The organism is Streptomyces sp. NBC_01446 (assembly GCF_026340095.1).
Taxonomy (GTDB): Bacteria; Actinomycetota; Actinomycetes; order Streptomycetales; family Streptomycetaceae; genus Streptomyces; species Streptomyces aureus.
Genome location: NZ_JAPEPO010000001.1, coordinates 7,298,914 through 7,354,241, shown reverse-complemented (window position 1 = coordinate 7,354,241; position 55,328 = coordinate 7,298,914). Strand labels below are relative to the sequence as shown.

The 55,328-nt window shown below is 70.3% G+C and carries 51 protein-coding genes and 6 pseudogenes (2 of these 57 only partly in view); 24 read left to right on the top strand and 33 right to left on the bottom strand.

What is annotated here, in order from left to right; translation table 11 throughout:
• Positions 1 to 486, bottom strand: the beginning of a protein-coding gene (locus OG456_RS33175) for an NUDIX domain-containing protein (protein WP_266567486.1). It extends 555 nt beyond the left edge of the window; 486 of the gene's 1,041 nt are visible here — the first part of the coding sequence; its start codon is at positions 484 to 486; its stop codon lies beyond the left edge, outside the window.
• Positions 487 to 634: 148 nt separating this feature from the next.
• Between OG456_RS33175 and OG456_RS33170 the strand changes: the two genes are divergently transcribed.
• Together OG456_RS33170 and OG456_RS33165 are read left to right on the top strand one after the other, a co-directional pair.
• Positions 635 to 865 carry a hypothetical protein gene (locus OG456_RS33170; protein ID WP_266567484.1) on the top strand — a complete coding sequence of 77 codons (231 nt, stop codon included), beginning with the start codon at positions 635 to 637 and terminating at the stop codon, positions 863 to 865.
• 61 nt (positions 866 to 926) lie between these two features.
• Positions 927 to 1,304, top strand: a complete 378-nt coding sequence (locus OG456_RS33165) for an anti-sigma factor antagonist (protein ID WP_266567482.1) — start codon at positions 927 to 929, stop codon at positions 1,302 to 1,304.
• 31 nt (positions 1,305 to 1,335) lie between these two features.
• Here the strand turns inward: OG456_RS33165 and OG456_RS33160 are convergent.
• The 4 genes and pseudogenes from OG456_RS33160 to OG456_RS33145 form a co-directional block, all read right to left on the bottom strand.
• Positions 1,336 to 1,482, bottom strand: a pseudogene (locus tag OG456_RS33160) (carbohydrate ABC transporter permease); the annotation flags it as partial.
• Between the two features lie 130 nt (positions 1,483 to 1,612).
• Positions 1,613 to 2,857, bottom strand: coding sequence for an IS110 family transposase (locus OG456_RS33155; RefSeq protein WP_266567480.1), 1,245 nt, complete (start codon positions 2,855 to 2,857; stop codon positions 1,613 to 1,615).
• A gap of 521 nt (positions 2,858 to 3,378) precedes the next feature.
• Positions 3,379 to 3,786 (bottom strand): hypothetical protein, encoded by a 408-nt coding sequence (locus OG456_RS33150; RefSeq protein ID WP_266567478.1) that lies wholly within the window; start codon positions 3,784 to 3,786, stop codon positions 3,379 to 3,381.
• Between the two features lie 121 nt (positions 3,787 to 3,907).
• Positions 3,908 to 4,087: a hypothetical protein gene (locus OG456_RS33145; protein WP_266567476.1), complete on the bottom strand. Its 180-nt coding sequence runs from the start codon at positions 4,085 to 4,087 to the stop codon at positions 3,908 to 3,910.
• A gap of 129 nt (positions 4,088 to 4,216) precedes the next feature.
• On the opposite strand from OG456_RS33145, the gene OG456_RS33140 reads away from it, so the two are divergent.
• On the top strand, positions 4,217 to 4,360 hold the full coding sequence (locus OG456_RS33140; protein ID WP_266567474.1) for a hypothetical protein: 144 nt from the start codon (positions 4,217 to 4,219) through the stop codon (positions 4,358 to 4,360).
• A 309-nt stretch (positions 4,361 to 4,669) separates the two neighbouring features.
• A pseudogene (locus tag OG456_RS33135) lies at positions 4,670 to 5,068 on the top strand (VanZ family protein); the annotation flags it as partial.
• Positions 5,069 to 5,506: 438 nt separating this feature from the next.
• Here OG456_RS33135 and OG456_RS33130 read toward each other — a convergent pair.
• Positions 5,507 to 6,055 (bottom strand): annotated as a pseudogene (locus OG456_RS33130) (DUF1206 domain-containing protein); the annotation flags it as partial.
• An 89-nt stretch (positions 6,056 to 6,144) separates the two neighbouring features.
• Between OG456_RS33130 and OG456_RS33125 the strand changes: the two are divergent.
• The gene (locus OG456_RS33125; RefSeq protein WP_266567472.1) at positions 6,145 to 7,404 is read left to right on the top strand and encodes a phosphatidylserine/phosphatidylglycerophosphate/cardiolipin synthase family protein; all 1,260 of its coding nucleotides are present in this window, start codon (positions 6,145 to 6,147) and stop codon (positions 7,402 to 7,404) included.
• Positions 7,405 to 7,866: 462 nt separating this feature from the next.
• Here the strand turns inward: OG456_RS33125 and OG456_RS33120 are convergent, their stop codons facing one another.
• Positions 7,867 to 8,040, bottom strand: a complete 174-nt coding sequence (locus OG456_RS33120) for a CsbD family protein (protein WP_266567470.1) — start codon at positions 8,038 to 8,040, stop codon at positions 7,867 to 7,869.
• A 255-nt stretch (positions 8,041 to 8,295) separates the two neighbouring features.
• Between OG456_RS33120 and OG456_RS33115 the strand changes: the two genes are divergently transcribed.
• The 3 genes from OG456_RS33115 (at position 8,296) to OG456_RS33105 (ending at position 10,109) form a co-directional block, all read left to right on the top strand.
• Positions 8,296 to 8,466: a hydrophobic protein gene (locus OG456_RS33115; RefSeq protein WP_266567468.1), complete on the top strand. Its 171-nt coding sequence runs from the start codon at positions 8,296 to 8,298 to the stop codon at positions 8,464 to 8,466.
• 259 nt (positions 8,467 to 8,725) lie between these two features.
• Positions 8,726 to 9,112 carry an ATP-binding protein gene (locus OG456_RS33110; protein WP_266567466.1) on the top strand — a complete coding sequence of 129 codons (387 nt, stop codon included), beginning with the start codon at positions 8,726 to 8,728 and terminating at the stop codon, positions 9,110 to 9,112.
• A gap of 133 nt (positions 9,113 to 9,245) precedes the next feature.
• Complete coding sequence (locus OG456_RS33105; RefSeq protein WP_266567464.1) at positions 9,246 to 10,109, top strand: RNA polymerase sigma factor SigF; 864 nt, start codon at positions 9,246 to 9,248, stop codon at positions 10,107 to 10,109.
• Between the two features lie 383 nt (positions 10,110 to 10,492).
• Here OG456_RS33105 and OG456_RS33100 read toward each other — a convergent pair whose 3' ends face one another.
• Genes OG456_RS33100 through OG456_RS33090 form a run of 3 tightly spaced genes read right to left on the bottom strand, consistent with a single transcriptional unit; the run spans position 10,493 to position 13,625 of the window.
• On the bottom strand, positions 10,493 to 11,425 hold the full coding sequence (locus OG456_RS33100; RefSeq protein ID WP_266567462.1) for a carbohydrate ABC transporter permease: 933 nt from the start codon (positions 11,423 to 11,425) through the stop codon (positions 10,493 to 10,495).
• A complete protein-coding gene (locus tag OG456_RS33095) occupies positions 11,422 to 12,336 on the bottom strand; it encodes a carbohydrate ABC transporter permease (protein ID WP_266567460.1) in 915 nt (304 codons plus the stop codon). Before OG456_RS33095 ends, OG456_RS33100 begins: the two co-directional genes overlap by 4 nt.
• A 20-nt stretch (positions 12,337 to 12,356) precedes the next feature.
• Positions 12,357 to 13,625, bottom strand: a complete 1,269-nt coding sequence (locus OG456_RS33090) for an ABC transporter substrate-binding protein (protein WP_266567458.1) — start codon at positions 13,623 to 13,625, stop codon at positions 12,357 to 12,359.
• 267 nt (positions 13,626 to 13,892) lie between these two features.
• Between OG456_RS33090 and OG456_RS33085 the strand changes: the two genes are divergently transcribed.
• Positions 13,893 to 15,959 carry an NPCBM/NEW2 domain-containing protein gene (locus tag OG456_RS33085; protein ID WP_266567456.1) on the top strand — a complete coding sequence of 689 codons (2,067 nt, stop codon included), beginning with the start codon at positions 13,893 to 13,895 and terminating at the stop codon, positions 15,957 to 15,959.
• A gap of 131 nt (positions 15,960 to 16,090) precedes the next feature.
• Here OG456_RS33085 and OG456_RS33080 read toward each other — a convergent pair whose 3' ends face one another.
• Positions 16,091 to 17,038, bottom strand: coding sequence for an ROK family protein (locus OG456_RS33080; RefSeq protein WP_266567454.1), 948 nt, complete (start codon positions 17,036 to 17,038; stop codon positions 16,091 to 16,093).
• Positions 17,039 to 17,250: 212 nt separating this feature from the next.
• On the opposite strand from OG456_RS33080, the gene OG456_RS33075 reads away from it, so the two are divergent.
• Positions 17,251 to 18,237 carry a LacI family DNA-binding transcriptional regulator gene (locus tag OG456_RS33075; RefSeq protein ID WP_266569512.1) on the top strand — a complete coding sequence of 329 codons (987 nt, stop codon included), beginning with the start codon at positions 17,251 to 17,253 and terminating at the stop codon, positions 18,235 to 18,237.
• Between the two features lie 64 nt (positions 18,238 to 18,301).
• On the opposite strand, the pseudogene OG456_RS33070 reads toward OG456_RS33075, so the two are convergent.
• The 6 genes and pseudogenes from OG456_RS33070 to OG456_RS33045 form a co-directional block, all read right to left on the bottom strand.
• Positions 18,302 to 18,871, bottom strand: a pseudogene (locus OG456_RS33070) (serine/threonine-protein kinase); the annotation flags it as partial.
• A gap of 92 nt (positions 18,872 to 18,963) precedes the next feature.
• Positions 18,964 to 20,256 (bottom strand): aldolase/citrate lyase family protein, encoded by a 1,293-nt coding sequence (locus tag OG456_RS33065; RefSeq protein ID WP_266567452.1) that lies wholly within the window; start codon positions 20,254 to 20,256, stop codon positions 18,964 to 18,966.
• Between the two features lie 167 nt (positions 20,257 to 20,423).
• Positions 20,424 to 21,386: an electron transfer flavoprotein subunit alpha/FixB family protein gene (locus OG456_RS33060; RefSeq protein ID WP_266567322.1), complete on the bottom strand. Its 963-nt coding sequence runs from the start codon at positions 21,384 to 21,386 to the stop codon at positions 20,424 to 20,426.
• A gap of 51 nt (positions 21,387 to 21,437) precedes the next feature.
• The gene (locus OG456_RS33055; protein WP_266567324.1) at positions 21,438 to 22,223 is read right to left on the bottom strand and encodes an electron transfer flavoprotein subunit beta/FixA family protein; all 786 of its coding nucleotides are present in this window, start codon (positions 22,221 to 22,223) and stop codon (positions 21,438 to 21,440) included.
• Positions 22,224 to 22,391: 168 nt separating this feature from the next.
• The gene (locus tag OG456_RS33050; protein WP_266567450.1) at positions 22,392 to 22,898 is read right to left on the bottom strand and encodes a flavin reductase family protein; all 507 of its coding nucleotides are present in this window, start codon (positions 22,896 to 22,898) and stop codon (positions 22,392 to 22,394) included.
• A 210-nt stretch (positions 22,899 to 23,108) separates the two neighbouring features.
• The gene (locus OG456_RS33045; protein WP_266567448.1) at positions 23,109 to 23,516 is read right to left on the bottom strand and encodes a thioredoxin family protein; all 408 of its coding nucleotides are present in this window, start codon (positions 23,514 to 23,516) and stop codon (positions 23,109 to 23,111) included.
• Positions 23,517 to 23,592: 76 nt separating this feature from the next.
• Here OG456_RS33045 and OG456_RS33040 point away from each other — a divergent pair, with 76 nt between their 5' ends.
• Positions 23,593 to 24,009 (top strand): DUF4395 domain-containing protein, encoded by a 417-nt coding sequence (locus tag OG456_RS33040; protein ID WP_266567446.1) that lies wholly within the window; start codon positions 23,593 to 23,595, stop codon positions 24,007 to 24,009.
• A 175-nt stretch (positions 24,010 to 24,184) separates the two neighbouring features.
• The gene (locus OG456_RS33035) at positions 24,185 to 24,913 is read left to right on the top strand and encodes a 1-acyl-sn-glycerol-3-phosphate acyltransferase (protein WP_266567444.1); all 729 of its coding nucleotides are present in this window, start codon (positions 24,185 to 24,187) and stop codon (positions 24,911 to 24,913) included.
• A 40-nt stretch (positions 24,914 to 24,953) separates the two neighbouring features.
• Here OG456_RS33035 and OG456_RS33030 read toward each other — a convergent pair whose 3' ends face one another.
• From OG456_RS33030 to OG456_RS32995, 8 genes and pseudogenes are all read right to left on the bottom strand, one after another.
• A complete protein-coding gene (locus tag OG456_RS33030) occupies positions 24,954 to 25,640 on the bottom strand; it encodes a B3/4 domain-containing protein (RefSeq protein ID WP_266567442.1) in 687 nt (228 codons plus the stop codon).
• Positions 25,641 to 25,674: 34 nt separating this feature from the next.
• The gene (locus OG456_RS33025) at positions 25,675 to 26,268 is read right to left on the bottom strand and encodes a transglutaminase family protein (RefSeq protein WP_266567440.1); all 594 of its coding nucleotides are present in this window, start codon (positions 26,266 to 26,268) and stop codon (positions 25,675 to 25,677) included.
• Positions 26,269 to 26,376: 108 nt separating this feature from the next.
• Positions 26,377 to 27,447, bottom strand: coding sequence for a low specificity L-threonine aldolase (locus tag OG456_RS33020; RefSeq protein ID WP_266569511.1), 1,071 nt, complete (start codon positions 27,445 to 27,447; stop codon positions 26,377 to 26,379).
• Entirely contained in the window at positions 27,444 to 28,202 is a 759-nt protein-coding gene (locus OG456_RS33015) for an SDR family NAD(P)-dependent oxidoreductase (RefSeq protein WP_266567438.1), read from the bottom strand. Before OG456_RS33015 ends, OG456_RS33020 begins: the two co-directional genes overlap by 4 nt.
• 26 nt (positions 28,203 to 28,228) lie before the next feature.
• A complete protein-coding gene (locus tag OG456_RS33010) occupies positions 28,229 to 29,647 on the bottom strand; it encodes a DUF6421 family protein (RefSeq protein WP_266567436.1) in 1,419 nt (472 codons plus the stop codon).
• Positions 29,648 to 29,728: 81 nt separating this feature from the next.
• A complete protein-coding gene (locus OG456_RS33005) occupies positions 29,729 to 30,730 on the bottom strand; it encodes an alpha/beta hydrolase (RefSeq protein WP_266567434.1) in 1,002 nt (333 codons plus the stop codon).
• Entirely contained in the window at positions 30,727 to 31,869 is a 1,143-nt protein-coding gene (locus tag OG456_RS33000; protein ID WP_266567432.1) for an LLM class flavin-dependent oxidoreductase, read from the bottom strand. The genes OG456_RS33005 and OG456_RS33000 overlap by 4 nt, the downstream gene beginning before the upstream one ends.
• Positions 31,870 to 32,120: 251 nt before the next feature.
• A pseudogene (locus OG456_RS32995) lies at positions 32,121 to 32,879 on the bottom strand (RNA-guided endonuclease InsQ/TnpB family protein); the annotation flags it as partial.
• Between the two features lie 657 nt (positions 32,880 to 33,536).
• Between OG456_RS32995 and OG456_RS32990 the strand changes: the two are divergent.
• The 4 genes and pseudogenes from OG456_RS32990 (at position 33,537) to OG456_RS32975 (ending at position 36,346) form a co-directional block, all read left to right on the top strand.
• The gene (locus tag OG456_RS32990) at positions 33,537 to 34,856 is read left to right on the top strand and encodes a transposase (RefSeq protein ID WP_266567430.1); all 1,320 of its coding nucleotides are present in this window, start codon (positions 33,537 to 33,539) and stop codon (positions 34,854 to 34,856) included.
• 58 nt (positions 34,857 to 34,914) lie between these two features.
• Positions 34,915 to 35,034: pseudogene (locus OG456_RS32985) on the top strand (helix-turn-helix transcriptional regulator); the annotation flags it as partial.
• 48 nt (positions 35,035 to 35,082) lie between these two features.
• Complete coding sequence (locus tag OG456_RS32980; RefSeq protein WP_266567428.1) at positions 35,083 to 35,370, top strand: hypothetical protein; 288 nt, start codon at positions 35,083 to 35,085, stop codon at positions 35,368 to 35,370.
• Between the two features lie 292 nt (positions 35,371 to 35,662).
• The gene (locus OG456_RS32975; protein ID WP_266567426.1) at positions 35,663 to 36,346 is read left to right on the top strand and encodes a glycerophosphodiester phosphodiesterase family protein; all 684 of its coding nucleotides are present in this window, start codon (positions 35,663 to 35,665) and stop codon (positions 36,344 to 36,346) included.
• A gap of 73 nt (positions 36,347 to 36,419) precedes the next feature.
• Here the strand turns inward: OG456_RS32975 and OG456_RS32970 are convergent, their stop codons facing one another.
• Positions 36,420 to 36,971 (bottom strand): GNAT family N-acetyltransferase, encoded by a 552-nt coding sequence (locus OG456_RS32970; protein ID WP_266567424.1) that lies wholly within the window; start codon positions 36,969 to 36,971, stop codon positions 36,420 to 36,422.
• Positions 36,972 to 37,050: 79 nt separating this feature from the next.
• Here OG456_RS32970 and OG456_RS32965 point away from each other — a divergent pair, with 79 nt between their 5' ends.
• Positions 37,051 to 37,437 (top strand): VOC family protein, encoded by a 387-nt coding sequence (locus tag OG456_RS32965; RefSeq protein WP_266567422.1) that lies wholly within the window; start codon positions 37,051 to 37,053, stop codon positions 37,435 to 37,437.
• Positions 37,438 to 37,575: 138 nt separating this feature from the next.
• Positions 37,576 to 38,934, top strand: a complete 1,359-nt coding sequence (locus OG456_RS32960) for an NAD(P)/FAD-dependent oxidoreductase (protein WP_266567420.1) — start codon at positions 37,576 to 37,578, stop codon at positions 38,932 to 38,934.
• A gap of 42 nt (positions 38,935 to 38,976) precedes the next feature.
• On the opposite strand, the gene OG456_RS32955 is transcribed toward OG456_RS32960, so the two are convergent.
• Complete coding sequence (locus OG456_RS32955) at positions 38,977 to 40,443, bottom strand: CdaR family transcriptional regulator (protein ID WP_266567418.1); 1,467 nt, start codon at positions 40,441 to 40,443, stop codon at positions 38,977 to 38,979.
• A gap of 89 nt (positions 40,444 to 40,532) precedes the next feature.
• On the opposite strand from OG456_RS32955, the gene OG456_RS32950 reads away from it, so the two are divergent.
• From OG456_RS32950 to OG456_RS32930, 5 genes are all read left to right on the top strand, one after another.
• A complete protein-coding gene (locus tag OG456_RS32950) occupies positions 40,533 to 41,540 on the top strand; it encodes a DUF917 domain-containing protein (RefSeq protein WP_266567416.1) in 1,008 nt (335 codons plus the stop codon).
• Positions 41,537 to 42,904, top strand: coding sequence for a hydantoinase/oxoprolinase N-terminal domain-containing protein (locus OG456_RS32945; RefSeq protein WP_266567414.1), 1,368 nt, complete (start codon positions 41,537 to 41,539; stop codon positions 42,902 to 42,904). Before OG456_RS32950 ends, OG456_RS32945 begins: the two co-directional genes overlap by 4 nt.
• 87 nt (positions 42,905 to 42,991) lie before the next feature.
• The gene (locus OG456_RS32940) at positions 42,992 to 44,407 is read left to right on the top strand and encodes a cytosine permease (protein ID WP_266567412.1); all 1,416 of its coding nucleotides are present in this window, start codon (positions 42,992 to 42,994) and stop codon (positions 44,405 to 44,407) included.
• A gap of 55 nt (positions 44,408 to 44,462) precedes the next feature.
• Complete coding sequence (locus tag OG456_RS32935; protein ID WP_266567410.1) at positions 44,463 to 46,034, top strand: hydantoinase/oxoprolinase family protein; 1,572 nt, start codon at positions 44,463 to 44,465, stop codon at positions 46,032 to 46,034.
• Positions 46,027 to 47,097: a DUF917 domain-containing protein gene (locus OG456_RS32930; RefSeq protein ID WP_266567408.1), complete on the top strand. Its 1,071-nt coding sequence runs from the start codon at positions 46,027 to 46,029 to the stop codon at positions 47,095 to 47,097. The genes OG456_RS32935 and OG456_RS32930 overlap by 8 nt, the downstream gene beginning before the upstream one ends.
• Here the strand turns inward: OG456_RS32930 and OG456_RS32925 are convergent.
• The 6 genes from OG456_RS32925 to OG456_RS32900 all read right to left on the bottom strand — a co-directional run bounded on the left by OG456_RS32925 (position 47,076) and on the right by OG456_RS32900 (position 54,884).
• The gene (locus tag OG456_RS32925) at positions 47,076 to 49,412 is read right to left on the bottom strand and encodes a penicillin acylase family protein (RefSeq protein ID WP_266567406.1); all 2,337 of its coding nucleotides are present in this window, start codon (positions 49,410 to 49,412) and stop codon (positions 47,076 to 47,078) included. The two genes, OG456_RS32930 and OG456_RS32925, sit on opposite strands and share 22 nt — an antisense overlap.
• 89 nt (positions 49,413 to 49,501) lie before the next feature.
• Positions 49,502 to 51,016 (bottom strand): sodium:solute symporter, encoded by a 1,515-nt coding sequence (locus tag OG456_RS32920; RefSeq protein ID WP_266567404.1) that lies wholly within the window; start codon positions 51,014 to 51,016, stop codon positions 49,502 to 49,504.
• Positions 51,013 to 51,336 carry a DUF3311 domain-containing protein gene (locus OG456_RS32915; protein ID WP_266567402.1) on the bottom strand — a complete coding sequence of 108 codons (324 nt, stop codon included), beginning with the start codon at positions 51,334 to 51,336 and terminating at the stop codon, positions 51,013 to 51,015. Before OG456_RS32915 ends, OG456_RS32920 begins: the two co-directional genes overlap by 4 nt.
• Positions 51,337 to 51,373: 37 nt before the next feature.
• Positions 51,374 to 52,162: an SDR family NAD(P)-dependent oxidoreductase gene (locus tag OG456_RS32910; RefSeq protein ID WP_266567400.1), complete on the bottom strand. Its 789-nt coding sequence runs from the start codon at positions 52,160 to 52,162 to the stop codon at positions 51,374 to 51,376.
• Positions 52,163 to 52,203: 41 nt separating this feature from the next.
• The gene (locus OG456_RS32905) at positions 52,204 to 53,652 is read right to left on the bottom strand and encodes an aldehyde dehydrogenase family protein (protein WP_266567398.1); all 1,449 of its coding nucleotides are present in this window, start codon (positions 53,650 to 53,652) and stop codon (positions 52,204 to 52,206) included.
• Positions 53,649 to 54,884: a M20 family metallopeptidase gene (locus tag OG456_RS32900; RefSeq protein ID WP_266567396.1), complete on the bottom strand. Its 1,236-nt coding sequence runs from the start codon at positions 54,882 to 54,884 to the stop codon at positions 53,649 to 53,651. Before OG456_RS32900 ends, OG456_RS32905 begins: the two co-directional genes overlap by 4 nt.
• A 142-nt stretch (positions 54,885 to 55,026) precedes the next feature.
• Here OG456_RS32900 and OG456_RS32895 point away from each other — a divergent pair, with 142 nt between their 5' ends.
• Positions 55,027 to 55,328 carry the 5' end (the start) of a FadR/GntR family transcriptional regulator gene (locus OG456_RS32895; RefSeq protein WP_266567394.1) on the top strand. The gene runs 478 nt beyond the window's last position, so only the first 302 of its 780 coding nucleotides appear in the window; it begins with the start codon at positions 55,027 to 55,029; the stop codon falls past the right edge of the window.

The window sequence follows — 55,328 nt, the reverse complement described above, 5'->3', positions numbered from 1 at the left end:
GGGGTGAGCGTCTGCGGTGAGCCAGGTGGCCAGCGCCGTGCGGTAGGCCTCGATGTGGTCGTAGGACCACTGCCGGGCGCGTATCTCGCCGTCGGGTGTCTCGGGCGGTATCTCACGGCGGGCCATTCGCTCGCGCAGGATCGTTTCCGCCGGGGCGAGGAGCACATGGCGTACGGAGATCCTGCGGGCGGCGAGACCGCCAAAGATCTCGTCGCGGTGCTCCTGCCTGAGCAGGGTCGCCGGGACGACGAGAACGCCGCCCACCTCGGCGAGCAGCGCGGCCGCCGTGTCGACGACGAGCCGCCGCCAGATCCGCAGGTCCTGGATGTCGGTCACCTCGGCCAGCTGCTTGGCGGGCAGCAGCTGCGCCAGTTCCCCGCCGATCACATCGGGGTCGAAGAGCGTGCTGTTCGGGATCAGCTCGATCAGTTCCCGTGCGACGGTGGACTTCCCCGCACCGAAAGCACCGTTGATCCAGACGATCACGGTTCCCCCTCCTCTGTCGGCCCCCTGAGGCTTGCCCGCAACAGCGTGCGCCGGAAACCAGCACCTGATGGGGGCGCGCCTCGCGTACGCCTCGCGCACGTCACCGAGGTCCGCGAACCAGTCGCGAGGGCCGCTTAGGATCCGCTCCGTGGACCTTCCCGAAGAGTTGATTCGCCTGCAGCACGACGCCGACGACAAGGGCCGCACCCTGGAGCACCTCGATGCCGGGGAGCGCCAGGCGCAGCAGGAGGCCTGGTTGGAGGCGGCGGCCAAGATCGAGGCCGCGGTGACGACGTACGCGCAGGAGCAGGGCCTGAACCGGCACGACGTGGAGAAGACCCTGCGCCAGGCCGCCCGCCGGCGGCACTCCCAGAGCTGACGCCGGACGGTGTACGGGAGCGCTCCCCCCATGAGGTGTGCCCACGCGGCCGAGGGAATCCATGCGACAGGGTGAACATCGCGACGGCGGCACGGACGCGCCCCCGGGGCCTCCGGTCGCCTACGAGACCGGTGACTGCGTCGTCGTCGAACTGCGCGGCGAGGTCGACATCGTGACGCTCCAGGGCTCCGTCGCCCTGCTCGAGACGGTGGCGGCGGGCCCGGCCACCACCGTGGTGATCGACCTGACCCGCACGACATTCCTCGACTGCTCGGGCCTGACCCTCCTCCTGCGCACCCGCCGCCGCGTCGAGTCCCGCGGCGGCCACCTCAGACTGGTCTGCGACCAGCCCATGACGCTGCGCCTGCTGGAGGTGACGGGCCTGCTTCCACTCTTCGCCCCGGCCCCGACCGTCGAGGCGGCTACACGGCAGGACTGACAGAGCGGGCTGATACGGCCCGCCGGGCGGGCTATCCCTTGCTCGACCCCAGTGTGAGTCCCGCGGTGAAGTGCCTCTGCAGGAGCAGGAACACCAGGATCGTGGGGAGCGCCACGAGGACCGAACCGGCATCTAGCAAGCTGTAGTCGGTGAAGAGTTGGCCATCTACGTTGGCCAGCCTGGGGCAATGAGAGTAGTCGCCTGCTGCAGCGCTCTGACGCGTAAATAACAGCAGGTCGGAGTGGTTTTAGGCAGGGGTGTTCGCCCGGCGGTCATGGTGGTCGCCGGGTGGCTGGAGCCAGGGGGTTTCAGGCTGTGCGCTCCAGGGGGTTGAGGGTGACGGTGTAGCCGAGATCGTTGAGTGCGTTGATCGCGCGGCGGGTGGCGCGCTCAGGGTCACGACGGGTGAAGTAGTCGCCGCCGAGCTCGTGGTAGGGGATCCGGTCGGTGAGCATGTGCCAGATCGCGGTGATCATCGAGTGCTCGACGGCGACCAGAGCCCGCAGGGGGCCGCGCCGGGAGGTGAGCCGTTTGTAGCGGGCCTGCAGGTAGGTGTCCTTGGCCCGTACCGCGCTGAACGCGGCGATGCCCAGGGCGCCTTTGAGATACGGGTTGCCGGGGCGGACCTTGGTGTTTTTGGTGCGGCCGGCGGACTCGTGATGGCCCGGGCAGACACCGGCCCAGGAGGCGAGGTGCTTGGGTGAGGCGAAGCGGCTCATGTCCGCGCCGGTCTCGGCAACGATCACTTCGGCGGTGGCCCGGCTGACCCCTGGGATGGTGTCGAGCAGGTCGAGCGCGTCACGAAAGGGCGCCATCGCCTCCTCGATGCGCCGGTCCAACTCCGTGATGACCCGGGTGAGTTGGTCGTAGTTGTCCAGGTGGAGACGGGTCAGGAAGGCGTGATGCTCACGGAACCGGCCGGTCAGCGCCTCGGTGAGCTCGGGGATCTTGCTCCGCATCCGGCGCTTGGCCAGCTCCGCGAGGGCCTGCGGGTCACGCTCACCCTCGATCAGAGCCTCGAGCATGGCCCTCCCGGAGACACCCGTGATGTCGGAGGCGACCGAGGAGAGCTTGATCCCGGTGTCCTCCAGGAGTTTCTCCAGCCGTTGCACGATCTGGCCGCGCTCGCGGATCATCTGGGTGCGGGACCGGGTCAGATCCCGCAGTTCGCGCACCGGCTGGGGCGGCACGAACGAGGCCCGCAGCAGGCCGTGCGAGCCGAGCTGGGCCAGCCAGGCGGCATCGGAGACATCGGTCTTGCGCCCGGGCAGGTTCTTGGCCTGGCGCGCGTTGACCAGGATCACGTTCAGGTCCTCGGTCAGCAGGTAGTAGAACGGCTTCCAGTAGTCCGAGGTCGCCTCGATCACCACCAGGCTCACCCGCGCCGCGATCAGGTGCTCACGCAGGGCGAGGACCGCGTTCGTCGTCGCACCCCAGGTCGTGATCTCGCTGGTGAACGATCCGCGGCGCTTCGTACTCGGGGCGCGGACACACGCCTTGGCGTCCTTCTTGCTGATATCCAGACCCGCACAACGTTCGTGCAGCACATCCATGGTCCTGCTCCCTCCCGGACGGACAGTTCGGCTGCCGTTCCGGGAGGGCCAAGGTGAATCAGGAGTCTGACGCACGTGCTCACAGCAACACTCCACGGTTCTCGTGGACGGCCCCCAGCACCACGCTGACCAGCGAGCTCGCTGGCATCACAGAGCATTCGGTTTCGGCCGGAACGAACCCCACCAGCCTCCCGGCCGGCAACCACCCACAACACCGGCAGACGGGAGCATCTCCGGCGCGCGCCAGGACATTTACCACGCCCCCGGCGCGCACCGAAGGTGCGCTGGATCGCTGACCAGACATGAAGAGGTGCGATTGCTTGCCATTGAGTTCTATTAGCTGGTGACGGGAGAGATTCCTCCCGCTCCCCAGTCACTCCCCGGGGTGCCCAGAGCGGGCCCCGTAGGGGGCTTTTTGGGTCGAAGCGCTGTGAATGAACGCCAACCAGCCGATGAAGCTCGCCTGGGTGATCAGCAACGCCGTCGCACACTACGCCTGGAGCGTGCGTGGATTTCGACTGTCAGCCCTTGTGCACCACATCCGAGGCCCGCAGGCTCGGTGTGGACGCGTCGTCTGGCTCGACTGCTCGCACCGCGCCCGACGCACCGTCTTGACACACCCCCAACTCACGGTCGGCCTGGGCCATTCCGGCGCGGGCGGCCCGGCGCAGCTCGCGTGTCCGGGGCATCGCCCGCAGCGCCACGTAGAGCACCGGAACAGCAAGCACGATGAGGAGGGTTCCCGCGAACGGATGCGCCCCGGCCCAGTGGGCGAAGCGCACGAAGAGCAGCAGGCCGGCGCAGAACACGGCCCCGATCAGTGCGAGGGCGACCACCAGCACGCTCAGGCGGTCGCCCCCGCCACGGGCGGGGGCGCGCAACTGGTCCTGGGGCGCGCACCTGTTCACGCTGTCGGGCTCGCGTGTCACCACTGAATCTCCTCGTCCGTCAGTGAACGTCGTGGGGAGACAGGTACCCCGGGAAGCCCCGCCCATGATCGACTACTTGCGAGTGCACCACGCCGCGTAGGACCGGGGTGTGAGCACGTGCTCAGCGTCGACGCGATGTTCTGGTACGCGCCCAGCCACCGGCTCCCGCCAGATGGAGAGCCAGAGCGGTGAGTCCGAGGAGCATGACGTTCACGGACGAGAAGGCGTCGTTCGTCGCGATGTCGGCGGCGTTGATCAGGAATGCCAGGAAGAACAGCACGGCAGAGGCGATGGCAAACATGGGAACTCCTGTTCCTAGTCGTTGTCGCCCGTGTGCCCGCTTTCGTGTTCCGTACTGCTTCCCGGGTAGCCGCAACGTGAGCGGCGACGCGATGTGGCCGCTCTTGGCGAACGACACCTTGGAGGCGTCATGCCCGGCATTCTCGACCGGATCAAGCAGTACAGCCGTAGTCCGCAAGGCCGGCGGGCCATCGCGACGGCGCGCAGGACGGCCGCAGACCCCCGCAAGCAGGCTCAGGCTCGCGCGTGGCTCGACCGACTGCGGCGTCGCTGAGCGACGACGATGTCGCGCTTCAGGAACGGTAGCCGCACATGACGAAACAGCGCAGATGACTCCCAGTATCCGAGTCGCCTGCGCTGCCGCAGCCCCGCGTACGCCACCGCGAGGGGTCCGGGTGTAGGCGGTCGGGTGTGGACGTGCGTCATCGGCCTGTACTCGGCCTCGTTCCTGGCACGGTGCGTTGCCGTACGACGTGTGCGGCACCAGCTTCCGGGTAGTTGGCGCCGCATGGAACCCGAACCTCGCCTGCGGCAGCACTCATGGGGCTGGAATCTGGTACGCGCCTTTGTCATGGCGGTTGGTTTCGTCTGCATGGTGGCGTTCGCCGTCGCGCTGGCGAAGGTCACACTCGTCCCGTCACCTGCGTCAGTACCGTTGACCCACACCAACCTGCACCCCGGCAGCTCGATTCGGCTCTACTTCAACCAGCCTGACTGGCGAGACACGATCAAGCAGGTGGGAGGAAACGTCGTTCTGGGAGTGCCGTTCGGATTCCTGCTGCCGGTGATCTTCCCACGCACACGGGGCCTCGTCCGAGTGGTACTCATGACGGCGTTCGTGATGCTCACCGTGGAGATCGCCCAAGGACTGCTGGTCTCCGGCCGGGCATTCGACATCGACGATGTGATCCTCAACACGGCGGGCGCCTTCCTCGGGTATCTCGTCCTCGGCCGCAGGCTCGGCCGAGCGTTGCATCCGCGCCGCGTCCACTGGTGGCGCCCGCGCACCGAATCGGCCGACGAACCAGCTCGGGACGCCACCGTCAAGAAGAGCCGGAACCGTTGGATGTGGGCCTGGCGTAAAAGCGATGCTCGCCCCACGGCGGGCACCAAAACAAACGCCAAGACAAAGACCAAGAAAACGACCAGGAAGCAAACTGCGCCGAAGCGTCTCCGCAAGAGGATTTCCGCGTTGCTGCGGGCCAAGCGCCCCTGATTTGCTACGCCGCCCGCCGCGATAGGCGCTCCTCCCTGAGGCACTGGTGAAGCCTCCCCTTGAGTGCGGATACCTGGAGGCTGGGAGGTGTGGGCTCAGAAGCAGCGCCAGGTGTGGGGCAATTGCACGAAGCGGTACTCGGAGGAGTTCAAGCGGGATGCGATCGCGCTCGTGGCCTCCTCGGGCTGAACGATGACCTGCGAACGCCCTGACAGCGATCCGTACACCAGCACCGGCCACCGCCGCACCCGCAAAGTCCGACGATCCACTGCCCGCCAGGCCAGTCCAGGACCTTCGCCGTGACGTCCTGGGAGTCCTTGCCCGCGCTCCCGCGCCCGCTTCCCTTCTCCCCGGCCGCGTACGACAGCACGGAGTAGGCGACGAACCCGTAAAAGACGCAGCGGCCTGCGGCCATCGCCCTCTTGCTCGCCTTCTGGCCGTCGGGCCCCGCTTGCCCAAAGGCCGCTTCGTTCAGCCGCCACAGAGCCATCCCCACCAGCGCTGTGCCGAGCAGCCACAGCAGAACCGCGCCAAAGGGCTTCTCAGCGATCTCGGCAATGGCACCACCCCGGTCTGCCTGCTCACCGCCTCCGTCCGAGAAGGCGATCCTTAGCTAGAGCAGACCAATGACTATGTAGATGACCGGACCCCACGGGCCACGAAGCCCGCACGAGCTGCGTCCGAAACTGCCGTGCTGTTCACCGCGCGCAGGACCTGTCTGCGCCCGCGTGCCGTTACCGATCCGGTTGCCATGCGCGCCCTCTGCCCACAGTGGGGTATGCGATCCCTGGATCAGGCCCTTTGCTTTTGTCCTCCCGCTCATCGTCGAGGAAGGTGCATCTATGACACACACGCAGAGCGCTCCCGCAGGCCCCACCGGAACGACCGACATCGTCAGCTCATCTTCCTCGGGGAGCGCGGGAGAGGAGGACATCAAGGCCATCCTTGATGAGCGGGCCCGGCGCGCCAGACGTCGGCTGGAGAGACTCATAGGAGTAGCGGCGACCGAAGGCAACGCGCTGGTCCCGCTGCGCAACGGCGACGAGATCTTCACAGCGATGCTGGACGGCATCAGCTCCGCGCGGCACACCGTAGACATGATGACGTTCGTGTACTGGAAGGGCGAGATCGCCCAGCGGTTCGCCTACGCACTGGCGGACCGGGCGCGGGAGGGGGTGCGGGTGCGCCTTCTGCTGGACGGTTTTGGCAGTCGGCTCATCGAGAAGGATCAGCTGGAGGTGATGGAGCGGGCCGGTGTGCAGGTGGCCTGGTTCCGCAAGCCGCTCTATCTGTCACCGCTGAAGCAGAATCACCGCTGTCACCGCAAGGTCCTGGTCGTCGATGAGGAGACCGCGTTCACCGGCGGGGTCGGTATCGCCGAGGAGTGGTGCGGCGACGCCCGCACTCCGGACGAGTGGCGCGACACCCACGTGCAGGTGCGCGGTCCCGCCGTGGACGGGCTGGCCGCCGCTTTCGCCCAGAACTGGGCCGAGTGCCACGACGAACTCTTCGATGACCGCGACCGGTTCATCAACCACGCCCCGCAGGGCGAAGCCGTCGTGCAGGTGGTGCGGGGCTCGGCCAGTTTCGGCTGGCAGGACATGCAGACACTGCTGCGCGTGGTGATCGAGTCTGCGGAGGAACGGATTCGGCTGACCACCGCCTACTTCGCGCCTGATGCGTTCTTCATCGAGCTGCTGTGCGCCGCCGCACGCCGCGGCGTCGAGATCGAGATCCTGCTCCCGGGCCCACACACCGACAAGAGGGTCTGCCAGCTGGCCGGCCAGCGCTACTACGAAGACCTCACCGCCTGCGGCGTAAAGGTCTTCCAATATCAGCCGACGATGCTGCACACCAAGGTCATCACCATCGACAGAACCATGGCACTGGTCGGTTCGACGAACTTCAACCGCCGCTCCCTAGACCACGACGAAGAGGTCATGCTCGCCGTCCTGGACCAGACGTTCACCGCCAAGCTCGATGGCCATTTCACCGAGGATCTCGAGCGCAGCGAGCACATCAGGCCCGGACGCTGGAAGCGCCGTTCGGCCCTCCAGCGCGCCAGGGAAGCAGCTGTCGTACCCATCCGGCGCTTCCTCTGACCCGCCAGACCCGTCACCGCGCCAGTCCCACGCCGGCCAACTGCACCACCCGTGAGGGCTGAAGCCCTTTTTCCCGGCACGTGGGTCTCAGCGTGCCCCAGCCCCGGCCGAGTTGCTGGACCGGGCCCATCGCTTCGCGGGGTTGTCGGCGCCACGAGCGAAATCCCGGAAGGGACCACACAGCGTTTCCCCCGGCTCGAGATCCGATCAAAGCCTTGCAGACTTCGTCCACAAGGGCGCCGAGGTCCCACGGCGCCACAGCCAATTGGTCCCTGAAACCGAGCGTCGCACCAACACCGTCTGAGGTGAGACGTGCGAGGACCTTGTCCTCCTGGCCGAGAGGAATTCCTCCTTCTCAAAGGTCACCCCGCAGCGAGTGGCGGGGAGGACCGAATCACGCGACAGCGGTGGGGCGGACTCCTTGGGAGAGTCCGCCCCACCGCTGTCGCGTCATTCGGTCGGCTAGTGCTTGCCGACATCCTTGATCTTCTCCTTGGCCTCCCGGGCGTCGCCCTTCTTGCGCTCTGCGCTGCCCTCGACGGTCAGACGTTCGTTGCCGACAGTGCGTCCCGCGCTCTCCTTGGCGGCGCCTGTGACCTGTTCGGTCTTGGCCTTGGCCTTCTCGTTGGCAGTCAAGTCCGCTCACACTCCCTTGGCTTGGACATCATGTGCTGTCAGCTCGCGTGGCCACGGATCAGCAGCGCAAACATGAGTGGCAGCGAATTTCCCGGATGGATAACCACGGCATCCGATGCATGACCAGTGCGGGCAAGGGAATTCAGCGAGCGACCACGACGCGATCAAATACCCTTGCCCCTATGAAACAAACGCGTCTTTCATGCGTTTGCGTTGGTGAGACGAGGACACATGGCGGTCAGGAGGTCGATAACGATGGTTCCCCTGATTCTTGTTCTTCTTCTGGCTCTGATCCTCTTCGGCGCGGGCTTCGCGTTGAAGGCCCTGTGGTGGATCGCGGTCATCGTCCTGGTGCTGTGGCTGCTCGGCTTCGTGATCCGTCCGGCGGCGAGCGGCGGCCGCAAGGGCCGCTGGTACCGATGGTGATCACCGCCGACTGAAGACGGCCCGCGGCGGATGCAGCACTGCCGCCAGGGCGATGGACTGAGGGGTGGCCCCCGACCTGGGACGGTCGGGGGCCACCCCTCTGTCCGAGGTGCCGTCCTTGTACTGGATAACGTCGACGCTCTTCCTTTGGGCGGGTAGGGGGAGTGTTGTGCGACGGGTCGGGCAGGTGCGATAACACGGCGGCGCACCTTCCGATTGACGAGTTCGCAGAACGACACAGAGAGGGGCTGAGATCTTCATGGCCACTCACACGGCGCCCGAGATCCAGGAGATGGGCTGTCACGACGCGCGCGCCGAGGTCAGGGCGGTTGTGGAAACCGCCTGCCGGCTGCGCTCAGGCCAGGCCAGACGTTTTCGTGAGGATGCCCTGCTGGTGGCCGGCGAGTTGACGTCCAACGCGATCCTGCACGGCGGCGGGCTCACCCGGTTCGATGCCCGCATCGAAGACGGAGCCCAGCTGGTGCAGGTGAGCGACCACAGCATGACGGCACCTCACCTCGTACGCCACAACCCCGGAATGCCCGGCGGCTTCGGCTGGATGATCACCCAGCGCCTCGCCTCGCACGTCTCCGTCGACATCCAGCCCGACGGCAAGACCATCACAGCCGTCCTCGCCCTGCCGTAGAGCACAGGTCGCTCATCACCGGACGACCGGAAGGAGCTAGCGGCCTCCGCATGCATGATCGTCTCCATGCCGGGTAGTCGCGCCAGCACGGGGAGCGGCAGACAAGCTCGGAACAACCGAGAGGGGCGGGTGCATGATCACCGTAACGACGCAGGAGAAGATCCAGGCCACTCAGGCTCAGGAGGACCTCGTCGAGCGGGCTTACGCCGACCCCTCTTCCATCGCGCCGAAGGATGCGCGAGAGATCGGCAAGCGATTCTTCGGCCGGCTCGGGCAGCTGGAGGAAGGCACCCACGAGTATCAGTACGTGCGCAACTGCCTGATCGAGATGAACCTCTCCCTGGTGCAGTACGCGGCTTCCCGGTTCCGTCACCGCGGCCAGGAGGAGATGGAAGACATCGTTCAGGTCGGCACGATCGGCCTGATCAAGGCGATCGACCGGTTCGAACTGACCCGTGAGGTCGAGTTCGCGACGTTCGCCGTCCCCTACATCACCGGTGAGATCAAGCGGTTCTTCCGCGACACCAGCTGGGCCGTGCACGTGCCGCGCCGCCTCCAGGAAGCTCGTATCGAACTGTCCAAGGCCACCGAGGAGCTGCGCACCCGCCTGGGCCGCAACCCCTCCACGGCCGAGCTGGCGGAGCTGATGCAGCTGGAGCCGTCCGAGGTCGCCCAGGCGCAGATGGCCTCCAACGGCTACAACGCCTCCTCCCTGGACGCCTCGGTGATGAGCGCAGGTGACGAGTCCGACGCCGCGCTGGCCGATTTCATCGGCTTCGAAGAGGACTCCTACGAGCTCATCGACAACTTCCACTCCCTGGCCCCCCTCATCGCCGGCCTCGACGAGCGTGAACGCACACTGATCCATCTCCGCTTCGTCGAGGAGCAGACCCAGTCGCAGATCGGCGAAGCGCTCGGTGTCTCGCAGATGCACGTCTCCCGCCTCATCACCCGCGTGGTGGCGAAGCTCCGCACCGGCCTGATGACCACCAACTAGTCCAGCCCCGCTCCTCATGAACGCACCCGGCCCTCCTCCACCACAAGTGCCGGAGGGCGGGGTGCGTGCGGGGCGCGCTGCGCGTCAGGGTGCTGCGCATGACGTCAGGCGGAGGGAAAGTACGTCTTGATCAGCAGGAACGTGTGGCGGTGATCACGCCGTTCGGTGACGTGGACCTGCACCATCTCGCCGACGTCAGGGAGTCAGCCCCACCAATGCAGCTCGGATCTCGCCAGATTCTCCCCAGACCTCTGGCTCGTCGACTCCGCCGGACCTGGTGGTGCCTCTGAAGAGGCCGTGTCGTCGCCCCTGGACGGGCCCGAACCGCCAGACGGCGTCGATGGTCTGGCGGCCTGAGCGTCCGGAAGGACCAGGTCAGACGGCTACCCCTTGCTCGACCCCAGTGTGAGTCCCGCGATGAAGTGCCTCTGCAGGAGCAGGAACACCAGGACCGTGGGGAGCGCCACCAGGACCGAACCGGCGGCCAGCAAGTTGTAGTCCGTGAAGAATTGGCCGCGGAGGTTGTTGAGGGATGAGGTGATCGGGAGTTTGTCGGGGTTCGAGATGAAGATCAGGGCCCAGAGGAAGTCGTTGTAGATCCAGGTGAATTCGAGCGTGCCGAGCGCCGCGAGTGCCGGTCGGCACAGTGGCAGCGTGATGCGCCAGAACTGCGTCCACAGCCCCGCGCCGTCGACGATCGCCGCCTCGAGGATCTCCTGGGGAAGTGTCCGCATGAAGTTCGCCAGCACGAAGACGCAGAATCCCAGCTGGAATCCGATGTTGACGATGATCACGGCCCAGTACGAGTCGTACATCGTCAGTGAGTCCGACATCCACCAGGGCAGCGGAATCTTCAGGAAGAGGACGTACAGGGGGGTGACGAGGACCTGGGGTGGCAGCAGGTTTCCCGCCGTGAAGAACATCAGGAGCACGATTCCGCCGCGGACCTTGATGCGCGACACCGCGAAGGCGACGAACGAGGCGAGAAAGAGCGTGATCAGAACGGCCGGGACCGCGATGACCAGGGTGTTCTTGAAATACTCGCCCATCCCCGAGTCGCTGAGGGCCTCGCGGTAGTAGTCGAACGACAGGTGTTCGGGCAGCGAGAAGTAGCCGTGCTGCGCCGTCTCCTCGTAGGGCCGCAAAGAGGCGTAGACCGCGAGCAGGAGCGGCGCGAGGAACGCCAGCGAGACGGCCATGAGGAAGATGTGCACCCCGAACCGGCCGCGCCGGCGCGGGTGTTCACCACGCCGGTCGCCGCCGGCCAGGGAGCGGCCCCGGGCGGCGGGGGACGTCGTACGGATGTCGGCGGTCATCGGTCGCGCGCACCTCGCAGCTCTTGGACCAGGAACGTCACGATGAATCCCAGGGAGACCGTGAGGAGGACGACTGCGATGGCCGAGCCGAAGCCGATGCGGCTGGCCTCGCCGATGACGTTGTCCGTGATGAGGACGGACAGCAGCTCCAGGCCGTTGCGGCCCTTGTTCACGGCGTACACGATGTCGAAGGCCCGCAGCGACTCGATGACGGTGATGACGCCGACGATGACGTTGACGGGGCGAAGCGTCGGGAAGACGACGCGGAAAAAGGTCTGGCGGGCGTTCGCGCCGTCGATCGCCGCGGCTTCTTTCAGCGTCGGGTCGACGGATTTGAGGCCGGCGAGATAGAGGATCATCACGTATCCGGTGTGCCGCCAGCTCGCGGCCAGCATCATCATCCAGATGTTGAGGTCGGAGTCGCCCAGCCAGTCGATCGGATTCTCGTGGTTGTTGAGAATGGTGTTGACGACGCCCTGGTCGGTGCCGAGGATCAGCTGCGCCATGAATCCGACGACGGCCAGTGAGAGCACGACCGGCATGTAGAGCGTCGACTGGTAAAAGCGGCTGAAGCGCACGCCCCGGTCGATGAGCACGGCGAGCAAGAGGCCGAACGGCGTGGCGATCAGGCCGAGAAAGGCGAGCCACAGGAGGTTGTGGCGCACGGCCGGCCAGAACGGCGGATAGTTGTCGACGAGGTTCCGGTAGTTCTCTCCACCGACCCAGTGGATGTCGCCGATGCCGTCCCACGACGTGAAGGACAGGCCGATGGAGGCGAGCGTGGGACCCCAGATGATGACGATGTCGAGCAGTACGGGTATTCCCAGGAGCACGACGAGAACGGCGAGGTCACGGCGTGTGAAACGCCGCGACCTCCGCCGCCCTGCGCGCCGCGCGGTCTTCAGCGCCACGGAACGCATTCCCCCACTACTCAGCTGACGGCGGACGAGAAGATTTCCTTCTTCTGCCGCTCGATCCGGTTGACGAGGCCGTCGATGTCGTTCGGATTTCCGATGAAGTCCTGGAGCGCCTTGATCATCACGGTCTGCGCGAAGTCGGGCCGGGTGTCGCGGTCCATGAACTGCGATATCTGCTTGGCACCGGAGACGAGTTCGGCCGACTTCTTCTGCAGCGGGGTGTACTTGGACGTGTCGGCGCCGTCGTTCACGGCGACGTTGTTCGGGTCGCCGGCGAGGTAGATGTCCTCGGCCCCGGGAGTGCCGAGGTATTTGAGGAGCGCCTTGCCCGCTTCGACGTTCTTGGCCTTCTTCGCGATCAGAAAGCCGTCGATGGGAGCCTCCACCGCGTCCTGCCCGTACTGGGGGTCGATCTCCGGGAACGCGAAGAAGTCGATGTCCGCGCGTTCGTTCTCCGGGAACTGCTGGCCCGGGTGCGGCATTCCGAAGACGGCCATGCCGGTCTGGCGCTTCTGCAGGCCTTGAGCGGCCTCCTCCCAGGTCCGGCCGAGCGCGCCCTTCTGGTAGTACGGCATGAGTTCACGCCAGAGGTCGAACACCTTCTTGACCTTGGTGTCGGTCCAGGCTTCCGTACCCGCCATGAGGCCCTTGTGGAAGTCGTATCCGTTCAGGCGCATGTTGATGTAGTCGAAGGTGCCCATCGCGGGCCAGCCGTCCTTGTCGCAGAACGCGACCGGGGTGCCGTCCTTGTGCATCTGCTTCGCCAGGGCGATGAAGTCGTCCCAGTTCTTGGGCTGTTCGTAGCCCTGCTTCTCGAAGAGGCTCTTCCGGTGGAAAACGGCCCACGGGTAGTAGTAGTAGGGCACGAAGTACTGCTTGCCGTCGTGCGTGGACTGGTCCTTGAGCGCCTGCGAGAAGCCCTTGAAGCCCTTCCAGACGTCGTCGACGTCCGTCAGGAGGCCCTTCTCGGCGAAGTACTGCATGCGGTAGCCGGCGAACCACATGAAGACGTCGTCCGGGGTGCCCTGGAGATAGCGCGTGATGTTCGTCTGGAACTCGTTGTGATCCGTGGTGTTGACGTCGACCTTCTTGCCGGACTTCTTCTCGTACGCCGTGAAAGCCGCCGCGAACGCCTTCTTCGGCACCGCGTCCGAGGAGTTGGACCCCACGGTGACGGTCTTCTTGTCGCCGCCCGGGCCGTCCCCGCACGCCGTGAGTAGTGCCGGAAGCGTGAGCGCACCGGCGCCCACCGCCGCGCCCCGCAGGAGACCCCGACGGGACATCCGATGTCCTGTCGCGCTCCCGGGCGTGCCAGAACCGTAGAACGATGACTGTGCCATGTCCCCCTCCTGGGGCCGCAACCCAACACAACCGAACGCGAGGGTTGGATCCCACTCCCAACTCCCGAGATCGTCAAGGGTTCTGACGGGACATCGGGCAACCGTTACCGCATCTCTTCCAACAGAGTCCAACACGGCCTACCGTAAACGCGCGCCACTGACGCGAACATGACGTCACCCCACCTTTCGCGAGTACGGAGGAACGTAACGATGCGTCACCTTCCCACCCGCACCTCCCGCACCACCCGCCGAAGAATCGTCGGAGCGTTGGCCACCGGTCTGCTGTGTGCCGTGGGCGTCACGGCACCGGCCGCGGTCGCCGACCCACCGGAATCCGGCGGGTCCGGCTCGCAGGGCGCAAGCGCTCAGGAGGCTTCGCCCACGCTCGACGACGGGCTCGCGCTGACCCCTCCCATGGGCTTCAACAACTGGAACTCCACCCACTGCCGAGCCGAGTTCAACGAGGCGATGGTCAAGGGCATCGCCGACATCTTCGTGGACAAGGGCCTCAAGGCCGCGGGCTATCAGTACGTCAACCTCGACGACTGCTGGGCCCTGCCGCAGCGCGACGCGAACGGCAAACTCGTGCCGGACCCCGTGCGCTTCCCGGGCGGCATCAAGGCCGTCGCCGACTACGTCCACTCCAAGGGCCTCAAACTCGGCATCTACACGAGCGCGGGCACCAAGACGTGCAGCGACATCGGCTTCCCCGGCGGCCTAGGTCACGAGTACAGCGACGCCCAGCAGTTCGCCGACTGGGGCGTCGACTACCTCAAGTACGACAACTGCAACAACCAGGGCGTCGACGCCAAGCAGCGCTACCGCACGATGCGTGACGCCCTGAAGGCCACGGGACGGCCCATCGTCTACAGCCTCTGCGAATGGGGATCCAACAAACCGTGGGAGTGGGCGGCCGACGTCGGCCATCTGTGGCGCACCACCGGTGACATCAGTGACAGCTGGGGCTCGATGCTCTCCCTGATGAAGCAGAACCTGCCGCTGGCGCAGTACGCGGGGCCCGGGCACTGGAACGACCCCGACATGCTCGAGGTCGGGAACGGCGGCATGACCGCGACCGAGTACCGCACACACTTCTCGATGTGGTCGATCATGGCCTCACCGCTGCTCATCGGCACCGATCTGCGCAAGGCCTCCGCCGAGACCCTCGACATCCTCAGCAACCGCGAAGTCATCGCGGTCGACCAGGACCCGCTGGGCAAGCAGGGAACGGTGCTCTCCTCCGAGGGCGGGCGCTGGGTCGTCGCCAAGGAGATGAAGGACGGCAGCCGCGTCGTCGCCCTCTTCAACGAGTCCGGCAACGCGCAGCGGATCGCCACGTCGGCCGACGCGGTCGGCCTGCCGCACGCGAGCGCCTACACGCTGCGCGATCTGTGGCAGCACAAGAGCTACAACACGGCCGGGGCCATCTCGGCGACCGTGCCCGCGCACGGGACCGTACTGGTGCGGGTGGCCGCCGACGACAAGTGGGCCGCGAACCCGCCCGCCGTCGAACTCGGCCTGGGCGGCGCGCCGTTCGTCGAGGCCGGCAAGGCAGCCCGGCTCACGACGTCCGTCACCGATCTGGGCCGCACGCCCGCACGCCAGGTGTCCGTCACGCTGAGCGGGCCCTCCGGGTGGAGCGTCAGGCCGGCCTCGCCGACCGGCGCCGGATCCGTACCGACGGGCAAGGCACTCACCACGTCATGGACCGTGACCGCGCCGGCGGGGACCGCGACGGGAGCGTACGACCTGTCCCTCAAGGCCACGTACCGCTCGCCGGGCGGTGTGCGCGCCCAGAGCGTGCTGCCGCTGACCGCGCACGTGGTGGTCGCGCCACCGGCCGGTGCGTCGTCACTCGGCGATCTGCCGTGGCTGTCCACGACGAACGGGTACGGGCCCGTCGAGCGCAACACCAGCAACGGGGAGAGCGACGCGGGTGACGGGCATCCGATCACCATAGGCGGCGTCGTCTACCAGAAGGGGCTCGGCGTGCACGCGGACAGTGCCGTCGAGTACTACACGGGCGGCTCGTGCGAACGCGTCAGCGCGAGTGTGGGCGTCGACGACGAGAAGGGCACGAAGGGCACCGTGACGTTCGAGATCTGGGCCGACGGTAAGAAGGTGGCATCCACCGGCACCCTCACCAACGCGGACGCAGCCGAGCCGCTGTCGGCCGACGTGAGCGGGGCACAGGCGGTACGCCTCGTGGTGACCGACGCGGGCGACGGCGTGGACTCCGACCATGCGGACTGGGGGGACGCGACGCTGTCCTGCTAGTGCGTCACCCGTGAGCCGGGGCGGGCCACATGTCCCGTCCCGGCTCCGGCCCGCCCTGGAACGACGTGAAGACGCGCGGACGACGTGCAGACGTACCGATGTGCAGACGCGCAGACGTAAGCACCCGCGCCTCAGAGCGCCGACACGTCCCGGTCGCGTGTGAGCGCCGCCGCTGCCGCGCCGACGAGGCCCGCGTCCGTGCCCATGCGGGCCGGGGCCACCGTGAGGCGCTGCACGAACGACAGCGTCGCGTAGTCGCGCAGCGAGCGGCGCAGCGGCGCGAAGAGGACCTCTCCCGCCTTGGCCACTCCCCCGCCGATCACCGCGATGTCGATCTCCACGAGCGTGGCCGTCGCGGCGATGCCCGCCGCGAGCGCCTGGGCGGCACGTTCGAAGGAGGCGATGGCCACCTTGTCGCCCGCGCGCGCGGCCGCGGCCACCGCAGCGGCCGACACGTCGCCGTCCACGCCGGGGCGCCAACCGCCGTCCAGCGCACGGCGCGCGATGTTCGGCCCGCTCGCGATCCGTTCGACGCAGCCGCGCGCCCCGCAGGGGCACGGGTCCCCGTCCAGATCCACGCTGATGTGGCCGATGTGGCCCGCGTTGCCCGTGGGCCCCGGGTGCAGCTTGCCGCCGAGGATCAGGCCGCCGCCGACGCCGGTGGAGACGACCATGCACAGCGCGTTGTCATGGCCTTGCGCCGCGCCCTGCCAGTGCTCGGCCGCCGTCATCGCCACGCCGTCCCCGACCAGTTCGACCGGCAGACCCCCGGTGACCGCACGGACCCGGTCCACGAGCGGGAAGTCGCGCCAGCCCGGCACGTTGACCGGACTCACCGTGCCCGTGGAGGCGTCCACCGGACCCGCGCTCCCGATGCCCACGGCCCCCGCCCGCACCCACAGCGGCGCGGCGGTCAACTCCCGCAGCACGTCCTCGACGGCCCGCATCACCGTGTCCCCGTCCTCCTTGGCCGGAGTCGGCCGCTGCGCGCGCAGCAGGATGCGGCCGTGGTCGTCCACCAGGGCCCCGGCGATCTTGGTGCCGCCGATGTCGAGCGCGGCGACGAGGTCGGTCTGCATCAGTGTGAGGTCCCCTGGTGAAATGGCAGGTCGGGAGAATGCGATGGATAGTCTCTCCCGCATCTGACAACGTTGTCCAGGGCCTATGCTCGACGCCACATCCCCATACAGCATCATGAACCCCCTGGAACCGCAGCGACGACAGGACAGGACAGCCCACCGTGGACCGCACCGCCCGCCGCCCCGACAGCCGTTACGGCAACCGCCCGACCATGAAGGACGTCGCGGCGCGCGCCGGAGTGGGCCTCAAGACGGTGTCCCGCGTCGTGAACGGCGAACCGGGGGTCACCCCCGACACCGAACGCCGCGTCCAGGAGGCCATCGAGGCCCTGGGCTTCCGCCGCAACGACAGCGCGCGCGTCCTGCGCAAGGGCAGGACCGCGAGCATCGGCCTGGTGCTCGAGGATCTGGCCGACCCGTTCTACGGGCCGCTGAGCCGCGCCGTCGAGGAAGTCGCCCGCGCCCATGGCGCGCTGCTCATCAACGGGTCGAGCGCCGAGGACCCGGAGCGCGAGCAGGAACTCGTCCTCGCGCTGTGCGCCCGCCGGGTGGACGGGCTCGTGGTCATCCCGGCCGGCGACGACCACCGTTACCTGGAGCCCGAGATCGCCGCCGGTGTCGCGACCGTGTTCGTCGACCGTCCCGCCGGGAAGATCGACGCGGACGTGGTGCTGTCCGACAGCTTCGGCGGCGCGCGTGACGGCGTCGCGCATCTGATCGCGCACGGCCACCGCCGTATCGGCTTCATCGGTGACCAGCCGCGCATCCACACCGCCGCCGAGCGTCTGCGGGGCTACCGGACCGCGATGGAGGACGCCGGGATCGCCGTCGAGGACGCCTGGATGTCGCTCGGCGTGACCGATCCGGAGCGGGTGCGGCGCGCCGCGGAGGAGATGCTCGCGGGCTCCGATCCGGTCACGGCGATCTTCGCGGGCAACAACCGTGTGACGGTGACCGTCGTACGGGTCCTGTCCGAGGTGGACCGCCCCGTGGCGCTCGTCGGCTTCGACGACATCGAGCTGGGCGATCTGCTGCGCCCCGGCGTGACGGTCGTCGCGCAGGACGCCGCACAGCTGGGCCGCACGGCCGCCGAGCGGCTGTTCCGGCAGCTCGACGGGGTGTCGCTGGTGCCGGAGCGGATCGAGCTGCCGACGCGGCTGATCACCCGCGGCTCGGGCGAACTCCCCCCGGCCGACTGACAGTTGGGCCATCGGACGGCTCGGCGGACGGTCAGCAGACGGGGAGCCCGGGGAGCGGCGCGTCACCCACCAGTTCGCCGCTGCGGGTGAGGTGGGTCGCGGAGCCGTCGCCGGGGTCGTCCATCGTCGCGATGCCGAAGTCCGTGAGGACGACGCGGCCCGAGCGGTCGATGAGGATGTTGCCCGGCTTCACGTCCCGGTGCAGGACCCCGGCGCGGCGGGCGGCCGCGAGGGCGTCCATGGCCTTGGCGCCGATCGCGGCGGCCTCGCGCGGATCGAGCGGGCCCCGGTCACGCAGCACGTCGTCGAGGGACGGGCCGTCGACGAGCTCCATGACGATGAGGGGCCGGCCGTCGACCTCGGTGACGTCGTGCACGGCGACGACTCCGGGGTGGCGCACGCGGGCGGCGGCACGGGCCTCGCGCTGCATCCGCACGCCCAGGGCGGCCAGTTCGGACCCGGCGGCGTCCGAGTAGGTCCGCAGTTCCTTGAGGGCGACCTCGCGGCCGAGCACCTCGTCGACCGCGCGCCACACGACTCCCATGCCGCCGCGGCCGAGCTGCTCGCGCACCCGGTACCGCCCGGCGAGGAGGCGGCCGCCTTCGCCCGTCTCTTCCTGATCCCCCGAAGACACCGCTGCGCCGTTCTTGTGATGCCTGTTTCAGTGGCGTACAGCCTACGGGGCAGCAGTGAGAGGACCGGATGTGCGTGACAGGACCGGGACGGTCAGCGCTCCTGTGCGGTCAGGTCGCCGCGTCGCGGGCCCGCGAAGCCCTGGAGGCGGGCCAGGGTGAGGCCGGTGATCCGGGTGACCTCGCCCGTGTCGAGGGCGCCGCAGTCCAGGCCGCGCAGCAGATACCCGGCGAGCGCCTTGGCGGTGGCGGGCTCGTCCGCCACGTCGCCGCCCTCGTGGTGACCGGCGTAGGCGGCCAGGCGCGCGGCGGCCGACTCGAAGCCCTCGCGGTAGAAGGCGAAGACCGCGGCGTAGCGGGTCGGGATGTGGCCCGGGTGCATGTCCCAGCCCTGGTAGTAGGCGCGGGCCAGGGCGCGGCGGGTGAGGCCGTAGTGCAGGCGCCAGGCGTCGTGGACCTTCGCGGTCGTGCCGACGGGCAGGACGTTGGTGGAACCGTCCGAGACGCGGACGCCGGTGCCGGCGGCGGCCACCTGCATGACGGCCTTCGCGTAGTCGGCGGCGGGGTGGTCGCTGGCCTGGTAGGCGGCGCTGACGCCAAGGCAGGCGCTGTAGTCGAAGGTGCCGTAGTGCAGTCCGGTCGCGCGGCCTTCGGCGGCGTCGATCATGCGGGCGACGGCGGCGGTGCCGTCGGCGGCGAGGATGGACTGGCTGGTCTCGATCTGGATCTCGAAGCCGAGGCGCCCCGCCTCGAGGCCGTGGGCCTTCTCGAACGCCTCCAGGAGCCGGACCATGGCGGTGACCTGCTCCGGGTACGTCACCTTGGGGAGCGTGAGGACGAGCCCGTCGGGGAGGCCGCCCGCCTCCATGAGGCCGGACAGGAAGATGTCGAGGGTGCGGATGCCCCGGTCGCGTACCGGCTCCTCCATGCACTTCATGCGGATGCCCATGTACGGGGCGGCGGTGCCGTTCTTGTACGCCTCGGCGACGAGACGGGCGGCGCGGGCGGCGTCCTGGTCCTCGTCGGCGCCCTTGTAGCCGTCCTCGAAGTCGATGCGCAGGTCCTCGACCGGCTCGCGCTCCAGCTTGGCGCGTACGCGCGAGTGGACGGCCTCGGCGAGGTCGTCGCCCAGGCCGAGGACGGCGGCGAAGGAGGCGGCGTCCGGGGCGTGTTCGTCGAGCATCGCCAGGGCCTTGTCGCCCCACGTGCGGATGCTGTCGGCGTCGAACTGCTCGCCCGGGATGTACACGGTGTGGACGGGCTGCCGGGTGCCTGGGTCTCCCGGGTAGCGGCGCTCCAGCTCCGCGTCCACCGGGGCGAGGGAAGCGCTGATGCCCTCGCTGACCGCTCCGGCGAGGCTCGTTGCCACCTTCTCTTGCTGACCCATTACTGCACCCTCCACACTCTCGACGTTCCAGAGTTTCCGCTTCACGGAATCAACAATCCGTATAGCGAAGTTATCTGCGCTCGCCACCTGCGTCAATGGTCCCCCGTACGCGAACGGGGCCGCGCGGTGAAGATCACCACGCGGCCCCGTTACCGGCCCGGAGAAGCTCAGCCCTTGCGGGTGTTGATTTCCTCGGTGAGCTGGGGGACGACGTCGAAGAGGTCGCCGACGACGCCGTAGTCGACGAGGTCGAAGATCGGGGCCTCGGCGTCCTTGTTGACCGCGACGATGGTCTTCGAGGTCTGCATGCCGGCCCGGTGCTGGATCGCGCCGGAGATACCGTTGGCGATGTACAGCTGCGGAGACACGGACTTGCCGGTCTGGCCGACCTGGTTGGAGTGCGGGTACCAGCCCGCGTCGACCGCGGCGCGCGAGGCGCCGACCGCCGCTCCCAGGGAGTCGGCGAGGGCCTCGATGACCGTGAAGTTCTCGGCGCCGTTGACGCCGCGGCCGCCGGAGACCACGATCGCGGCCTCGGTCAGGTCCGGGCGCCCGGTCGAGGCGCGCGGCGTGCGCGCGGTGACCTTGGTACCGGTGGCCTGCTCACTGAACGTCACGGCCAGCGCCTCGACGGTGCCGGCCGCCGGAGCAGCCTCGACCGGGGCACTGTTGGGCTTGACGGTGATGACCGGGGTGCCCTTGGAGACACGGGACTTGGTCGTGAACGAGGCGGCGAACGCGGACTGCGTGGCGATGGGACCGGAGTCGCCGGCCTCGAGGTCGGTGGCGTCGGTGATGACACCCGAGCCGACCCGCACCGCCAGGCGCGCGGCGATCTCCTTGCCCTCCGCCGAGGACGGCACCAGGACCGCGGCCGGCGACACGCTGTTGTAGGCGGCCTGCAGCGCGTCCACCTTCGGCACGACCAGGTAGTCGGCGTACTCGGACGCCTCGTGCGTGAGGACCTTGACCGCGCCGTGCTCGGCCAGCACGGTCGCGGTGCCGGCGGCACCGTTGCCGAGGGCGACGGCGACCGGTTCGCCGATCCGGCGGGCCAGCGTCAGCAGCTCAAGGGTGGGCTTGCGGACGGCACCGTCCACGTGATCGACGTAGACCAGAACTTCAGCCATGGGACTTCTTCTCCTGCATGCGAAAGAGTGAGACGGAAGGGGACGGCCGGGCTAGATGAACTTCTGGCCCGCGAGGAACTCGGCGAGCTGCTTGCCGCCCTCGCCCTCGTCCTTGACGATCGTGCCCGCGCTGCGCGCCGGACGCTCAGCCGCCGCGTCCACGACCGTCCACGCACCCGCCAGACCCACCTCGTCGGCCTCCAGGCCCAGATCCGACAGATCCCAGGACGTGACCGGCTTCTTCTTCGCCGCCATGATCCCCTTGAACGACGGGTACCTGGCCTCGCCCGACTGGTCGGTCACCGACACCACCGCCGGCAGCGAAGCCTGAACCTGCTCCGAGGCCGTGTCACCGTCACGACGACCCGTCACCACACCACCCTCGACGGACACCTCCGACAGCAGCGTCACCTGCGGCACACCCAGCCGCTCCGCCAGCAACGCCGGAACCACACCCGCCGTGCCGTCCGTCGACGCCATACCCGAGACCACCAGGTCGAAGCCGGCCTTCTCGATCGCCTTCGCCAGCACCAGCGACGTGCCCACGATGTCCGTGCCGTGCAGATCGTCGTCCTCGACATGGACCGCCTTGTCCGCGCCCATCGACAACGCCTTGCGCAACGCGTCCTTCGCGTCCTCCGGACCCACCGTCAACACGGTGACCTCCGCATCGTCCGCCCCGTCCGCGATCTGCAACGCCTGCTCGACCGCGTACTCATCCAGCTCCGACAGCAGCCCGTCCACATCATCACGGTCCACCGTCAGGTCATCAGCGAAATGCCGGTCCCCCGTCGCGTCCGGCACATACTTCACGGTGACAACGATCCTCAAGCTCACGCCGGCTCTCCTACTGCAATCGTCTTTACTGGGCGGCCTTGCTCCCTGCAGGCAGCATAGGCGTCCGAAGCGGACTCTCCCGGTCGGGGCGGCCCGCGCCCCGAACGAAATATTACTCGTCAGTACACCCAGGATTTGCCCGCTAAGCAAGCGCTTTGAACTGTGATCCTAGTCGCGCAGACCGTTGAAGCGGCCCTGGTGGTAGACGAGCGGCCGGCCGGTCCCCGCGGGGTCCCCGACGACGGCCTCGGCGAGCACGATGCGGTGGTCTCCGGCGGGCACGCGCGCGATCACCCGGCACACCAACCAGGCCAGGACGCCGCCGAGTACGGGCACGCCCTCCGGACCCTCGTGCCAGCGCGTGGGCTCCCCGAAGCGGTCGGCGCCGCTCTTCGCGAACGTGGCGGCCAGATCCTGCTGGTGCTCGCCGAGTATGTGCACGCCGACGTGTTCGGCCTCGGAGACGACGGGCCAACTGGAGGCGCCCAGGCCGATACCGAACGAGATGACGGGAGGTTCGGCCGACACCGACGTCAGGGAGGTGGCGGTGAAACCCACGGGGGCGGCGCCCCGGGCGGTGATCACGGCGACTCCGGCCGCGTGCTGCCGGAAGACCGAGCGCAGCAGGTCGGGCGATGCGGTGGTGGCGGTGCGGAGATCGGGCGTGACCGTCATGGAGTTGTCCTTCTGCCGGAGGGGTGCGAGCGGGATCCGTGGCTGCTCAGGAGCCGGGACAGCGCGCACTCGCGCAGCGGGCGAGGTCCACATGGACACGCTCGAAGAGAAGGAGTTCCGTCGACATAAAGTCAGGCTGACGATAGGTGGTGCGTGCAGTCAAGGGCGTCCCGCCATCTGGGAGAAGCGTCACCACGAAGTCACCACCCGTCAGACCGCCTCCCCGAGCGCGGCGATGACGTCCGCCTTGCGCGGCTGGCCGGAGGCGCGGCGCACGATGTGTCCGGCCGCGTCGAGGACGAGCACGGTGGGCGTCTTGAGGACACCGAGTTCCCGTACGAGGTCGAGCCGGTCCTCGGCGTCGATCTCCACGTGGGTCACGCCGGGAACCATGTCGGCCACTTCGCCGAGCACGCGCCGGGTGGCCCGGCACGGGGCGCAGAAGGCGCTGGAGAACTGCACGAGGGTGGCCCGCTCCCCCAGCTCCTCGCCCAACTTCGCCGCTCCGAGAGCCGCTTCGCCCTGCCGCACCTTCATCCTCCCGCTCCGCCGCCGTTGCATCAGCCCGAAGGCGCTCGCCGCGGCGAGCACAGCCACACACACCACAAGTCCGGTCATCGTTCCAGTGCAGCATTCACGAGACCGCAAAGATTCCCCGGGTCCGCGCGGCGCACCGATGCGGAATGCTGGGTTCATGGACATCGATGTGAGAGGGCCGCGGTTCGGCGCCGCGGTCACAACGTTCGTACTGGCCCTGGTGCTCGTCACAGGCAGCGCCTGGCTCCTGGCGTGGCAGACGCTGTGTTTCGCGCTCGGCGCGGCGGGCGGGGTGGGGCGTTCTCCGTACGCGTGGCTGTTCCGTACGGCGGTGCGGCCTCGGCTCGGGCCGCCTACGGAGTTCGAGGCTCCGCAGCCGCCGCGGTTCGCGCAGTTCGTCGGGCTCGTCTTCGCGTCGGCGGGCCTGGTGGGTCTGGTGTGGGGGCCGGGCTGGCTGGGGCTCGGGGCGACGGCCTGCGCACTGGCGGCGGCGTTCCTCAACTCGGTGTTCGGCTACTGCCTGGGGTGCGAGATGTACCTGCTCCTGCGGCGTGGCGCGGCACGATTTGGCTGATCAACGGGTTGCCGGGACCGCGTGGGAGTGACGAGGATCTCGCGCCCTGCCGGAACCAGGACTGGCTACTCAGCCGTTGATGGGGCACGATCTGCGCTAGCCACAAAACCTACGGCTGCGTAACTTCCCGCCGGGAGCCCACTCCCCAGGCAGAGATGAAGGGTCCTCCCCCTCCATGGCAGAGCTCGTCTACCGTCCGGTCATCGGCGCGGCCCGCACGATGTTCAAGGCGCTCGATCTGAAGATCGACGTCAAGGGCGCGGAGAACATTCCGCGCTCCGGCGGCGCAGTCCTGGTCAGCAACCACATCAGCTACCTGGACTTCATCTTCGACGGTCTCGCAGCGCTGCCGCAGAAGCGCCTGGTGCGCTTCATGGCGAAGGAGTCGGTCTTCCGGCACAAGATCTCCGGTCCGTTGATGCGCAGCATGAAGCACATCCCCGTGGACCGGAAGCAGGGCGAGGACGCGTATGCGCATGCCCTCGACTCGCTGCGCTCCGGTGAGGTCATCGGGGTGTTCCCCGAGGCGACGATCTCGCAGTCGTTCACGCTGAAGAGCTTCAAGTCGGGCGCCGCGCGCCTGGCTCAGGAGGCCGGTGTGCCGCTGATCCCCATGGCGCTGTGGGGTACCCAGCGCGTGTGGACGAAGGGCCACCCGAAGAACTTCAGGCGTCAGCACATCCCGATCACGATCCGGGTCGGCGAGCCGATGGAGGCCCCGCGCGACCAGTTCGCCGGCGCGATCACGCGGCGGCTGCGCGAGCGCGTGCAGGAGCTCCTCGAAGCGGCGCAGCGCGCGTACCCCGTACGCCCCAAGGGTCCGGACGACACCTGGTGGATGCCCGCGCACCTCGGCGGCACCGCGCCCACCGCGGCAGAGGTGAAGGCCGCCGAGGCGAGCTGAATCGGTACTGCAGACGTGCCGCGGGCCCACCGCGGTGCGTCTACTCCGGCGTGTGGACGGTGATCCGCGCGCCGGGGCTGAACTTCTCCAGTAGTTCGGCGAGTTCGGTGCCGGCCGCCGCCACGTCGCAGTGCGGTCCCATCGCCTCCAGCAGGAAGAGCGCGTTGACCGATTCCTCGGTGAGGCGCGTGCGCGTGCCCTGGCGCCAGTTCCAGCGGCGGCAGGTCACGCCGTCGTCGTCGCACCAGACGACCTCGCCCGCGTCGGGGTGTTCCACGATGTCCGCTCCCCCGGCCACGGTGGCGAAGCCCTCTTCGCCGGTGGCCCTGACGAGGCGCATCCCTCCCTTGATGTGGTCCAGGTCCTCGCCGCCGACCGGGATCAGATGGGCCACGCTGATCGCGTTGTAGACGTCGACGAGGGTGTTGATCCGCGGCAGTCCGCCGTCCGCGAGGGCCCTCTTGGCCAGTGCCTCCGCCGAGTTGCGGGTGCGGGAGGGCTTGGCGCCGAAGGCCGTGTAGGCGGCGCGCCAGGCCACCATGTGCGGGTCCTCGTGCGGGGCGCGTCCGTCGAGGCGTGCGGCGAGGCGGCGTGCGGCGTCGTCGAGAAGGGCCGAAGTCCCGTCCCCGCTCGGGCTGTTGACCAGCCCGTACGCCTCGATGGCGACGTGCCGGAACTCGGGTGCGAGGGTCCGTACCTCGTCGGACACGGTGAGATGGAGGGTCATCGTCCGCCTTGCTGTTCGGGGTGCGCTTGCTGTTTCAGAGTGCGTCGGGGAGGTGTTCCCACAGGTGCGGCCGGTCGGGGGCGTCTCGCAGGGCGCGCAGAACGGCCGGGTCCGGTACATCAAAGAGTACCGGATAGTCCACCTCATTGGACTTCGCGTCCACGGTGAAGGCCAGCCGCTCGCCGTCGAGGGAGAACTGGGCGTCGACCTCGGGCTTGTTCCCGCGGCAGTCCTGCCGGTGCCAGGCCCCGTGGAAGCGCACGGCGACCATGCCGTGCAGCACGTGCCCGCTTCCGGCGTCGTGCGTCAGCCGCTGGTAGCAGAGCGCGGCGGGGATGTCCTCGGCACGCAGGAGCGCGGCCAGCGCGTGGGACTTGGCGTGGCAGATGCCCGTGCCCTGCTCCAGGACGTCCGAGGCGCGCCAGGTGATGCGGAGGTCCCCGCTGTCGGCGGAGTGTGGAATGGTGTCACGCACGAACTCGTAGGCGACCCGTGCGTATGAATATGAGTCGGAGGCCTGGGCGGCGAGGCGCTCGGCAGTCTTCCGTACCCGTGGGTGGTGATGGTCGATGACCTCGTCGGCCGCCAAGTAAGCAGACAGGTCAGGGTTCTTCTGGATCAGCCGCATGGACCGGGAGCATAGAAATGCGACCGACCGCGCGTCAATGGCTTTACGGTCGATCGCATATCTATGCAGTGCTGCTGGTGAGTCCGGTGAGTCCGGAGGGGGCGCCGCCTAGCGGGCCATTTCCTCCTTGAGGGCGGCGACGAAAGCATCGACGTCCTCCTCACGGGTGTCGAACGCGCACATCCAGCGGACGTCGCCGGCCGCCTCGTTCCAGAAGTAGAACCGGAAGCGCTTCTGGAGGCGCTCGCTGACGTCGTGCGGCAGCCGCGCGAAGACGGCGTTGGCCTGCACGGGGTAGAGGATCTCGACGCCGTGCACGGCGCGGACCCCTTCGGCGAGGCGCTGGGCCATCTCGTTGGCGTGCCGCGCGTTGCGGAGCCACAGGTCCTTGGCGAGCAGGGCCTCCAACTGCACCGACACGAAGCGCATCTTGGAGGCGAGCTGCATCGACAGCTTGCGCAGATGCTTCATGTGGCTGACGGCGTCCTGGTTGAGGACGACGACGGCCTCGCCGAACAGGGCGCCGTTCTTCGTGCCGCCCAGCGACAGGATGTCGACGCCGACCGCGTTCGTGAACGTGCGCATCGGCACGTCGAGGGCGGCGGCCGCATTGGCTATGCGGGAGCCGTCGAGGTGCACCTTCATGCCGCGCTCGTGGGCGTGGTCGCAGATCGCGCGGATCTCGTCGGGCGTGTAGAGCGTGCCCAGTTCGGTGTTCTGCGTGATCGAGACGACCTGCGGCATCGCGCGGTGCTCGTCGTCCCAGCCGAAGGCCTGCCGGTCGATGAGCTCGGGCGTGAGCTTGCCGTCCGGGGTCGGCACGGTGAGCAGTTTGAGGCCGCCCATGCGCTCCGGCGCCCCGCCCTCGTCCACGTTGATGTGCGCGGACTCGGCGCAGATCACCGCGCCCCAGCGGTCGGTGACCGCCTGGAGGGCGACGACGTTGGCACCGGTGCCGTTGAAGACCGGGAAAGCCTCGGCCGTGGGGCCGAAGTGGGCGCGAATGATCTGCTGGAGGTTCGCCGTGTAGTCGTCCTCGCCGTACGCGATCTGGTGACCGCCGTTGGCGAGGGCGAGGGCAGCGAGAATCTCCGGGTGCGCGCCCGCGTAGTTGTCGCTCGCGAAGCCGCGGACGTCCGGGTCGTGATGCCTGCGGGCGTCGGTCTTGGGCGGATTCACGGCTTCTCGGTCAGCCACAGACGGGTCCCGTTCAATTCCTTGGCGGGCCGGTCCCAGACGCCGACGATGGCATCGGCCAGGTCCGTGACGTCCGTGAAGCCCGCGAACTTCGCGTTGGGTCGCTCGGCGCGCATCGCGTCGTGCACCAGCGCCTTCACCACCAGGATCGCAGCCGCCTGCTGCGGGCCCGCGTCACCCCCCGCCTTGCGGAAGGCGTCGCCGAGGGCGAGCGTCCAGGCCTCTGCGGCGGCCTTCGAGGCCGCGTACGCCGCGTTGCCCGCGGTCGGCTTGCTGGCGCCCGCGGCGCTGATCAGCAGGAAGCGTCCGCGGTCGCTGCGCGTCAGCGCGTCGTGGAACGCGAGGGAGGTGTGCTGGACCGTACGGATGAGGAGCTTCTCGAGCAGCTGCCAGTCGGCGAGGTCGGTCTCGGCGAAGGAGGCACTGCCGCGCCAGCCGCCGACGAGGTGGACCACGCCGTCGACGCGCCCGAAGTCCTTCTCGATGTGGTCCGCCCAGTCGCGGGTCGCCTGCAGGTCGAGCAGGTCGACCGTGTCCCCGATGACGGTGGCGCCGCCGTGCGCATAGCGCGCCGCGTCCACGGCCTCCGCCAGGCGTGTGGCGTCCGCGTCCGCTCCGACGACCGTCGCGCCCGCCTCGGCGAGGCGCAGCAGGGTCGCGCGGCCCGCGGGTCCGGCCGCGCCCGCGACCGCGATGACCGCTCCGTCCAGCGTGCCGTTCCCGTTGCCTTCGGCCATGACCGTTGCCTCCTCGTCGCGAGCGCTCACGCGGCGGCCTGCTCGGCGCCCGCAGCCGTGATCCCCTTGGTGGAGGCAATCACGTTCTTCAGCTTCTTGGACAGTGCCTCATAGAACATGCTCAGCGGAAACTCGTCCGGAAGCACGTCGTCGACGAGCTTGCGGGGCGGCAGGCTCAGGTCGAGGGCGTCCGGGCCCTTGGCCCAGCGGGAGCCGGGGTGCGGGGACAGGTACTGGGACACCAGGTCGTACGCGGCGAACCAGTGCACCAGCTTCGGGCGGTCGATGCCGTCGCGGTACAGCTTCTCGATCTCGGCGCACAGCTGGTTCGTGACCTGCGGGGCACGCTCCCAGTCGATCTGGAGCTTGTTGTCGGTCCAGCGCACCACGTCGTGCTTGTGCAGGTAGGCGAAGAGGAGCTGGCCGCCGAGTCCGTCGTAGTTGCGCACGCGCTCGCCGGTGACCGGGAAGCGGAACATGCGGTCGAAGAGGACGGCGTACTGCACGTCGCGGCCCTGCGGGAAGCCGTCGGCCTCCAGCTTCACGGCCTCCTTGAAGGCGGTGAGGTCGCAGCGCAGCTCTTCGAGGCCGTACATCCAGAACGGCTGGCGCTGCTTGATCATGAACGGGTCGAACGGCAGGTCGCCGTGGCTGTGGGTGCGGTCGTGCACCATGTCCCACAGCACGAAGGCCTGCTGGCAGCGGTCCTGGTCGGAGACCATCTCGCGGATGTCGTCGGGCAGTTCGAGCCCGAGGATGCCGACGGACGCCTCGGTGACGGCGCGGAAGCGGGCCGCCTCGCGGTCGCAGAAGATGCCGCCCCAGGAGAAGCGCTCGGGGGCCTCGCGCACGGCGATGGTCTCCGGGAAGAGCACGGCCGAGTTGGTGTCGTAGCCGGCGGTGAAGTCCTCGAACGTGATCCCGCAGAACAGCGGGTTGTCGTAGCGCGTCGCCTCCAGCTCGGCAAGCCACTCGGGCCACACCATGCGCAGGACGACGGCCTCCAGATTGCGGTCCGGGTTGCCGTTCTGCGTGTACATCGGGAAGACGACCAGGTGCTGCAGTCCGTCCTCGCGGTTTGCGGCGGGCTGGAAGGCCAGCAGCGAGTCGAGGAAGTCGGGGACCTGGAAGCCCTCTTCCGCCCAGCGGCGCAGGTCGGCGACGAGCGCCGAGTGGTACGCGGCGTCGTGCGGGAGCAGCGGGGAGAGCTGCTCGACGGCGGATATCGCGCGGTCGAGCGTCAGCTCGGCGACGGCCTTGGACGGGGCGCCGTCGGCGGCGAAGTCGATGGAGCCGTCCTTCTGCTGCCAGGGCCGGACCTCTTCCACGGCGGCCTTGAGCAGGGGCCACGCCGGGTGTTCCACCACCCTGCTTTCGGGGCTTCCCCCGACCTTCTCCGGAGGAACCTTCCCCTCCACGCCCAACTGCACAAGAATTTCCGTCATTACCCATCCTCCACGGGAGAACCTCGCGTACAGACACCGTAAACGGGCGAGTTCTCCACCACAAGGGGAGCCGGGAGGAAGTTATCCTGCGTGACCCCCTGATTCACCGTCGTTTTTCCTGCCCGACACGGTTGAAACGATGGCCTTCGCCACATCCTCCAGGGCAGTACGGGCGTCGTCGAGCAGCTCGGGGAAGCCGAAGAAGCCGTGGAACATCCCCGGGAAGTGGCTCTCGGTGACCTCCACGCCCACCTCGCGCAGGGCCCTCGCGTACGCGAGTCCCTCGTCGCACAGCGGGTCGCAGCCCGCGGTCACGATGTGGGCGGGCGGCAGCGAGCCGAGGTCGGCGAGGAGCGGCGAGACATGCGGGTGGGACCGGTCGCCGTCCGGGCCGAGGTACTGCTCGGCGAACCAGCGGCAGTGCGCGGCCGTCAGGAAATAGCGGTCGGCGTTCCGCGCGAACGACTCCGTCGACTGATGGGCGTCGGTGGCCGGATAGACAAGGGCCTGGAGCGCGATGCGCGGGCCGCCCCGGTCCCGGGCCAGAAGGCAGACGACGGCCGCGAGGTTGCCGCCCGCGCTGTCGCCCGCCACGGCGAGGGCGTCCGCGTCGCCGCCCAGTGCGGCGTGATGGTCGGCCGCCCAGCACAGCGCCGCGTACGCGTCGTCGACGGCGGCCGGGAACGGCGACTCGGGGGCCAGCCGGTAGTCGACGGAGACGACCACGGCCCCCGCCTCGCGGCACAGCCCGCGCGCGGTGGAGTCGTGGCTGTCCAGGCCGCAGATCGCCCACCCTCCCCCGTGGAGGAAGACGACGGTCGGGCGCGGGCCGGGCGCGTCGTCGGGGTCCGGGCGGTAGATGCGTACGGGGATCCGGGGCGCTCCGGCCGGGCCGGGGATGTCGCGGTCCTCGACCGAGCCGACCACCGGCGGCGGGAGCGGCGACGCGGGCGCCGCGGCCAGTATGCGGCGGGCCTCGGCGGCGTCGGTGACGGCGCCGCCGAGGTCGGGGAAGAACGCGGTCATCGCGTCGACCAGGGCGCGGACGTCGGGTGCGAGGCGGTCCTCGGGCGCGGAGCTCATGCGGACACCGCCTGCCGCTCCTGGGCGCGGAAGTGCGGGATGACCTTCTCGCCCCACTGCCGCAGCGTCTCCAGACAGGCCTCCTGGGGGACGGTCCCCATCTGGACGAGGCACATGATCTCGTCGGCCCCCGCGTCGCGCAGGCGCTCGACATAGGCGATCGCGTCGTCGGCGGTGCCGTAGGCGTGGTCGGCGTTGAAGGTGGCCGTGGCGGTGGGGCGTACCGGGATCCGGTGTTCGTGGAGGCGGGCCACGACCTGTTCGGCGGCCCTGCGCATGTCGGCCGCCTCGTCGGCGCCCTCCACCACCGCCTCGTCGGGGACGCCCGCGCCGCCGTACCAGTGCCCGATGGACTGCGCGAAGAACCGCTGTCCGCGGATGCCGATGTTCCGGGCCGCCTCCTGGTCGTCCAGGACGATGGTCGGGCACAGGACGGAGAAGTGGTCGTTGACGACTCCGGACACGAAGCGGTCGGGGGTGCGGGCGGCGATCGCGTCGTCGTAGGCGCGCCGCATGCCGGCGATCGATTCGGGGCCGGCGAAGCCCATCACCAGGGCGCCGATGCCGAGTTCGGCGGCCTGGGTGAGCGTCTCGGTGCGGCTGCACGCGAGGAAGAGGGGCGGGTGGGGCGTCTGTTTCGGACGGGGCAGGACGGGGTGCGGGTCGATGTCGAGGAGCTCCCCGTGGTGTTCGAGCTCGTCCTTCTCCCAGGCCTTCCCGATGATCCGCAGCGCCTCCTCGACCTCCTGCGTCGTGCGGTCCTTGTCGACACCGCACAGGGAGGTCTCCTGCCTGGTGCCGCCCCGGCCCGCCCCGAGGTCGAGGCGGCCCCCGGAGAGCAGGTCGAGCATGGCGGCCCGCTCGGCGACCCGCACCGGATGGTTGAAGTTGAAGGGCATGCACACGACGCCGTGTCCGATCCGGATGGTGCTGGTGCGGGCGGCGACCCAGGTCAGGAAGATCTCCGGGGCCGACATGTGCGCGTACCACTTGAGGGAGTGGTGCTCGACGGCCCAGATCCGGTCGAAGCCCATCTCCTCGGCGAGGACCGCCTGTTCCACGCAGTCGTGGATGACCTGGTGTTCGTGTTCGACGGTGGGATCGGCGAGCTGTGCCTCGAAGATGACGGAGAACTTCACGTTGCCTCCAGGGAGTTGAGCCATCCGCGCTATTCCGGTTAGGTATATGACTAACCGTCAGATGCCGGGGCGGCAAGACCGGGGACGGGATTCGGCGACGAGGCCGCGCCGGGGGCTTGCGATGACCGGCTCCCGGTCACTTCAATGCGGCGCATGGCTGACGGCCTACCACCGACCGCCTGGGCCGTCCTCGGACTGCTGTCCTCCCCGGGGAACGGACCGGATACGAGGTCAATCACACCCGGGGCTGAAAGTCCCGGGCTTGCATAACGGGCGCCACTGGCTGTGGTGCTGCGTTTGCGTCCTGTCCCACGCCCGGTGTTAGGGGGTGGGTCTGGGGCTGTTGACTGAGCCCCGCATCGCCACAACTCTTCCGCACGGTGTCGGATGTTGCGGGAGCCGTTGCGGTCTGCGTGATCAACGAATCCGCAGGACCGACACACGAATCGGGCCCGACTGGCCCGGTTCGCCTTGCCGATGTGCCCGCATTCGGCGCAGGTGCGGGAGGTGTACGCCGGATCGACGTGCACCACCGGCACTCCTGCCTTGCGGGCCTTGTACGCGATGAACGCTCCGAGCTGGGCGAAGGCCCAGGAGTGGAGGGTGGCCCGTTGGGGCTTGCGAAGCCGTACCCGTGCGCGGATCCCAGTGAGGTCTTCCAGGGCGATTCCGCGACCGGTGCGTTCTGCCTCGGCCACCACATGTTTCGCGATCTTGTGGTTAATGTCCTTCACCCGCCGCGCCTCCTTACGACGCCGCTTCCTCAGGCGCCGTTTGGCGGACGGGGTGTTCTTGCGCTGGAGTTTCGTACGCAGGGTGCGCTCGCGCAGACGTCCGCGATTCAGTCGGCGTCCGGCCATGATCTGACCGTCCGAAGTGGTCGCGATGTTCACGATCCCCAGATCGACCCCCAGGAACTGCGTGACGCTGGTGTTGAGTCCGGCCTCGGGGACCTCGCAGGTGGCCATCAGGAACCACATGCCGTCGCGGAACAGCAGATCGGACTCGCCGGCCTCGTTGCAGGCGTACAAGGTTTCCTCAAGTGCCGCCGCCTGGTGGGGCATCGGCAGGAGCTTCACCTGCACGCTCAACTTCACGACCGCGACGCTATCCGCCGCCCGGCATACGGGCATTCGAACAGCGCACATTCCTCACCGGGCACTGCAGCCCGGTCTTTTTTGCGGGCGCTCCGCGCCCGTTGCCGCGGCGATGCTCCGCATCGCCGTCACCGGATGCGATCCCCCCGGGGTTCCCCGCAAGAGCACACTGAAGAAGTGGGCCGACGCCTCCCTGCGGTTCTTCTACCTTTTGATCTTGGCCAGTGCTCCGGCGTTTACGCCGAGGGTGAAGGCCATCTCGGGACTGCTTTGAGTCGCGGGTGTGCACGGGGCGGCACTGTTCACGTCAGCCTGCGGGGTGCTTTGGGTTCTCGATGTGCTGGCGTACGAGGGTCAGGGGTGCACCGCCGTGGCTTCGGCGAAGTAGGAGCCGGACCAGCAGTGGCCGCCCTACGGGTGGCGGTGGATGTGCGCGTCGTACTCCTGGCGCATACGCCGTCAGGAGACCCCTTTGGGGGAGTTGACCAGCTTGGAGTGCTGGACCTTGGGCGGGTGGTGCACGAGCAGGTCCACCGGGTGATTTAGACCAATTGTTGTATGGTGATCGTGATGGGTGAACTCGGTGGGGAGAAGCGGCAGTTCGGGCATCGCGCCCGACTGGCGCTGTCTGCTGCCGAGCATGTGCGCATCGATGAGCAGGCGCACGCTGCCCGCACGGTGTGGAACTGCCTGCACGCGTGGTGGCAGATGATGCCGAAGGAGAAGCGGACTCTGGCGAACGCGGACGCCGCGATACGCCAGGCCCGCAAAGAGATCGATTTCCTCGCCGTCCTTCCTGCGCAGGCCGCGCAAGCGGTCCTCAAGACGTACTTCCAGGCCTGGAAGAACTTCTGGGACGGCCGCGCCGATGCTCCGAACTTCAAGGGCCGGTTGCGGTCCGTGATGAGCGTGGACATCCCGCAGGGCCGTGACCTCCAGATCAAGCGGGTGCACCGCCGCTGGGGCATGGCCAGCATTCCCAAGGCCGGCCGTGTCCGCTTTCGCTGGACCAAAGACCTCCCGGTGGGCAACAAGGCGAACGCCGACAACCGGATCACCGGGGCACGGCTGGTCAAGGACCACCTGGGATGGCACCTCGCCTTCCGTGTGCAGAGCCTCGAAGCCAGGCCCGCATCCCACCCGGGGGCACAGGTCGGAATCGATGCCGGGGTGAACCTGCCCCTGGCCCTCTCGGACGGCAATCACCAGGACCACGGGCGTGCGCCTCGCCTCCCGGACGGCAGCGCCGACCGTGACAAGTGGCTGACCGCTGAGGAAAAGGGCAAACTCCTGCGCCTGGAGCGCCGGGCCGCCCAGCGCAGGACACACCGCAAGCCCGGCGAGCGCACCAGCCGCCGCCTGCACCGCACCTATGACCAGATCCGGGGGCTGCGCGCAAAAGCCACGCGTCGGCACCGGGACTGGCAGCACAAGACGACCACCCGCCTCGCCCGGACGTACGGCGTGCTGGTGGTCGAAGCACTCACCATCACGAACATGGTCAGGTCCGCTCGGGGCACCATCGCCGAGCCGGGGACAGGCGTCGCCCAGAAAGCCGGACTCAACCGCTCCATCAGCCAGGAGGCGTGGGGCAGGACGGTCACGATGCTGACGTACAAGGCCGGCCGGTACGGCGGCACCCTGCACAAGGTGCCCGCCCCGCACACCTCCCGACGCTGCTCTGCCTGCGGCTTCATCACGCCCGGCAGCCGACAGGACCAGGCCACGTTCGTATGCAGGAACCCCAACTGCGGATGGTCGGGCAACGCCGATTTCAACGCGGCCCGCAACATCTTGCACCTGTACCGGATGGGCCACGCGCTCGTCCCGGCTGCCGGGAGGGCAGTCGTCAGGCGTGACAAACGCGTCAAGCCCGCCACCGCAAGGTAGACGGGAATCTCCTTCCTGAGCTTGCGAAGGCAGGAGAGCACTTCAATGGTCGCCCGCCATCAGCCAGATCTACGCCGAACTGCGCCGCCTCGAATCACTGGGCTACGTCACGTCGCTGCACTCCGGGGCCGAGGAGCCGCGGGCCAAGCGGACGTACGCGATCACCGAGGAGGGGCGCGGGGCGCTCGCGGTGTGGGCCGGGGGCGGGCAGGACCTCGGCGCGCCCGTGCTCAAGCACCCCGTGCTCCTGCGCGTCTGGCTCGGGCATCTCGCCGCGCCGGAACACCTGCGGGGCCTCGTGACGGAACACGTGGCCCGCACGAAAGGCGAGCTGAAGGAGGTCAGGGACGCGCTCGGGCGGGCCGACGGAGTCGAGGCGTGGACCCATCCGCAGATCGCGCTGCGCTGGAGCGAACGGCGGCTCGCAGCCGAAGTCGAACTGGCCGAGGCCATGCTGGACGACCTGGACGCGGCGCCCGGTCAACCTCCGGGGAACTCGCCCACCCAGGGGTGACACTTCCCGCGGCAGGCTGCCGAGGGCGGTAGGACGGACCGGTCCCCGTCCTTCCCCTGTCCCTCAGCCCGTCTGGAGCCCCGACCGTGAGCATCCGTGCCGTCCTGGTCGCCGCCGTCATCACTGGACTGGTCCTGGGAATCACCGCAACCAGAGCGGACCACTCCACTCCGTCGCGTCGGACCGGTCCCATCGTGGAGACGGGCCGTTAGGCTTCGGCCGTGCCGCGCGGGCGAGCCCGTCCGTGACCTCGCGCGGAAGCCGAGCCGCCGTCGACGGAAGCGAGACGATCTTGAACTTCCTCACCATCGGGCATCGCGGAGTCATGGGTGTCGAACCCGAGAACACCCTGCGGTCCTTCGTCGCCGCGCAACACGCGGGCCTCGACCTCATCGAACTCGATCTGCATCTGAGCAAGGACGGCGCCCTCGTCGTCATGCACGACGCCGACGTCGACCGCACGACGGACGGCCGGGGCCCCATCGCCGACAAGACCCTCGCCGAGCTGCGCGCCCTGGACGCGGGGCGCGGCGAGCGGGTGCCGGTCTTCGAGGAGGTGCTCGACGCCGTCTCCAAGCCGCTCCAGGCCGAGATCAAGGACGTCGCCGCGGCGCGCGCCCTCGCCGACGTCATGCTGCGCCGGGACCTGGTGAGCCGCGTCGAGGTGATCTCGTTCCACGACGCGGCCATCGCCGAGATCGCCCGGCTGGTGCCGGGCGTCCGTACGGCGCTGGTGGCCAGCCGCTACGGCACCGACGTGGTGGAGCGCGCCACCGCCGTCGGCGCCACGTCCCTCGTCCTGAACATCCGGCGCCTGACGCAGGAGATCGTCGAGCGGGCCCGCAAGGCGGACCTGCGGATCATCGGCTGGGTCGTCAACACGCAGGACGATCTGCGCCTGGTGCGTGCGCTCGGCCTGGACGGCGCGACGACCGACTACCCGGAGATCAAACGGACCGGCCGCTTCACGGCCTGAGCCGCGGGAGCGGCCCGCGTCGTCCGCGGGACCCGAGCCGGCCGAGTGGCCCGCGTCAGCGGAGCGGCCCGCGTCAGCCGAGGGGCTTGACCAGCAGCTCGAACTGGAGGTCGTCCCGCTGCGGGATGCCGAAGCGCTCGTCGCCGTACGGGAAGGGGGTCATCTCTCCCGTACGGCGGTAGCCCCGGCGCTCGTACCAGGCGATGAGGTCCTCGCGCACGGAGATCACTGTCATGTGCATCTCGCGCACGCCCCACGCCTCGCGGGCGGTGCGTTCCGCCTCCGCGATGATCACCTTGCCGAGGCCCGCGCCCTGGAGCGCCGGGCTCACGGCGAACATGCCGAAGTAGGCGTGCTCCCCGCGGTGCTCCAACTGACAGCAGGCGACGACCGCGCCGTCGCGCTCGACGGTGAGCAGCCGGCTGTCCGGCGACTTGATGACGTCGACGACGCCCTGCGGGTCGGTGCGCTGCCCCCGCAGGATGTCCGCCTCCGTGGTCCAGCCGGTGCGGCTGGAGTCCCCGCGGTACGCCGACTCGATCAGCGCGACGAGCACGTCGACATCGGCGTCGGTGGCGTCCCGGAAGGTGAGGTCGCCGGTCGTGGGGCGGGGAGCGATGGACATGGGACGGTCTCCGATCTCGTGCGCGGCTGTCGGCGCGGGCGCCGTCGAGCCTAACGCCGAGCCTCTACGCTGCGTTGGCATGGTTCACGTACTGAGCAGCAGGACGCTTCTTCGCCCCACCGATCCGGAGCGGTCGCGGGCCTTTTACGGTGAGTCGCTCGGCCTTGCCGTGTACCGGGAGTTCGGGACGGGGCCCGAGCGCGGGACCGTCTACTTCCTCGGGGGCGGCTTCCTGGAGGTGTCCGGCCACTCGGAGGCACCGCCGTCGCCCGGGCTCCATCTGTGGCTCCAGGTCGCGGACGCGACGGCCGCGCACGAGGAGCTGGCGGCGCGCGGCGTGGAGGTCCTCCGGCCTCCGGTCAGGGAGCCGTGGGGGCTGATCGAGATGTGGATCTCGGACCCGGACGGCGTGCGCATCGTGATCACCGAAGTACCCGAGGACCATCCGTTGCGCTACCGGCCTTGAGGGAGCGGATTCCGGGGTACACGCGAGCCGAAGGACCCGTTCAGCGTGCGCGGAACGTGCGCGCGGAAGAGTATGAGCGGGACGGCCGGAGACCGGCCCCTTCGCGTCCGGATGAGCCCGACCCTGGAGAGACATCACATGGCAGCTCCTCGGATCCTGATCGTCGGCGGCGGATTCGCCGGCATGGAGTGCGCGCACAAGCTGGAGAAGATCCTCAAGCCGGGCCAGGCGCAGCTGAGGCTGGTCAGTCCGTTCGACCATCAGCTGTACCTGCCGCTGCTCCCGCAAGTCGCCTCGGGCGTGCTCACTCCGCAGTCGGTCGCGGTGCCGCTGCGCCGCATGCTGCGGCACACCGGCATCGTGCCGGGCAGCGCGGTGGGCGTGGACCCCGAGGCGAAGGCCGTCGTCGTACGGAAGATCAACGGCGAGACGGTGGTGGAGCGCTACGACTACCTCGTCCTGACGCCGGGCAGCGTCACGCGGCAGTTCGACATCCCGGGTGTGGACCAGCACGCGGTCGGCGTGAAGACGCTGGCGGAGGCTGCCTGGATCCGCGACCACGTCATCGCGCAGCTCGACCTGGCCGCGGCCAGTACGGACCCCGCCGAGCAGGAGTCGCGGCTGCAGTTCGTGGTGGTGGGCGGCGGGTACGCCGGCACGGAGACGGCCGCCTATCTGCAGCGCCTGACCACGGCCGCCGCCAAGCGTCTTCGGGGGCTCGACCCGGCGCAGATCAAGTGGCATCTCGTCGACATCGCGCCCAAGCTGATGCCCGAGCTCGGCGACCGGCTCGGCGAGAAGGCGCTGTCGATCGTGGAGCGGCGCGGGCTGCATGTGTCGCTCGGGGTGTCCGTGGCGAAGGCGACCGAGGACACGGTAACGCTCACGGACGGCCGGGTGCTGCCGTGCCGCACGCTGATCTGGACGGCGGGTGTCGCCCCGAGTCCGCTGATCGCGACGCTCAGCGCGGAGACGAACCGGGGCCGGCTCGTGGTCGAGCCGGATCTGACGGTGCCGGGGCTCGACGGCGTGTTCGCGCTCGGTGACGCGGCCGCCGTGCCGGACCTCGACAAGGGCGCCGACGCGATCTGCCCGCCGACCGCCCAGCACGCCATGCGGCAGGGCTGGGCGGCCGCGAAGAACGTGGCGGCCGCGCTGCACGGACAGCCGCTGAAGCCGTACCGGCACAAGGACCTGGGGCTCGTGGTGGACCTGGGCGGCATTCAGGCGGTGTCCAAGCCGTTGGGTGTGCAGCTGACCGGGCTGCCCGCCCAGTTCGTCGCCCGCGCCTACCACTTGGGTGCGCTGCGCACCCTGACGGCCCGGTTCCGCACGGCGGCGAACTGGGGGCTCAACGCGGTCGCCGGCGACGACTTCGTGCGTACGGGGTTCCAGGCGGAGCGGCCCGCGACGCTGAAGGACTTCGAGAAGACGGACGCTTATCTGACGCCGGAGGATGTGCACGCGATGGTGACGGCGCACGTCGAGGGCCGTTAGACGTCGGCTCCGGCGGAGTCCAAGACCTCTTGGGGACGGCGGTTACGCGGGGCCCGGCGGGGCCGACAGGCGTGCGCGGCAGGCCAGTTGGAGGGCCAGCCTGGTTTCGGGATCGGTGAGGTCGGCGCCCGTGAGGTCCGTGATGCGGCGGATGCGGGCGCCGACGGCGTTGCGGTGCAGATGGAGCTCCTCGGCGGCGCGGGCCGGGGAGTTGTTGTGGTCGAGGTAGGCCTGAAGGGTGCGCAGCAGCGGGTCGGCGCGGTCCGGGCCCAACTCCGATACGGGCGCGAGGAGTTCATCCACGGCTTCGCGGGCGGTGTCCGAGGCGTACCACTCCAGGAGCATGCGGTCGAGGCCCGCGGCGTCGTGCGCCGTCACGGGGGCGGTGTCGGCGGTGGCGGGCTTGAGGAGAGCGGCCCTGGCCTCGCGGGCCGAGGTGCGGATACCCAGGGGGCCGCGGTGCGGGGCGCCGACGCCGCCACGCAGGTCCGCCTCGGGGTGCAGTCGGCGGAGCCGGTCGACGGCACGGCGGGCCAGGGCGAGCGCCTTGCGGCGGCCCGGGGCGCCGGGGTCGGTGGGCCAGGTCCCGAGCAGGACGAGCGCGTCGTCGACGAGGGCGGCGTTCCAGTGGACGCCGTCGGGGACGTGGCCGTCGGCGTGCTGCCGTACGTCGGTCAGTGTCCTGGGCAGGACGGTGTCGAGGAGCCGGTAGCGGTCCGCGGCGGGCAGCGCCGCGGCCTCGATCCGCAGGGCGATGTGGCGGCCGTCGACGGGGAGGCCGATGGTCCGGCCGCGGGCTGCCAGGCGGGCGGTCTGGTCCTGCGGGGCGACGAGGAGTTCGGCGAGGAGGTGGCCGCGGGAGCGCACGGGGACGTCGCCGTGTCCGCCGCCGGCCGCCGTGAGCGCGGCCAGCGCCAGGACGGAGCGGATAGCGGTGCCCGGGTGGCCGGGCTGTGCGGCCGCGGCGAGGCGCACCTCGCCGTCGGGTCCGGCGGCCGATGCGCCCTCCTCCCCGGGGCCGGCGGCGCGGCGCTCGACGGGTGTGCCGAGCAGGCGGGCGGCGATCGCGGCGGCCCGTTCCGGGTCGCCAGCGGCGGAGGCCAGTTCGCGGGCGGCGGCCCCGATCCGGGCGAGGGCGTCGGCGGAGTCCCCGGCGACGGCGCGGTCGACGGCCACGACCAGGGCCGCGAGATCTCCGTCCGTGGTCAGGACGGCGATCCGGCCGCGCTCCGCGAGTGCCTGTACGGCGATGTCACCCGCCACCTGCTCGCCGCCCCGAAGCACGAGTGCCGCGGCGCCGGCCGCCGCGGCGTCCCGTACGGCCACGTCAAGGAGGTGGTCCGGCACGGGCGCGAGGAGCACCGCGACCGTTCCCGCGGGGACGGCCGCGAGCCCGTCGGCGCGGGGTTCGAGGCGGATGCCGGTGATCTCGGTGGCGTCGAGCGGGCCCGCGAGCGGGCGGAGCGCGTCGAGGCCGGGTGCGCTGAGCAGGTCGACGAGGCGCGGCATGCGGCCATTGTGCTGGATGCCCATCGTGATGCCAAGGTGTGGGCTCGCAGCCCATTGGTGGGCGCGTGCGGGCTCGTACTCTGAGCCGTATGCAGATGGACGCCGGAGTGCTCGCCGACTTCGCGCGGGGCTGTGCCGTCCTGGGTTCGGGAGGCGGCGGTGGCCCCGCCGCCGTGACGTGCCCCGTGGCCGAGCAGGCCATCGAGGAGTGCGGGCCCGTGCAGGTCGTCACGGCCGGCGAGCTGCCTGAGGACGTGTTGGTCATGCCGGTCGGCCTGATCGGCTCGCCCGCCGTCGCCGAGGAGCGCATCGGCAGCCGGGCCGAGCCCGCGCGGATGCGGGAGCGGGTCGAGGCACTGCACGGTGTGCCGGTCGCCGCCGTCCTCATCTCGGAGATCGGCGGGCTCAACGGCTGCACGGCCGTCGCCTGGGCGGCCCGGCTGGGGCTGCCGCTGCTCGACGCCGACGCCATGGGCCGGGCGTTCCCGCGCATGGACCAGAACGTCCTCGAACTGGCCGGGCTCCGGCCGGGCCCGACCGTGCTCGCGGACGAGTACGGCCGCACCGTCGTCCTCGACCACGTCGACGGCCCCTGGCTGGAGGAACTGGCGCGGGCCGTGGTCGCGACGTTCGGCGGGCACGCCGCGTCGTCCGAGTACCCGCTGACGGCCGGACAGGCCGCCCGGCACGCGGTCGCGGGCTCGGTGACGCGGGCCGTCGCCGTCGGGCGTGGCGAGGGGCCCCCGCCGGTCCTGACGGGCAAGGTGTCGTCCGTACGGCGGACCGACGAGGACGCGACACGTGTGCTCCTGGAGGGCACCGGCGCCGATGCGGGACGCCTCGTACGGGTCGAGGCCCGCAGCGAGTTCGTCGCGGCGGTCGAGGACGGCAGGGCGCTGGCGCTGGTGCCCGACGTGATCGCTCTCGTCGACGTGCGGACCGGCTGGGCGGTGCCCGTGGAAGAGATCAGGTACGGGCTGCGGGTGCGCCTCGTCACCCTTCCGTCGGCGCCGATCTGGTACTCGGAGGCCGGCCTGCGCCTCGCCGGACCCGCCGCGTTCGGGGTGCACGGGCTGACGAGGGAGGCCACGCCATGATCATCGGTGTGGATGTGGGCCCCACCGGCACGGATGCCGTGCTGCTGGACGGCGGCGGCACGGGCGGCGTCACGGGCGGCAGCCGGGCGTTGCGGGCCGTGAGGGTGCCGTCTCTGCCCGGCGACGCCGTCGGTTCGCTCGTCGCCGCTGTCGAGGCGCTGCCCCGCGAGCTGCGGGCGCGCGCCTCGCAGCTCGCCGTGGGGCTGCGGGTCGCCGACCGGGCCCTGGCGGAGCGCGCGGGCCTCGCCCATGTGGGGGTGCTGCGCATCGGGGGTGAGGCCGCCGACACCGTACGGCCGCTGTTCGGGTGGCCCGCGGAGCTGCGCGACGCCGTGTGCGCCGGCACCGCGAACGTGGCCGGTGGCGGCGGGCTCGGCCCGCGCGACGGGGCGCCGCTCGACCGGGACGCCGTGGCCCGTTTCGGCGCCGAACTCGCGGGCCGGGCCGAGGCGTTCGCGGTCTGCGCCGTGTTCGCGCCCGCGGACGGGACGCAGGAGCGGGAGGCCGCCGGGATCCTGCGGGCCGAGGCGGGCGCCGACGTGCCGGTGGTCCTGTCGGGCGAGATCGGCTCGCTCGGGCTGCTGCGGCGCGAGAACGCGACGGTCCTCGACGCCGCGCTGTGCCTCCTGGTGGCCCGCGTCGCCGACGAACTGACGGCGGCGCTCCCCCTGCTCGGGCTCGCGCCGGGCGCCGCCGTGCTCGTGACCCGGCACGACGGCACCCTGATGAGCCTGGACCATCTGCGCCGCCAGCCCGGCCTGAGCCTCGGCTCCGGCCCGGCGTGCACGATCCGCGGCGCGGGGCTGCTCGGCGGAGTACGGGACGCCGTGGTCGCGGACATCGGCGAACGCCGGGCCCGCGTCGGCGCATTGACTGCCGGCTATCCCCAGGAGGCCGGACCCGGAGGGCGCATCGGCGGCGTACCCGTCAGCCTGCGCGTCCCCGAACTGCTCACCGTCGGCGCCGCGGCACACCGCGACCTGGCGGAGGCGGTGGACCGCATGCAGCCGGCCGCCGGGCGGCTCCCCGTCGTCCTGGTCGGCGGTGGCGCGGACTCGGTGCCCGGCCGCGCGCTTCCCGGATGCGATGTCGTACGGCCCGAACACGGCGGCGTCGCGGGCGCGTTCGGCGCGGCCGCGAGTCCGGTGGGCGGCCACCACGAGCGCATCGTGCGGGCCGGTCCCGGCAGGCGTCTCGACGCCGTACGGGACGAGGTGCGCGACCTCGCACGGGCCGGGGCCGTGCGCGCCGGGGCGGATCCCCGTCGTGTGCGCACCCTCCTCGAACCGGATCTCACCGTGCCCTACCTGCCGGGCGCACTGCTCCTGCGGGCCAGGGCCTTCGGGCCGCCGCTACCGCTCTGACCTGATCAACACCCCTTCCCCGCACGGCAGTTCTGCTTCGCCCTGCCGTGATCTCGCCCATCCCTCTTCGATGCGAGGACCGTCCCCATGCCCAAGCCATCCGACGTGCCGACGCCCGGCCAGAACGACCGGGCCGATGAGGACTACCCCCTGGAGCGGGTGCCGCGCGCGGCCCGCTACTCCTGGTTCAACGTCGCCGTGCAGCGGTTCGGCCAGCTCTCCGACCTCACGCAGTTCCTCCTCGGCGCGACGCTCGGCGCCGGGCTCTCCTTCTGGGGCGCCTTCTGGGCGTTCACACTCGGCTCGGTGATCCTGGAGGTCGTCTGCATCTTCGTCGGCATCGCCGGGATGCGCGAGGGCCTCGCGACCTCGATGCTGGTGCGCTGGACCGGCTTCGGGCGGTACGGCTCGACGCTCATCGGGCTCGTCATCGCGGTCAGCCTGTTCGGCTGGTTCGGGGTGCAGACCGCGGTGTTCGCCGCCGGCCTCCAGTCGATCGTGCCGTCCATACCGCTGTGGGCCTGGTGCCTGATCTGCGGACTCGCCGTCACCGCGCTGGTGCTGCGCGGGTTCCGGGCCATGGGCTGGACGGCGTTCGTGACCGTCCCGGCGTTCCTGGGCCTCGCCGGGTGGGCGATGACCGTGCAGATCTCCCGGCACAGCTTCACCGACCTGGTCGCGTCGCCGCCGTTCGGCGCGCACATCTCCATCGCGACGGGGGCGACGATCGTCGCGGGCTCGTACATCGTCGGCGCCGTCACGACGCCCGACATGACGCGCTTCAACCGCACCACCGGCGACGTCGTCAAGCAGACCCTGGTCGGGATCTCCCTCGGCGAGTACGTCCTCGGCCTCGCCGGGGTGCTCCTCGCCTACGCCGTGAAGTCCTCCGACCTGATCGCGATCATCACGTCCAGCTCCGGCGTGGTCGGGGTGATCGTCCTCGTGTCGGCCACCGTGAAGATCAACAACTGGAACCTGTACTCGTCCGCGCTCGGCCTGATCACCGCCGTGGAGTCGGTGTTCAAGGTGCGCCTCGGCCGGGTGGGGACGACCGTCGCCATCGGTGTCCTCGGCAGTCTCGCCGCGGCGGCCGGGATCCTGGACCACTTCACGGACTTCCTCACGATCCTCGGCGTCCTCACCCCTCCCATCGCCGGGATCATGGTCGCCGAGTACTTCGTCGTGAAGAAGTGGCGACCCCAGCTCGACGCCTCCCGTGCCATCGGCCGGCTTCCGGAGAGCGAGCCGAGCTGGGTGCCGGCCACGGTCGCCCTGTGGACCGCCGCCTCACTGGTCGGCTGGTTCAGCGACCACTACGCCTGGTGGGGCATCCCGGCGCTCAACTCGTTGATCCTCGCGGGCCTCGGCTACGTAATCCTCGGCAAGCTCGGCCTCGTGCGCGGCGTCCGTGAGCTGCCCTTCAACCAGCCCGCCCGCCCGGCCGCCCAGATCGAGGCCGAGTCCGGCGCGGCGGACCCCCTGCCCGCCCCTGCCCACTGAACCCCGTACCGATCCACGGACGCACCGTCCACGTACGCACGAAGGAAGCCACCACATGCGCATCGGCATCGACGTCGGAGGAACCAATACCGACGCCGCCCTGCTCGGGGACGACGACCGGGTCCTCGCGGCGGCCAAGTCGCCGACGACGCCGGACATCACGTCCGGGGTCACGGCGGCGATACGGGCCCTCGACCCGCCCGTCGAGTCCATCACCGCGGTGATGATCGGCACGACCCACTTCCTCAACGCCCTCATCGAGGGCGCCCGGCTCGCGCCCGTCGCCGCCGTGCGCCTCGGCCTGCCGGCGACGGCGGCCCTGCCGCCGATGACGGACTGGCCCGACCGGCAGCGGGCCGCGGTCGGCGGTCACGGCTATCTGTGCCACGGCGGCCGCGAGTTCGACGGCCGGGTGCTGTCGCCTCTCGACCCGGACGAGCTGAAGCGGACCGCCGCGGACATCGCCGCGCGCGGGATCGGATCCGTGGCCGTCTCCTCGGTGTTCTCACCGGTCGCCGAGGACGACGAGCGGCGCGCCGCGGAGATTCTGCGCGGCGAGCTGGGCGACGGCGTGCACTTCTCGCTCTCGCACGAGCTCGGCCGGATCGGCCTGCTCGCCCGTGAGAACGCCACGATCATCAACGCGGCGCTGCGGGACCTGGCGACGGTCATCGTCGAGTCGTTCGGCAAGGCGCTCGCGGAGGTGTCGATCACGGCGCCGTTCTTCCTGTCGCAGAACGACGGGACGCTGATGGACGTGGACTTCGCCCGTACGTATCCGGTGGCGACGTTCGCGTCGGGCCCCACCAACTCCATGCGCGGCGCGGCCTTCCTGTCCGGGCTCGGGGACTGCGCGGTGGTCGACGTGGGCGGGACGACCGCGGACGTGGGCATCCTCGCGGGCGGCTTCCCTCGTGAGGCCGCGGGTGAGAGCGAGGCGGCGGGCATCCGCACCAACTTCCGTATCCCTGACGTCCTTTCGCTCGGCATCGGCGGTGGTTCGCTGGTGTCGCCGGACGGGGAGACCGGGCCGCGGTCGGTCGGCTACCGGCTGACGGAGGAGGCGCTCGTCTTCGGCGGTGCGACACTGACGGCGACGGACCTGGCCGTGGCGGCCGGCCACACGGACGTGGGGGACGCGGCGCGGGTCGCGCACCTCGACGCGGGCTTCGTGGCACGCGCCCTGGACCGGATCGCCGGCCGGCTCACGGAGAGCGTCGACCGGATGAGGACCTCGGCCGCCCCGCTGCCCGTGGTGGCCGTCGGCGGCGGTTCGATCCTGGTGCCCGAGTCCCTGCCCGGCTTCGACGACGTACGACGGCCCGGCAACTTCGGCGTCGCGAACGCGGTCGGCGCGGCCATCGCGCAGGTCGGCGGCGAGGTCGACCGGGTCTTCCACATCCCCGAAGGGCGTAGGGACTCGGTACTCGCCGAGGCGCGCGACGAAGCCGTGGGGCGGGCCGAGGACGCGGGCGCGCGGCGCTGCACCGTACACGTCGTGGACATCGAGGAGGTGCCCCTCGCGTATCTGCCGGGCGGCGCGACCCGGATCCGCGTCAAGGCGGTCGGCGCCCTCGACCTGCACCGCATCGGAACCCAGCAGCACGGAGCGACGGCACATGCGTGAGATCAACCTGGACAACCTCGACGACATCGCGCGCGGCGCCGGCATCCTCGGCACCGGCGGGGGCGGCGACCCGTACATCGGCAAACTCCTGGCACGGGAGGCCATCCGCAAGCACGGCCCGGTGCGGGTGGTGGACATCGACGAGGTGGCGCCGGACGCGACCGTCGTGCCGGTGTCGGGGATGGGGGCGCCGACCGTCCTCCTGGAGCGGGTCCCGAACGGCGGCGAGGAACTGGCCGCCCTGCGGGCGCTGGAGAAGCACATCGGGCGGGCCGCCACGCACATCGCGCCCATCGAGGTCGGCGGCGTCAACTCCATGCTGCCCATCGCGTGCGCCGCGGAGGCGGGCCTCCCGATCGTGGACGGTGACGCGATGGGGCGGGCCTTCCCCGAGGCGCAGATGGTGCTGCCGGGCCTGATCGGCGTGACCAACTCGCCGATGGCGCTCGCGGACGACAAGGGCAACACGATCATCGTGGAGGCCGTCGACAACCACGCGGCCGAGCGGATCGCGCGCGCCGTGTGCGTGGAGCTCGGCTGCCAGATCTCCGCCGCGGACACGGTGCTGCGCGGTGACCAGCTCGCCGACGGCCTCGTGCCCGCGACGCTGACCCTGGCGGAGCGGCTCGGCGCGGCGGTGCGCGAGGCGCGGGCCGCGCACAGTGACCCGGTGGCCGCGGCCCGCGCGATGCTCGCCGGTGTCCATCTGCTGACCGGCAAGGTCGTCGACGTGAGCCGGCGGACCGAGGGCGGCTTCGCGCGGGGCCGGGCCCGCATCGAGGGCATCGCCGACGAGGCGGGGCAGGTGCTCGAACTCGACTTCCAGAACGAGCATCTGCTGGCCACGCGTGACGGCGTGACCGTCGCCACGACGCCCGACCTGATCTGTGTCCTGGACAGCGAGTCGGGCGATCCGGTGACCACCGAGGGGCTGCGCTACGGGCTGCGCGTCAGCGTGCTGGCCGCGCGTTGCGACCCCCGGTGGACCTCGCCGGGCGGCCTGGCGCTGGCCGGGCCGCGGTACTTCGGGTACGACGTCGACTATCTGCCGTTCGGGTCCTGAGCGGTGGCCGGCGCGGGCGGTCGCAGGGTGATCGTCCGCGCCGTGTGCTTCTCCACCTGCTCGCGGCTGTAGAGGAGCGGGAAGGAACCGTCGGCGGCCCAGGTGGCGAACAGGTCGCTGTAGTGCTCGCTGTCCGGATTCCCTGACTGGCCGGGCGAGTTCATGGCCACGGAGTCGTCCCAGGAGCCGACGTCGACGACCAGGCGGAAGGTGGCGCCCGTCGTCTGGCGGAAATCGGGTCCGTACGGCGCGACGCCCACCGTGTCCCCGCTGCCGCCGCGCGGGGCGGGGCCGACGGACGCCCACGGGGGCTGCGGTCCGTCGTGGAGCGCGGTCACCGGGTGGTACACCCGGGCGTGGTGGAGCGCGCCCCAGGTCCATGCGGCCGGGTCAGGGCCGAGGAGTGCGGAGAGTTCGCCGACCGCGGCAGACAGGGTGGCGAGCAGGGTGCCGGGGTCGAGGCCCGTCTCCGCGCCGGTGAGCAGATCCAGGTCGACGCGGGGGTCGGAGGCCGGGTCGTCGGGCGGCAGGATCCGGGCGAGGGCCGCCGCGCGTTCGGCCTCGGGGGCGACTTCCCGCAGCGCCTTGCCGAAGACAGCCGGGCGCAGATGGCAGCGGTACCAGATCTCGAAGAGCGCTGCGGCCGCCGAGTCCGCCGTGACGTCGGCGTCCCACTCCCGCAGCAGGCCGATGGCCCGCGCTGTCGGCGGGTCGTCGCCGGTCAGCTCGGCGAGCAGCGGCAGGATGCGGCGTGCGGGCAGGCTGACGGTGTCGGTCTGGAGCCGTACGCAGTCCTCCACGGTCCAGTCCGCGCGCGCGTCGAGCTCCTCGGCGATGCGGTGGTGGCGGGTGGGGGCGTACCAGTCGTACGTGACCGTGTCGCGGTCGTTCGGGTAGTCGGGCGGCAGGTTCATCTGGTTGGCGGTGGCGAACCAGCCCTGGTCCGGGTCGCGTTCGGCGGGCAGCGCGTCGGCGTCGAGGAAGCCGTCCCATTCGTAGCGGCCGTCGCCGGGCACGGGCAGGGTGCCGTCCCAGTTCGGGCGGACCGGGACGCGGCCCGCGGAGCGCCAGCCGACGGTGCCGTCGGGCGCCGCGTACACCTGGTTCTCGCCGGGCGCGCCCCAGCGGCGCAGCGCGGCGAGGAAGGCGTCGGGTCCTTCGGCGCGCATGTAGCCGGTGCTGCCGAGGTAGGGCGCCATGCCGGGGCCGAGCCAGGCGGCGCGCACGGCGAACGCGGCGTCCCGTGTGGGGTGTTCGTGGATGACGGGGCCGTGCCGGGTGAACCACAGCTCGGCCTCGACCGGCTCCCCGTCCTTGACCGGGATGGTCTCGGTCACGCGGGTCATGGCCTCCCAGCGGCCTTCGTAGCGGTAGGCGCGCGGGTTGCCGGGGTCGGTCTCGTAGACGTACAGGTCCTCCTGGTCGATGGGGAAGATCGTGAAGCCGAACGCGATGTTCCCGTTGTGGCCGATGGAGAGGCCGGGCAGGGCGGGCTCGCCCGCGCCGATGACGTCGATGCCGGGTGCGGTCAGGTGCGCGATGTAGCGCAGGGCGGGCAGGGTGACCGCGCGGTGCGGGTCGTTGGCGAGGATGGGGCGGCCGGTGGCGGTCCTGGAGGGCGCGAGCACCCAGTTGTTGGAGCCGTCGACGCCCTGGAGGGCGGCGGCGTCCGGCCAGGGCGGGACCGTCGCGAGGTCGTACACGCGCAGGACGTCGTCCGGGATGACGCTCAGGTCGAGGCCCTCGGGGACGGTGAGGTGGTGCGGGGCGGGTTCGCGGCGCCGGCGCAGATCCTCGACGCCGGAGCCGTGATCGCGCAGGGTGAGGGCGCGGGCGACCTCGTCGTGGAGGTTGGACTGGAGGCCGTGGCTGCGGATCCGGGCGACGTCCGAGGGGCCCCAGTAAGCCGGTTCGTAGCCCAAGGTGTCGAATTCCGGCGGGAGTTGGGAGGGATCGTCGCGGCACAGGGACACGTAGGCGTTGATGCCGTTCACGAACGCCGTGGTGATCCGTTCGGTGTCCTCGCCGTACGCGCTCCACTCCTCGGCCATGTCACCGCGGTAGAGGAACAGGCGGGCGGCGCGGTCGTGTTCGACGTACTGCCCGCCGAACACCTCGGACAGCAGGCCGAGTCCGCGGCGGCGCCACAGGTCGAGCTGGAAGAGGCGGTCGCGGGCCGCGTTGAAGCCCTGCGCCAGGAACAGGTCGTCCTGGGAGTCCGCGTAGAGGTGGGGGACGCCCCACCGGTCGACGAGGATCTCGACCGGGCCGGCGAGACCGGGTGTCTCGAAGCCGTGCGCTGCTCGCGCGTTCACCGGTATGTCACCGTCATCATCGGAGTCCTTTCGTGGGTACTCCCGGCTTCGTCCGGGGTAGGAAACGAACCCTGCGGAGCAGGGCAGGATCAACAGGACTCCCCCGCATGCGCGGCCCGGGCGGCGGGCCGTTGCGGGGCGGGGGCACTCGGGGCCGGTGTGGCGCGGGTGACCGCGAACGTCACCACGAGGTTCGTGGCCAGCGCGATGATGCCGCCGTTGACCCCGTGCCACGGGTCGTTGTCGGTGGCCCACAGCGCCGTCATCACGGCGAGCCCGGCGAGCATGCCGGAGATCCCTGCGCGTGCCGTCATCCGCCGCCAGAACAAGGAGAGCAGCACGACGGGCACGAGCTGGGCCAGGCCCTCGTACGACAGGACGGACAGCTGGACGAGCGTGTTGGGGTAGAAGAGGCTGCCGCCGAGCGCGACCAGACCGGCGAGGACGCAGACCGCCTGGGAGAGGCGCTTGGTGCGCAGGTCGTGGTCGTGGGTGACGTCCGGCCGGGGGTGGCGCGGGTCGGAGCCGTTGCCGCCGCCGAGGACGGTCTTGCCCCACAGGGTGCCGATGGACAGCATGAAGACGCTCATCGGCACGATCGCCGACAGGGCGCCCGCGACACCGATGACCGCCACGACGGGCGACGGCAGCGAGTCGGTGACCAGGCTGAACAGGGCGAGGTCGGGGTTGCCGAGGGTCGGCAGCACGAACAGCGCCGTGGCGCCGACCATCATCGGCACGAACAGGAGCAGCTGGTACCAGGGCAGCAGCAGGGCGTTGCGCCGCAGCGCGTTGGGGCTCTTCGCGCTGAGGTAACCGGCCACGGTGGTCGGGAAGATGGTGATGGTGACGGCGTTCAGGACGACGGTGCTCAGGAACCACGCGGCATTCCGTCCGCCGGACGCGTGCCCGGGGAACGTGAGCCACTCGGGCTTCTCGGCGACCATGCGCTGCATGAAGTCGGAGAATCCGCCGAGGTAGTGCATGGGGATGTAGACCGCGAGGAAGACGACCGCGAGGATCACCAGGACGTCCTTGAGCGCGCTCACCCAGGCGGAGCCGCGCAGCCCCGACACGAGGATGAACACCTCGGCGACGACGAACGAGATCACGGCGGCGACGTGCAGGTCGACACTCCCGTACGTCATCGCGTTGACGACGACGCCCATGCCCTGGATCTGCACCTGGATGTACGGCACGAGGAACACGGTCCCGACGACGGCGACGAGAATCCCCAACGGCCGTGAACGGAAACGGAATTCGGCGATGTCGGCGATCGAGATGAGGCTGTGCCGCGAGGCGTACGTCCACAGGGCGGGGCCGACGATGTAGGCGACGGCGAAGCCGACGGTGAGGTAGGCGACGAGGTAGAGGATCGGCGCGCCGAAGGAGTACGACCAGCCGGCGGTCCCCAGGAACGAGAAGCTGGTGTACGTCTCGCCGGCCATCAGGAGCCAGATGAACATGACGCCGAGGCCGCGGCTGGACACGGACCACTCGGCGAGGCCCTTGGACCGGCCGCGGGCGCTGAGCACGCCGATCAGGATGGTGGCGACCATGGCCAGGCCGAACACGGTCGTCGCGACGGCTGCGGAGCCGGTCATCGGGTGCCTCCCTCGTCGGCGGGGACGGGTTCGACGGCTCCCGTGCGGTACGCCGGGTCGTAGCGGGCGACGAGCCATATGGCGACGGGGCTGATGACCGTGGCCGCGATGACCCAGGCCAGCAGAAAGGGGACGCCCAGGATGCGGGGTTCGATGCGGTTGGCGACGAAGGGCGCGGCGCCGTAGAGGACGACGGGCACGAGCAGCATCCAGAGGGAGCGGCGGGCCTGGCCGCCGAGGGCGGGGAGTCCTTCGAGGGGGTCGGCCTCGCTCGGGTCCGGCTCCGGGGCGCGGCCGGCGGCTTCACCGGTGGGGGACATGAGGTTCCTTGGGGTGGGGGAAAGGGCGGCGGGTTGCTCAGAGCGCGGGGTCGTAGCGGCCGTCGACCGCGGTCCAGCCGCCGTCGACGGTCAGGACGCTGCCGGTGACGTACGTCGACGCGTCGGAGACCAAGTAGGCGACGGCACCGGCGAGTTCGTCGGCGCGGGCCCAGCGCTTGAGCGCGGAAGCCTGGGCGTAGGCGTCGTACCAGGCGGGGTCCGCGGCGATCTGGTCGGTGAGCGGGGTACGGACGACACCGGGGGCGACGGCGTTGAACCGCACCCCGCGCGGGCCCCATTCGGCGGCGGCGGTGCGCAGGAACTGGATGAGGCCGGCCTTCGACGCGGCGTACACGCTCTGTCCCGGCTCCACCTGGAAGGCCCGCATGGAGGCGAAGCCGACGACGCTGCCGCGGCCGCGCTCCGCCATGCCGGGGGCGAACGCCTGGACGAGGCTGACGTAGGCCCGCAGGTTCAGGGCGATGACGCGGTCGAACTCGTCGAGCGTGTAGTCGGCGATGCGTTTGCGGACGTTGGCGCCGACGGTGACGACGAGCGCGTCGAGGGGGCCCCACTCGTCGGCGGCGGCGCGGATCGCCGCGGGGTCGAGGACATCGAGGGCGTACGCGGAGGCGGTACCGGACCGGTCCGCGTCCGCGCCGGCCAGGGCGACGGTCTGCTCGGCGCCCTTCTCGTCCCGGTCGGCGACCACGACGTCGGCGCCCTGGGCGACGAGCGCGCGCACGGCCACGCGGCCGATGCCGCCCGCGCCGCCGACGACCGCGACGCGCCGGCCGTCGAGCCGGAACAGGTTGGCGTAGTCCATGAAGAGGTGCTGCCTTTCTCTCTGTTGCGGTGGCGGGTCCGTCAGGGCCTGATGACGGCCATCCGCGTCACGGTCAGCTCCTCGATGGCGAACCGTGGCCCTTCGCGTCCGGTCCCGGAGTCCTTGACCCCTCCGTACGGGGCGATGTCGCTGCGGTAGCCGGGGACTTCGTTGATGACGACGCCGCCGACGTCAAGCGATTCGACCGCGCGGAACGCGGCGCCGAGGTCGCGGGTGTAGACCGCCGCGTGCAGCCCGTACCGGCTCGCGTTGACCAGGTCGTACGCCGCGTCGAGGTCGGGGACCGCGCGCAGGCACACGACGGGCCCGAACACCTCCTCGTCCCAGGCGGGTTCGCCGTCGGGGACATCCGCGAGCAAGGTCGGCGCGAGGCACCTCGCATCCGTGCGGCCGCCGCCCGCGACGACCCGGGCACCGGCAGCCCTGGCCCGCCCGATCCAGTCGAGGACGCGCTCGGTGGCGGCTTCGTCGATGAGGGCGGAGACGCGGGTGCCGGTGTCGCGCGGGTCGCCGACCACGACGTCGGGCAGCCGTTCGGCGATCTTCTTCTCCAGGGCGTCGGCGATCTCCTCGACGGCGATGACCCGCTGGACCGAGATGCACGCCTGCCCGGACGCGTAGTAGCCGCCGCGGGCCACGGCGTCGGCGGCCGCGTCGAGGTCGGCGTCCGCAGCGACGACGAGCGCCGCGTTGGAGCCGAGTTCGAGGACGACCTTGCGGGGCGCCGCGTCGCGTGCGATGCGGTGGCCGACCGTGGCGGAGCCGGTGAAGGAGACCGCCGCGACGTCGGGGTGCGTGGTGAGGGTGCGGCCCACCTCGGTGTCCCCGGTGACGAGCTGGACCGCTCCGGGCGGCGCCTGTGCCGCGGCGAGGCGCTCGCGGACGAGGTGGGTGAGCCAGAGCGTGGCGAGCGGGGTCGCCGGTGCGGGCTTCACGATCACGGGGCAGCCCGCGGCAAGGGCCGGCGCGATCTTGTGGGAGGCGAGGAGTACGGGGTAGTTGAAGCCGGCGATGCCGACGACGACCCCGATGGGCCTGCGCGTCCAGAACCCGAACATGCCGTCACCGGAGACCTGGAGGTCCAGCGGGACGGTCTCGCCGTGCAGGTGGGCGACCTCGTCGGCGGCGGCGCGCCAGGTCGCGGCGGCGCGCTGCATCTCGATGTCGCAGTCGACGCGTGGCTTCCCGGTCTCCAGGACGAGCAGCTCCGCCATCCGCGACGCGACGCGTTCCAGGTCGGCCGCGACACCCGCGAGGACGTCCCGCCGCACCCGTGCCGACAGGGCCGCGACCTCCTTGCGGATCCCGGCGGCGTGCTCGACCGCGCACCGCGCGAGATCCACGTCACCGACGGGCGCCGAGGCGAACTCGCTCCCGTCATAGGGGAAGACGACGGGCTGATGCGAAGGCGCGGGCACCCAGGCGTCCCCGACCGGCAGGCCCGCGGGCAGTTCTCGCGGATACGTCATCGGGCCGCTCCCTCGTCCGTACGGCCGTTGAGGAAGGCCTGCGCGGCGGCCGCGTACACGCGGGTGTACTCGGCGATCTCGCGGACCTCCACGTACTCGTCGGCCTGGTGGGCGATCCATTTGCCGCCGGGGCCGTACACGACGGTGGCGAGGCCTGCGTCGCGGGTCAGGATCGTGCCGTCGGTCGTGCCGGGCACGGCTCCGAACGGCGGTGCCTCGCCGTGCACTCGGCGGTGTGCGTCGACCAGCGCGGTGACCACGGGGTGGTCCTCGGGGATCTCGATGGCAGGCCGGTCGTCGACGACGGTGACGTCGACGCCCACCCCGACCCCGGCGGCCGCCCGGTTCGCGAACTCGCCTACGCGGTCGATGAGTTCGGCGTGGTCCGTGCCGGGGATCGTGCGTACGTCGATGCCGACGACGCCGTGCGCGGGGATGACGTTGAGCTGGTCGGGGTCGCCGCCGAGGAGCACGGTCGGGGTGACGGTGACGCGGCCCGCGTGCGGGTGCTCGCCGTAGCGCTCCTCGGCCCACTCCTGCACCGCGGCGAGCGCCTCGACGATGCGGGCGCCGGCGACGATCGGGCTTCGGCCCTCCTGCGGCATGGCGCCGTGGGCCATCACTCCGTGCAGGTCGAGACGGAGGCGGATCCCGCCGCGCGCCGAGGTGCACACCTCGTATCCCTCGGGTTCGCAGACGATGACGCCGTCCACCTCGCGGGCGAGCGGTGACGCGGCGAAGGCCTTCGCGCCGAGCATCAGCCCCTCCTCGTCGCAGAGCACGCCGACGACGATCCGGCCGGGGAAAGGGCCGGCCAGCTGAAGGGCACGGACGCCGTAGATCATGGCGGCGACACCGGACTTCATGTCCGCCGAGCCGCGGCCCCAGAGCTTTCCGTCGCGGATCTCCGCTCCGTACGGATCGACGGTCCAGTCGTCCGTGTCGCCCTCGGTGACGACGTCGATGTGTCCCTCGAACATCAGCGTGGGACCGTCCCCGCCGCCGCCCTCGACCACCGCGACGGTGTTGGGCCGCCCGGGGACGACTTCCACCACCTCGTACTTCCAGCCGAACTCCGTGAAGAGCCGCTGGACGAGTTCGGCTGCGGGGCGCTCCACCTCGGTGGCCCCCGCGGCGTTGACGGTGCGCAGCCGGACGAGTTCCTGGGTGAGGGCGACCGCCGCCTCGGCGTCGGTCTCGGGGACGGACAGGGCTGTTGAGCGGGAACGCATGGAACCTCCAGGTCGGTCGGCCACGAGGCCAGTCGACTGGTCAGACCAGTTGATTTCCCGTACTCTGCCGCCACGTTCACGCCCGGGTCAATGGTCGGATCATGGATTCACTCCGGCGCAACCGGCCGACACGGAGAGGCACATGGCGCCCGACGACGATCTCTTCCAGCCGGTGAAGCCGGTCCGCGCCTACCAGCGGGTGGCCCAGCAGATCGAGGAGCGCATCCTCAGCGGCGACCTGCCGCCCGGCTCCCGGCTCCCGGCGGAGCGCGAACTCGTCGTGCGCTTCGACGTGGGCCGCTCCACGGTCCGCGAGGCCCTGCGCGTGCTCCAGACCGCGGGCCTGATCCGCTCACGCCCCGGCGACCCGCTCGGCGCCGAGGTCCTCGGCGTCTCCCCCGACAGCCTCAGCCAGGCGCTGAGCCGCCTGACCCGTTCCCGTAT

Excerpts from the sequence above, each read along its gene's own strand:
- OG456_RS32920 (WP_266567404.1), bottom strand. The coding sequence starts at position 51,016 with ATGACCGGCTCCGCAGCCGTCGCGACGACCGTGTTCGGCCTGGCCATG.
- OG456_RS32935 (WP_266567410.1), top strand. The coding sequence starts at position 44,463 with ATGCGCATCGGCATCGACGTCGGAGGAACCAATACCGACGCCGCCCTG.
- OG456_RS32900 (WP_266567396.1), bottom strand. The coding sequence starts at position 54,884 with ATGCGTTCCCGCTCAACAGCCCTGTCCGTCCCCGAGACCGACGCCGAG.
- OG456_RS33035 (WP_266567444.1), top strand. The coding sequence starts at position 24,185 with ATGGCAGAGCTCGTCTACCGTCCGGTCATCGGCGCGGCCCGCACGATG.
- OG456_RS32915 (WP_266567402.1), bottom strand. The coding sequence starts at position 51,336 with ATGTCCCCCACCGGTGAAGCCGCCGGCCGCGCCCCGGAGCCGGACCCG.
- OG456_RS33155 (WP_266567480.1), bottom strand. The coding sequence starts at position 2,857 with ATGGATGTGCTGCACGAACGTTGTGCGGGTCTGGATATCAGCAAGAAG.
- OG456_RS33085 (WP_266567456.1), top strand. The coding sequence starts at position 13,893 with ATGCGTCACCTTCCCACCCGCACCTCCCGCACCACCCGCCGAAGAATC.
- OG456_RS33145 (WP_266567476.1), bottom strand. The coding sequence starts at position 4,087 with ATGTTTGCCATCGCCTCTGCCGTGCTGTTCTTCCTGGCATTCCTGATC.
- OG456_RS32940 (WP_266567412.1), top strand. The coding sequence starts at position 42,992 with ATGCCCAAGCCATCCGACGTGCCGACGCCCGGCCAGAACGACCGGGCC.
- OG456_RS32950 (WP_266567416.1), top strand. The coding sequence starts at position 40,533 with ATGCAGATGGACGCCGGAGTGCTCGCCGACTTCGCGCGGGGCTGTGCC.
- OG456_RS32955 (WP_266567418.1), bottom strand. The coding sequence starts at position 40,443 with ATGCCGCGCCTCGTCGACCTGCTCAGCGCACCCGGCCTCGACGCGCTC.
- OG456_RS33045 (WP_266567448.1), bottom strand. The coding sequence starts at position 23,516 with ATGACCGGACTTGTGGTGTGTGTGGCTGTGCTCGCCGCGGCGAGCGCC.
- OG456_RS33110 (WP_266567466.1), top strand. The coding sequence starts at position 8,726 with ATGGCCACTCACACGGCGCCCGAGATCCAGGAGATGGGCTGTCACGAC.
- OG456_RS33040 (WP_266567446.1), top strand. The coding sequence starts at position 23,593 with ATGGACATCGATGTGAGAGGGCCGCGGTTCGGCGCCGCGGTCACAACG.
- OG456_RS33100 (WP_266567462.1), bottom strand. The coding sequence starts at position 11,425 with ATGACCGCCGACATCCGTACGACGTCCCCCGCCGCCCGGGGCCGCTCC.
- OG456_RS32990 (WP_266567430.1), top strand. The coding sequence starts at position 33,537 with ATGGGTGAACTCGGTGGGGAGAAGCGGCAGTTCGGGCATCGCGCCCGA.
- OG456_RS33165 (WP_266567482.1), top strand. The coding sequence starts at position 927 with ATGCGACAGGGTGAACATCGCGACGGCGGCACGGACGCGCCCCCGGGG.
- OG456_RS33025 (WP_266567440.1), bottom strand. The coding sequence starts at position 26,268 with ATGCGGCTGATCCAGAAGAACCCTGACCTGTCTGCTTACTTGGCGGCC.
- OG456_RS32910 (WP_266567400.1), bottom strand. The coding sequence starts at position 52,162 with ATGGACTACGCCAACCTGTTCCGGCTCGACGGCCGGCGCGTCGCGGTC.
- OG456_RS33050 (WP_266567450.1), bottom strand. The coding sequence starts at position 22,898 with ATGACGGTCACGCCCGATCTCCGCACCGCCACCACCGCATCGCCCGAC.
- OG456_RS33140 (WP_266567474.1), top strand. The coding sequence starts at position 4,217 with ATGCCCGGCATTCTCGACCGGATCAAGCAGTACAGCCGTAGTCCGCAA.
- OG456_RS32960 (WP_266567420.1), top strand. The coding sequence starts at position 37,576 with ATGGCAGCTCCTCGGATCCTGATCGTCGGCGGCGGATTCGCCGGCATG.
- OG456_RS33090 (WP_266567458.1), bottom strand. The coding sequence starts at position 13,625 with ATGTCCCGTCGGGGTCTCCTGCGGGGCGCGGCGGTGGGCGCCGGTGCG.
- OG456_RS32945 (WP_266567414.1), top strand. The coding sequence starts at position 41,537 with ATGATCATCGGTGTGGATGTGGGCCCCACCGGCACGGATGCCGTGCTG.
- OG456_RS33105 (WP_266567464.1), top strand. The coding sequence starts at position 9,246 with ATGATCACCGTAACGACGCAGGAGAAGATCCAGGCCACTCAGGCTCAG.
- OG456_RS33115 (WP_266567468.1), top strand. The coding sequence starts at position 8,296 with ATGGTTCCCCTGATTCTTGTTCTTCTTCTGGCTCTGATCCTCTTCGGC.
- OG456_RS32905 (WP_266567398.1), bottom strand. The coding sequence starts at position 53,652 with ATGACGTATCCGCGAGAACTGCCCGCGGGCCTGCCGGTCGGGGACGCC.
- OG456_RS33125 (WP_266567472.1), top strand. The coding sequence starts at position 6,145 with ATGACACACACGCAGAGCGCTCCCGCAGGCCCCACCGGAACGACCGAC.
- OG456_RS33030 (WP_266567442.1), bottom strand. The coding sequence starts at position 25,640 with ATGACCCTCCATCTCACCGTGTCCGACGAGGTACGGACCCTCGCACCC.
- OG456_RS33015 (WP_266567438.1), bottom strand. The coding sequence starts at position 28,202 with ATGGCCGAAGGCAACGGGAACGGCACGCTGGACGGAGCGGTCATCGCG.
- OG456_RS32970 (WP_266567424.1), bottom strand. The coding sequence starts at position 36,971 with ATGTCCATCGCTCCCCGCCCCACGACCGGCGACCTCACCTTCCGGGAC.
- OG456_RS33065 (WP_266567452.1), bottom strand. The coding sequence starts at position 20,256 with ATGGGTCAGCAAGAGAAGGTGGCAACGAGCCTCGCCGGAGCGGTCAGC.
- OG456_RS33005 (WP_266567434.1), bottom strand. The coding sequence starts at position 30,730 with ATGAGCTCCGCGCCCGAGGACCGCCTCGCACCCGACGTCCGCGCCCTG.
- OG456_RS32965 (WP_266567422.1), top strand. The coding sequence starts at position 37,051 with ATGGTTCACGTACTGAGCAGCAGGACGCTTCTTCGCCCCACCGATCCG.
- OG456_RS32930 (WP_266567408.1), top strand. The coding sequence starts at position 46,027 with ATGCGTGAGATCAACCTGGACAACCTCGACGACATCGCGCGCGGCGCC.
- OG456_RS33080 (WP_266567454.1), bottom strand. The coding sequence starts at position 17,038 with ATGCAGACCGACCTCGTCGCCGCGCTCGACATCGGCGGCACCAAGATC.
- OG456_RS33075 (WP_266569512.1), top strand. The coding sequence starts at position 17,251 with ATGAAGGACGTCGCGGCGCGCGCCGGAGTGGGCCTCAAGACGGTGTCC.
- OG456_RS33010 (WP_266567436.1), bottom strand. The coding sequence starts at position 29,647 with ATGACGGAAATTCTTGTGCAGTTGGGCGTGGAGGGGAAGGTTCCTCCG.
- OG456_RS33060 (WP_266567322.1), bottom strand. The coding sequence starts at position 21,386 with ATGGCTGAAGTTCTGGTCTACGTCGATCACGTGGACGGTGCCGTCCGC.